This is a genomic window from Pseudomonas sp. B21-019 (genome assembly GCF_024749225.1).
In the GTDB taxonomy this organism is placed as follows: domain Bacteria; phylum Pseudomonadota; class Gammaproteobacteria; order Pseudomonadales; family Pseudomonadaceae; genus Aquipseudomonas.
The window spans coordinates 2,458,842-2,516,512 of sequence record NZ_CP087193.1 but is presented as its reverse complement, the minus strand read 5'-3'; the positions used below and the strand labels follow the sequence as shown (position 1 = coordinate 2,516,512).

Annotated in this window: 47 protein-coding genes, 1 tRNA gene, 1 pseudogene and 2 riboswitches (2 of these 51 cut by a window edge); of the genes and pseudogenes, 27 read left to right on the top strand and 22 right to left on the bottom strand. The window is 59.9% G+C overall.

Annotated features, from left to right (window positions below; genetic code table 11):
- Positions 1-930, bottom strand: partial view of a cobalamin biosynthesis protein CobW gene (gene cobW, locus LOY36_RS11395; RefSeq protein WP_309475238.1) — the 5' portion only. 138 nt of this gene lie to the left of the window's left edge; 930 of the gene's 1,068 nt are visible here — the first part of the coding sequence; the start codon lies at positions 928-930; its stop codon lies beyond the left edge, outside the window.
- Between the two features lie 100 nt (positions 931-1,030).
- Positions 1,031-1,246: riboswitch (cobalamin riboswitch) on the bottom strand.
- A gap of 109 nt (positions 1,247-1,355) precedes the next feature.
- A riboswitch (cobalamin riboswitch) is annotated at positions 1,356-1,584 on the top strand.
- Between the two features lie 121 nt (positions 1,585-1,705).
- Here cobW and LOY36_RS11390 point away from each other — a divergent pair.
- From LOY36_RS11390 to cobM, 4 genes are all read left to right on the top strand, one after another.
- On the top strand, positions 1,706-1,897 hold the full coding sequence (locus LOY36_RS11390) for a CbtB-domain containing protein (protein ID WP_019649183.1): 192 nt from the start codon (positions 1,706-1,708) through the stop codon (positions 1,895-1,897).
- Positions 1,898-1,908: 11 nt separating this feature from the next.
- Positions 1,909-2,613, top strand: a complete 705-nt coding sequence (locus tag LOY36_RS11385; RefSeq protein ID WP_019649184.1) for a CbtA family protein — start codon at positions 1,909-1,911, stop codon at positions 2,611-2,613.
- Positions 2,610-3,023, top strand: a complete 414-nt coding sequence (locus LOY36_RS11380) for a cobalamin biosynthesis protein (RefSeq protein WP_019649185.1) — start codon at positions 2,610-2,612, stop codon at positions 3,021-3,023. The genes LOY36_RS11385 and LOY36_RS11380 overlap by 4 nt, the downstream gene beginning before the upstream one ends.
- 82 nt (positions 3,024-3,105) lie before the next feature.
- Complete coding sequence (cobM, locus tag LOY36_RS11375) at positions 3,106-3,852, top strand: precorrin-4 C(11)-methyltransferase (RefSeq protein ID WP_258673553.1); 747 nt, start codon at positions 3,106-3,108, stop codon at positions 3,850-3,852.
- Positions 3,853-4,055: 203 nt separating this feature from the next.
- Here the strand turns inward: cobM and nfuA are convergent, their stop codons facing one another.
- Together nfuA and LOY36_RS11365 are read right to left on the bottom strand one after the other, a co-directional pair.
- The gene (gene nfuA, locus LOY36_RS11370; RefSeq protein WP_007941757.1) at positions 4,056-4,640 is read right to left on the bottom strand and encodes a Fe-S biogenesis protein NfuA; all 585 of its coding nucleotides are present in this window, start codon (positions 4,638-4,640) and stop codon (positions 4,056-4,058) included.
- A gap of 84 nt (positions 4,641-4,724) precedes the next feature.
- The gene (locus LOY36_RS11365; protein WP_258673550.1) at positions 4,725-7,010 is read right to left on the bottom strand and encodes a fatty acid cis/trans isomerase; all 2,286 of its coding nucleotides are present in this window, start codon (positions 7,008-7,010) and stop codon (positions 4,725-4,727) included.
- A gap of 155 nt (positions 7,011-7,165) precedes the next feature.
- On the opposite strand from LOY36_RS11365, the gene metH reads away from it, so the two are divergent.
- Positions 7,166-10,876 carry a methionine synthase gene (gene metH / locus LOY36_RS11360; RefSeq protein ID WP_019649188.1) on the top strand — a complete coding sequence of 1,237 codons (3,711 nt, stop codon included), beginning with the start codon at positions 7,166-7,168 and terminating at the stop codon, positions 10,874-10,876.
- Positions 10,877-11,061: 185 nt separating this feature from the next.
- Positions 11,062-11,292 (top strand): DUF2970 domain-containing protein, encoded by a 231-nt coding sequence (locus LOY36_RS11355; protein WP_018927642.1) that lies wholly within the window; start codon positions 11,062-11,064, stop codon positions 11,290-11,292.
- A 6-nt stretch (positions 11,293-11,298) separates the two neighbouring features.
- On the opposite strand, the gene LOY36_RS11350 is transcribed toward LOY36_RS11355, so the two are convergent.
- A complete protein-coding gene (locus LOY36_RS11350; protein WP_258673549.1) occupies positions 11,299-12,384 on the bottom strand; it encodes an ABC transporter substrate-binding protein in 1,086 nt (361 codons plus the stop codon).
- Between the two features lie 522 nt (positions 12,385-12,906).
- On the opposite strand from LOY36_RS11350, the gene LOY36_RS11345 reads away from it, so the two are divergent.
- Together LOY36_RS11345 and LOY36_RS11340 are read left to right on the top strand one after the other, a co-directional pair.
- Positions 12,907-14,565: a nitrite/sulfite reductase gene (locus LOY36_RS11345; RefSeq protein ID WP_258673547.1), complete on the top strand. Its 1,659-nt coding sequence runs from the start codon at positions 12,907-12,909 to the stop codon at positions 14,563-14,565.
- Positions 14,549-15,043 carry a DUF934 domain-containing protein gene (locus tag LOY36_RS11340; RefSeq protein ID WP_018927639.1) on the top strand — a complete coding sequence of 165 codons (495 nt, stop codon included), beginning with the start codon at positions 14,549-14,551 and terminating at the stop codon, positions 15,041-15,043. The genes LOY36_RS11345 and LOY36_RS11340 overlap by 17 nt, the downstream gene beginning before the upstream one ends.
- 42 nt (positions 15,044-15,085) lie before the next feature.
- Here the strand turns inward: LOY36_RS11340 and LOY36_RS11335 are convergent, their stop codons facing one another.
- Together LOY36_RS11335 and sohB are read right to left on the bottom strand one after the other, a co-directional pair.
- A complete protein-coding gene (locus tag LOY36_RS11335) occupies positions 15,086-18,916 on the bottom strand; it encodes a dermonecrotic toxin domain-containing protein (RefSeq protein WP_258673544.1) in 3,831 nt (1,276 codons plus the stop codon).
- A gap of 188 nt (positions 18,917-19,104) precedes the next feature.
- Positions 19,105-20,127: a protease SohB gene (gene sohB / locus LOY36_RS11330; protein WP_018927637.1), complete on the bottom strand. Its 1,023-nt coding sequence runs from the start codon at positions 20,125-20,127 to the stop codon at positions 19,105-19,107.
- Positions 20,128-20,318: 191 nt separating this feature from the next.
- Between sohB and LOY36_RS11325 the strand changes: the two genes are divergently transcribed.
- The 7 genes from LOY36_RS11325 (at position 20,319) to LOY36_RS11295 (ending at position 28,906) form a co-directional block, all read left to right on the top strand.
- The gene (locus LOY36_RS11325; RefSeq protein ID WP_258673543.1) at positions 20,319-21,029 is read left to right on the top strand and encodes a histidine phosphatase family protein; all 711 of its coding nucleotides are present in this window, start codon (positions 20,319-20,321) and stop codon (positions 21,027-21,029) included.
- A 64-nt stretch (positions 21,030-21,093) separates the two neighbouring features.
- Complete coding sequence (locus tag LOY36_RS11320) at positions 21,094-21,408, top strand: SCP2 sterol-binding domain-containing protein (protein WP_007941766.1); 315 nt, start codon at positions 21,094-21,096, stop codon at positions 21,406-21,408.
- A 305-nt stretch (positions 21,409-21,713) separates the two neighbouring features.
- Positions 21,714-23,561, top strand: a complete 1,848-nt coding sequence (locus tag LOY36_RS11315) for an amidohydrolase (RefSeq protein WP_258674167.1) — start codon at positions 21,714-21,716, stop codon at positions 23,559-23,561.
- Positions 23,562-23,759: 198 nt separating this feature from the next.
- Entirely contained in the window at positions 23,760-25,478 is a 1,719-nt protein-coding gene (locus tag LOY36_RS11310) for a hydrogenase maturation protein (RefSeq protein ID WP_258673542.1), read from the top strand.
- 219 nt (positions 25,479-25,697) lie between these two features.
- Positions 25,698-26,561, top strand: coding sequence for a LysR family transcriptional regulator (locus tag LOY36_RS11305; protein ID WP_258673541.1), 864 nt, complete (start codon positions 25,698-25,700; stop codon positions 26,559-26,561).
- A gap of 114 nt (positions 26,562-26,675) precedes the next feature.
- Positions 26,676-27,821 carry an SRPBCC family protein gene (locus tag LOY36_RS11300; protein ID WP_258673540.1) on the top strand — a complete coding sequence of 382 codons (1,146 nt, stop codon included), beginning with the start codon at positions 26,676-26,678 and terminating at the stop codon, positions 27,819-27,821.
- On the top strand, positions 27,818-28,906 hold the full coding sequence (locus tag LOY36_RS11295; protein WP_258673539.1) for an SMP-30/gluconolactonase/LRE family protein: 1,089 nt from the start codon (positions 27,818-27,820) through the stop codon (positions 28,904-28,906). The genes LOY36_RS11300 and LOY36_RS11295 overlap by 4 nt, the downstream gene beginning before the upstream one ends.
- 135 nt (positions 28,907-29,041) lie before the next feature.
- Here LOY36_RS11295 and LOY36_RS11290 read toward each other — a convergent pair whose 3' ends face one another.
- The 7 genes from LOY36_RS11290 to LOY36_RS11260 all read right to left on the bottom strand — a co-directional run bounded on the left by LOY36_RS11290 (position 29,042) and on the right by LOY36_RS11260 (position 38,671).
- Complete coding sequence (locus tag LOY36_RS11290; RefSeq protein ID WP_019649197.1) at positions 29,042-29,284, bottom strand: DUF465 domain-containing protein; 243 nt, start codon at positions 29,282-29,284, stop codon at positions 29,042-29,044.
- Positions 29,285-29,460: 176 nt separating this feature from the next.
- Complete coding sequence (locus LOY36_RS11285) at positions 29,461-31,524, bottom strand: PAS domain-containing sensor histidine kinase (protein ID WP_258673538.1); 2,064 nt, start codon at positions 31,522-31,524, stop codon at positions 29,461-29,463.
- Positions 31,525-31,843: 319 nt separating this feature from the next.
- The gene (locus LOY36_RS11280) at positions 31,844-34,942 is read right to left on the bottom strand and encodes an error-prone DNA polymerase (protein WP_408981108.1); all 3,099 of its coding nucleotides are present in this window, start codon (positions 34,940-34,942) and stop codon (positions 31,844-31,846) included.
- Entirely contained in the window at positions 34,918-36,333 is a 1,416-nt protein-coding gene (locus LOY36_RS11275; protein ID WP_258673532.1) for a DNA polymerase Y family protein, read from the bottom strand. The genes LOY36_RS11280 and LOY36_RS11275 overlap by 25 nt, the downstream gene beginning before the upstream one ends.
- A gap of 7 nt (positions 36,334-36,340) precedes the next feature.
- Complete coding sequence (imuA, locus tag LOY36_RS11270) at positions 36,341-36,958, bottom strand: translesion DNA synthesis-associated protein ImuA (protein WP_258673530.1); 618 nt, start codon at positions 36,956-36,958, stop codon at positions 36,341-36,343.
- Positions 36,958-37,575 (bottom strand): transcriptional repressor LexA, encoded by a 618-nt coding sequence (lexA, locus tag LOY36_RS11265; RefSeq protein WP_258673528.1) that lies wholly within the window; start codon positions 37,573-37,575, stop codon positions 36,958-36,960. Before lexA ends, imuA begins: the two co-directional genes overlap by 1 nt.
- A 157-nt stretch (positions 37,576-37,732) precedes the next feature.
- Positions 37,733-38,671, bottom strand: coding sequence for a LysR family transcriptional regulator (locus LOY36_RS11260; protein ID WP_258673524.1), 939 nt, complete (start codon positions 38,669-38,671; stop codon positions 37,733-37,735).
- Positions 38,672-38,774: 103 nt separating this feature from the next.
- On the opposite strand from LOY36_RS11260, the gene LOY36_RS11255 reads away from it, so the two are divergent.
- Entirely contained in the window at positions 38,775-40,517 is a 1,743-nt protein-coding gene (locus LOY36_RS11255) for an amidohydrolase (RefSeq protein ID WP_258673523.1), read from the top strand.
- Positions 40,518-40,621: 104 nt separating this feature from the next.
- On the top strand, positions 40,622-41,359 hold the full coding sequence (locus LOY36_RS11250; protein WP_019649203.1) for a TorF family putative porin: 738 nt from the start codon (positions 40,622-40,624) through the stop codon (positions 41,357-41,359).
- A 135-nt stretch (positions 41,360-41,494) separates the two neighbouring features.
- Here the strand turns inward: LOY36_RS11250 and LOY36_RS11245 are convergent, their stop codons facing one another.
- A complete protein-coding gene (locus LOY36_RS11245; RefSeq protein WP_258673522.1) occupies positions 41,495-42,382 on the bottom strand; it encodes a Dyp-type peroxidase in 888 nt (295 codons plus the stop codon).
- A 228-nt stretch (positions 42,383-42,610) separates the two neighbouring features.
- On the opposite strand from LOY36_RS11245, the gene LOY36_RS11240 reads away from it, so the two are divergent.
- Entirely contained in the window at positions 42,611-44,236 is a 1,626-nt protein-coding gene (locus tag LOY36_RS11240; RefSeq protein WP_019649205.1) for an NADP-dependent glyceraldehyde-3-phosphate dehydrogenase, read from the top strand.
- A gap of 67 nt (positions 44,237-44,303) precedes the next feature.
- Positions 44,304-45,323 (top strand): FUSC family protein, encoded by a 1,020-nt coding sequence (locus LOY36_RS11235; RefSeq protein ID WP_258674166.1) that lies wholly within the window; start codon positions 44,304-44,306, stop codon positions 45,321-45,323.
- Between the two features lie 8 nt (positions 45,324-45,331).
- Here LOY36_RS11235 and LOY36_RS11230 read toward each other — a convergent pair whose 3' ends face one another.
- Complete coding sequence (locus LOY36_RS11230) at positions 45,332-46,225, bottom strand: DMT family transporter (RefSeq protein WP_258673521.1); 894 nt, start codon at positions 46,223-46,225, stop codon at positions 45,332-45,334.
- A 135-nt stretch (positions 46,226-46,360) separates the two neighbouring features.
- Here LOY36_RS11230 and LOY36_RS11225 point away from each other — a divergent pair, with 135 nt between their 5' ends.
- A complete protein-coding gene (locus LOY36_RS11225; RefSeq protein ID WP_007941786.1) occupies positions 46,361-46,798 on the top strand; it encodes an Lrp/AsnC family transcriptional regulator in 438 nt (145 codons plus the stop codon).
- Between the two features lie 88 nt (positions 46,799-46,886).
- On the opposite strand, the gene LOY36_RS11220 is transcribed toward LOY36_RS11225, so the two are convergent.
- A complete protein-coding gene (locus LOY36_RS11220; RefSeq protein WP_018927616.1) occupies positions 46,887-47,558 on the bottom strand; it encodes a Bax inhibitor-1/YccA family protein in 672 nt (223 codons plus the stop codon).
- Between the two features lie 123 nt (positions 47,559-47,681).
- On the opposite strand from LOY36_RS11220, the gene LOY36_RS11215 reads away from it, so the two are divergent.
- Together LOY36_RS11215 and LOY36_RS11210 are read left to right on the top strand one after the other, a co-directional pair.
- Positions 47,682-47,769, top strand: a tRNA-Ser gene (locus tag LOY36_RS11215).
- 233 nt (positions 47,770-48,002) lie between these two features.
- Positions 48,003-48,186: pseudogene (locus LOY36_RS11210) on the top strand (hypothetical protein).
- An 89-nt stretch (positions 48,187-48,275) separates the two neighbouring features.
- Here the strand turns inward: LOY36_RS11210 and LOY36_RS11205 are convergent.
- The 5 genes from LOY36_RS11205 to LOY36_RS11185 all read right to left on the bottom strand — a co-directional run bounded on the left by LOY36_RS11205 (position 48,276) and on the right by LOY36_RS11185 (position 52,778).
- Positions 48,276-48,581: an NIPSNAP family protein gene (locus LOY36_RS11205; protein WP_258673519.1), complete on the bottom strand. Its 306-nt coding sequence runs from the start codon at positions 48,579-48,581 to the stop codon at positions 48,276-48,278.
- Between the two features lie 127 nt (positions 48,582-48,708).
- Positions 48,709-49,518 (bottom strand): NYN domain-containing protein, encoded by an 810-nt coding sequence (locus tag LOY36_RS11200; RefSeq protein WP_258673518.1) that lies wholly within the window; start codon positions 49,516-49,518, stop codon positions 48,709-48,711.
- 338 nt (positions 49,519-49,856) lie between these two features.
- Positions 49,857-51,287: an IS1182 family transposase gene (locus LOY36_RS11195; protein WP_258669015.1), complete on the bottom strand. Its 1,431-nt coding sequence runs from the start codon at positions 51,285-51,287 to the stop codon at positions 49,857-49,859.
- A gap of 187 nt (positions 51,288-51,474) precedes the next feature.
- The gene (locus LOY36_RS11190; RefSeq protein ID WP_018927610.1) at positions 51,475-52,011 is read right to left on the bottom strand and encodes a dihydrofolate reductase family protein; all 537 of its coding nucleotides are present in this window, start codon (positions 52,009-52,011) and stop codon (positions 51,475-51,477) included.
- A gap of 167 nt (positions 52,012-52,178) precedes the next feature.
- On the bottom strand, positions 52,179-52,778 hold the full coding sequence (locus LOY36_RS11185) for a TetR/AcrR family transcriptional regulator (RefSeq protein ID WP_258673517.1): 600 nt from the start codon (positions 52,776-52,778) through the stop codon (positions 52,179-52,181).
- Between the two features lie 149 nt (positions 52,779-52,927).
- Between LOY36_RS11185 and LOY36_RS11180 the strand changes: the two genes are divergently transcribed.
- The 5 genes from LOY36_RS11180 to LOY36_RS11160 all read left to right on the top strand — a co-directional run bounded on the left by LOY36_RS11180 (position 52,928) and on the right by LOY36_RS11160 (position 57,389).
- Positions 52,928-54,028, top strand: a complete 1,101-nt coding sequence (locus LOY36_RS11180; protein ID WP_258673516.1) for an alkene reductase — start codon at positions 52,928-52,930, stop codon at positions 54,026-54,028.
- A 52-nt stretch (positions 54,029-54,080) separates the two neighbouring features.
- Positions 54,081-54,869 (top strand): SDR family oxidoreductase, encoded by a 789-nt coding sequence (locus tag LOY36_RS11175; RefSeq protein WP_019649210.1) that lies wholly within the window; start codon positions 54,081-54,083, stop codon positions 54,867-54,869.
- 81 nt (positions 54,870-54,950) lie between these two features.
- Complete coding sequence (locus tag LOY36_RS11170; protein ID WP_258673515.1) at positions 54,951-55,820, top strand: alpha/beta fold hydrolase; 870 nt, start codon at positions 54,951-54,953, stop codon at positions 55,818-55,820.
- Positions 55,821-55,879: 59 nt separating this feature from the next.
- Positions 55,880-56,878: an NADP-dependent oxidoreductase gene (locus LOY36_RS11165; RefSeq protein ID WP_258673514.1), complete on the top strand. Its 999-nt coding sequence runs from the start codon at positions 55,880-55,882 to the stop codon at positions 56,876-56,878.
- 349 nt (positions 56,879-57,227) lie between these two features.
- Complete coding sequence (locus LOY36_RS11160) at positions 57,228-57,389, top strand: hypothetical protein (protein ID WP_018927603.1); 162 nt, start codon at positions 57,228-57,230, stop codon at positions 57,387-57,389.
- A gap of 269 nt (positions 57,390-57,658) precedes the next feature.
- Here the strand turns inward: LOY36_RS11160 and LOY36_RS11155 are convergent, their stop codons facing one another.
- Positions 57,659-57,671, bottom strand: partial view of a DJ-1/PfpI family protein gene (locus tag LOY36_RS11155; RefSeq protein ID WP_258673512.1) — the end only. Its footprint extends 557 nt past the window's final position; only the last 13 of its 570 coding nucleotides appear in the window; its start codon lies off the right edge, out of view; its stop codon occupies positions 57,659-57,661.

Sequence of the window (57,671 nt, the reverse complement as noted above, 5' to 3'; positions counted from 1 at the left end):
GCCCTGAATCAGCAGGCGCATCGGCTTGTTCGGCACCGCTGCGAAACCTTTGACCCGCAGGATGCCGTGCTGCACCACCAGTTGTGTCAGCGCGTCCATCAACAGGCTTTCGTCGGCTTGTGGCAGTTCGATGGAGATGGAGTCAAACGCGTCATGGTCGTGATCATGATCGTCTTCACCTTCATGGTGATGATCGTGATGGCTGTGGCGGCTGTCGATGTGTTCTTCGGAACCGGCGCCGAGGCCGATCAACACGTCCAGTGGCAGGCGACCGCTGCTGGCTTCAATGACTTTCACCGCCGGCGGCAGCTCTTCGGCGACTTCCAGGCGCACGCGGGCCAGGTCCGTGGCGCTGATCAGGTCGGCCTTGTTGAGAATCACCAGGTCGGCGCTGGCCAGTTGGTCGGCGAACAGTTCGTGCAGTGGCGACTCGTGGTCCAGGTTCGGATCGAGTTTGCGCTGGGCGTCCACTTGATCCGGGAACGCCGCGAAGGTGCCGGCGGCCACGGCTGGGCTGTCGACCACGGTGATCACCGCGTCAACGGTGCAGGCACTGCGGATTTCCGGCCACTGGAAGGCTTGAACCAAAGGCTTTGGCAGGGCCAGGCCCGAGGTTTCGATGAGGATGTGGTCGAGGTCGCCGCGACGCGCAACGAGTTCGCGCATCACCGGGAAGAATTCTTCCTGGACGGTGCAGCACAGGCAGCCGTTGGCCAGTTCGTAGACGCGGCCGCTGGCCTCTTCTTCGGTGCAGCCGATTGAGCACTGCTTGAGGATCTCGCCGTCGATGCCCAGCTCGCCGAACTCGTTGACGATCACCGCGATGCGACGACCCTGGGCGTTGTCGAGCATGTGCCGCAGCAAGGTGGTTTTGCCCGAGCCGAGGAAGCCGGTAACGATGGTGACGGGGAGTTTGGCCAGTGTTTTCATCGGATGCCCTTTGGCAAGGTGGCGGGCATACGGGACGACAACCGGCACGCGGGGGCGCATGCCTGAAGAGTTCGCCACCGGATCACCCCGCCCGGTTGAAAGTGAGAATCTGTGTCGAGGCAGGTCTCCTGGCTGACGGTGTGCCGGGCGAGTCAGCCTGGCATTCGCTGCGCCTTCCCGCGAGCCCGTTGCACAGGGTTTGCAGTGGCGTGGCAGCGAACATCACCGTTCACAGTTGCGGGGGCAGCCGCGGCATCGACCGCGTTCCCTTCTTAGCTTCGGCAGACGCCGAAGAACCTCGAAAGCGCAAGGCTACGCATCGTGTGGGGGCGGGTCAATGTCTTGTCGGAGAATGCGATCGCCACAGGTATTGGGTGTCAGTTGAGAACCCATGCCAATTGACTCCCCGCACCCGCCCATGCTCTCCTACACGCCTTGTTACGGGTGCCCTTCACAGGGTGAAACGGGAAACCGGTGAATCATGTGCTTTACTCTAAAGCCATGTCAGTCCGGTGCTGCCCCCGCAACGGTAAGCGAGTGAAGCGTCAGATCCACTGTGCCGGTCATACGGCATGGGAAGGTGATGCTTGCAGGTTCAGGCGTTAGCCCTGCCCCTCGCGAGCCCGGAGACCGGCCCGCAACACAAAGTGACTTTTACGTTCACTGAATAACAAACCCGCGGTGGGCGGGCGCTGTTCGAAATCTCTGCGAGCCCTTGGCGTGCGGAGGTTTTCATGCGCTCTATTCACCCGCTGACAGACCAGAGGGAAGCGCCATGTCGATCATCAGCAGCACCGGCCACGCAACGGCCAGCACCACCACAACCCTGACTCAACGCCTGACCGCTGCCGTGTGTGCGTCGATCCTTGGCGCGTGCCTTGTGTATTTCGCCGGTTTCTCGCACATCGAAGCGGTGCACAACGCCGCGCACGATACCCGTCACAGCTCCGCCTTTCCGTGCCATTGAGACCTGCTGAGATGATCAAGCGTATTGCGCAAACCGCAGGTTTCACCGGGCTGCTGGCCGCCCTGCTATTGACCCTGCTGCAAAGCTTCTGGGTCGCCCCGCTGATTTTGCAGGCCGAGACCTATGAAAAATCCGAGCCGGCCGCTGTTGAAATCCACGAGCACGCCGCGGGCGCAGTCGCTCATACCCACGATGCCGAAGCCTGGGAACCGGAAGACGGTTGGCAGCGCGTGCTGTCCACTACCGGCGGCAACCTGGTGGTGGCAGTCGGTTTCGCCTTGATGCTCGCCGGTCTTTACACCCTGCGCGCACCGACCAAAACCTCTCAGGGCCTGCTCTGGGGCCTGGCCGGTTATGCGACATTCGTGCTGGCTCCGACTCTCGGCCTGCCACCTGAGCTGCCGGGCACTGCCGCGGCTGATCTGGCGCAACGGCAAATCTGGTGGATCGGCACTGCCGCGTCCACGGCAGTCGGCATCGCGTTGATCGTGTTCAGCCGTCACTGGCTGATGAAAGTCCTTGGCGTGGCGATCCTGGCCGTGCCGCATGTAATTGGCGCACCACAACCGGAAGTCCATTCAATGCTGGCGCCGGAAGCCCTGGAAGCTCAATTCAAAATCGCTTCGCAGTTGACCAACGTGGCGTTCTGGCTGGCCCTGGGCCTGATCAGCGCCTGGTTGTTCCGCCGCAAAAGCGATGGCCATTACTCCGCATGACTGACGTCAGCGCAGCGCCGACCCTGGTGGTCGGCCTGGGCTGCCAGCGCGGCTGCCCCGTCAGCACGTTGCGGGCGCTGCTCGATCAGGCGCTACAGGCCCATCAAATCGGGCTCAGTGAGATCAAGGCCCTGGCCAGCATCGACCTGAAGCGTGAAGAGCCTGGCCTGATCGAACTGGCCGAACAGCTGGCATTGCCGCTGATGTACTTCAGCAGCGAACAATTGGCGACCTATCAAGCACAACTGAGCCACCACTCGGACATCGCGTTTGAACGCACCGGTTGCTACGGCGTGGCGGAAAGCGCCGCGCTGGCCCTGGCCGAACAATTGGCCCAGGCACCGGCAAAGTTGCTGATTCCACGACAAAAATACGCCCAGGCCACCCTGGCATTGGCCAGCGCCGCGTAAAATCCCCGATAATCCCCGCCCTCGATCATGAGCATTCTTCATCTGAAGCATGTCCAGGCCCTATTTCTGACAGGAAACGACGATGACCGTCTACTTCATTGGCGCCGGCCCCGGCGACCCGGAACTGATCACCGTCAAAGGCCAGCGGCTGATTCGTAGCTGCCCGGTCATCATCTATGCCGGCTCCCTGGTCCCCGCCGCCGTGCTGGAAGGCCACCGGGCCGAACAGGTGGTCAACAGCGCCGAACTGCACCTGGAACATATCGTCGAGCTGATCAAGACCGCCCACGCCAACGGCCAGGACGTGGCCCGGGTGCACTCCGGCGACCCGAGCCTGTACGGCGCGATCGGCGAGCAGATTCGCTACTTGCGTGAACTCGACATCCCTTTCGAAATTGTTCCCGGCGTTACCGCCACCGCCGCCTGCGCGGCCCTTTTGGGTGCCGAACTGACCCTGCCGGACGTGTCACAGAGCGTGATTCTGACCCGTTACGCCGACAAGACCGCGATGCCGGCTGGCGAAGAGCTGGGCAGCCTGGCGCAGCACGGGGCGACCATGGCGATCCACCTGGGGGTCAATCATCTGGAGAAGATCCTTGCCGAACTGCTGCCGCATTACGGCGCCGATTGCCCGATCGCGGTGATTCACCGGGCGACCTGGCCGGATCAGGATTGGGTGGTGGGAACGCTTGCGGACATTGCGCAGAAGGTCCAGGCCAAGGGTTTTCGCCGGACGGCGCTGATTCTGGTGGGTCGAGTGCTGGGCAGCGATCACTTCAGTGAATCGTCGCTGTATCGCGCGGGGCATGCGCACCTATACAGACCCTGAAGCACTTGTGGCGAGGGAGCTTGCTCCCGCTGGACCGCGCAGCGGTCCCAAAATCAGCCAACGCATTCATCACGGGAAAATGCATCGGCTGGATTGCGACTGCTTCGCAGTCGAGCGGGAGCAAGCTCCCTCGCCACAGGTTATCGATCATCCATAAAAAAACGGTGCTCACGGGCACCGTTTTTTATGTCGCAGCGAACACCTTAGTAGTAGGCGTTTTCTTTCTGCGTGTGGTCGGTCACGTCACGAACACCCTTGAGCTCGGGAATACGCTCGAGCAAGGTGCGCTCGATGCCTTCCTTCAGGGTGACGTCTGCCTGGCCGCAGCCCTGGCAACCGCCGCCGAACTTCAGCACGGCGATGCCGTCTTCGACCACATCGATCAGGCTGACCTGACCGCCGTGGCTGGCCAGCCCCGGGTTGATCTCGGTTTGCAGGTAGTAGTTGATGCGCTCGTTGACCGGGCTGTCGGCGTTGACCATCGGTACTTTGGCGTTTGGCGCCTTGATGGTCAGTTGGCCGCCCATGCGGTCGGTGGCGTAGTCGACAACGGCATCGTCCAGGAAGGCTTCGCTGAAGTGGTCGATGTACGCGGTGAAGCTTTTTAGCCCCAGCGCCGTGTCTTCAGGTTTTTCTTCGCCCGGCTTGCAATAGGCAATGCAGGTTTCGGCGTACTGGGTGCCAGGCTGGGTGATAAAGACGCGGATGCCGATACCCGGGGTGTTCTGCTTGGAGAGCAGATCGGCCAGGTAATCATGGGCGGCGTCGGTAATGGTAATAGCGGTCATGGAAACTCCTCGCAGGCTTGGACGCAGTTTACGCCAATCGACGCGCCGCACAAAGTCCTAGTATTTTTGTCGGGAAAGCAGCCATCAGAGATTCTCGTAGCGATTCATGTCCAGCACGCCCTCTTCCACCGGGTCGGTGTCGTGGATGTATCGGCTCAGATCATGGAAATACCGCCAGAACTGCGGATGACTGCGGCGAATACCCCAGCGTTCGACGATTTTTTCGAAACTGGCGGCGTCTTTGGCGTTTTCCATCTCGTCGACAAACGCCGGCACTTGCCCGGCCGGAATGTTGAACATGAAGTTCGGGTAGCTGCTCAGAACACCCGGATAGATCGTCAACGTGTCGAGCCCCGGCTGATAACGCAGCGACTCCCCGAGCAGGAACGCCACGTTGCTGTGGGCGCGGTTGCGCAGCAGGCTGTAGACCTCGCGCTTGCCGCTTGGGGTCTCGATGCGCAACATCGTCGCTTCCGGCAACTGATCGATGACTTTCAAACCGGCGGCCGGGCGCGACGTCAGGCGGCTCAAGGCCTGCTCGGCGTTCTGCAATGCCAGATCGATGTTCGGCCGCGAGCAGTAAGCGCCGTCGCAGCGGTTGATCGGATCGGGCCTGGCATTGAGTTCGCCGTAACGGGACAGCAACTGCAAGGCGAAATCGCGTTTCGGGTCGTTTTCGTCCAGCGTCAACGCCGTCGGCTTGTCGTTATCGATGTCCTCGTAATCCAGCCACATCTTGAACTTGCCGCTGTTCTGGTACCAATCGTCGAGATAGCCGTCCCGTGAGCTGGCCGGCATCAGGCGCAGGAAATTCTGCTCGGCGCCATTGCGGATCAGGTCGAAGTACAGCCGGGTCTGGGCCTGATGGGACACGTTGCCGAACACATCGAAGTTGACCGCCAACTGGTAATAGGTGCGTTCCAGCAACGGGTAATCGAACAGCCACATCGTCTGCGGCACATCGCCGATCAGGCCCTTGGTCACCGAGGCGCTGTCGAAATGCCGAAAGATACTCAGCAGTGCGTTGTCATTGCCGGCCCACAGGGTCGACCAGCTCGGCGCCGGCAAGTCGGCATAGCTGTCCCGGCGCAGGGCCTCATATTCGTTGCGCTTGTTGCGGTAGTCGTGCCACAGGCTCAGGACGCTGCCGACGTCATCGTTCTGCCCCGGCATCGCCAGCAACGGCGTAGCCTGGCCGCGATATTTCGGGTCGGTGATGTAAAGGTCATGCTCCGGGGCCTGGAACAGTGCCCAGAAGTTGTCGCGAATCACGTCGGTGGCGATCTGACCCCGGCAGACCGGACCGCGAATAAAGGTGCGCACGAAGTATTCGGCGTTATCGAGCATGAACTGATAGCGCGCCTGGGCCGGGATCGCTTCGAACGTGGCAAACGGATTGGCCCGCCGCTCCGGCCCGTAGCCCGGTAACGCGTGGACCTGCCAGTTGCCGTTGTAAAACAGGCTCTTGATCCGCGCCATCTTCGCCGCGCTCAGCGGGTAGGTGATGTGGGTCTTGTGCACGATCACGCCTTGCACCGGCCACAGACGGTAATAGACCTGAGTGCCCGGGTCGTCATTCGGACGGCGGGTGTTGATCAGGTCGATGGGCTGCCCCGTCGGCGTGCGCGAACGTACCCACTGAAAGAAATGCCCCGGCTCGCCGTCCTTGAAATAGATATGGGCCAAGAACCAGTGCTCGAACAACCAGCGCCCGACCAGACTCTCCCGGGCACCCGGCGAATTCAACAGGTTTTCCCACTGCACCACTTGCAAGGCTTCCTTGGCGCTGGGCACCAGGCCCTGCTGGTCGATCGGCGCGCCGGAGGCCAGCCAGCGTTGCAGTGTCTGATATTGCTGATCGGTCAGGCCGGTAACCGCCAGTGGCATGCCCTCTTTCGGGTGTGAACTGGCGTAGCCGTCGAACTCCGCCGGCATGGCACACATGTTTTCCCGGTTCAGGCCCAGGACGATGTCTTCCGGTAGCTTGGCATTGGGTTGCAACGGGGTTTTGTGCCCCAGCTCAAGCATCCGCGCCATCAGCGCCGCCTGGCTGCCTTGGGCGTCGAGCACTGAATAGAAGCCCTTTTGCTGCCAGGCACGCTTGCCGAAGGCGTCATAAAACAACCGAGTCGGCGCGGCGGCCTTGCTGCGTTCGCCGTCATAGACCGGCGCCTTCGTCGCACCTCGGGCCGCCCCTTCGCCACTGCCCAGGTTGAGCTGACAGGCGGAGTCGTAGCAGGCATGGCAGGCCACGCACTTTTCGGTGAAGATCGGTTGAATGTCACGAACGTAGGAAATGTCCGGACCTTGCGCAGCGGCGCCCCCGCTTAAAAACAGCATCAATAGGCTGGTGACGACGCGATACGACATATCCCTGGTCCTGATCATGAGAAAACGCCGCGATTCTACCGGTCTGGCCTGCGCACCAACATGAACGATATTCATGCAAAACCGGCACATGCTCCAAAAGCACACAGGTTTGTTATTATCCCGGCCCTTCGTCATGGCCTTACCGAGTAGTCCAAATGTCCGATCGCAGCGTTCGCCTTCAAGCTCTCAAGCACGCCCTCAAAGAGCGCATCCTGATTCTCGACGGCGGCATGGGGACAATGATCCAGAGCTACAAGCTCGAGGAACAGGATTACCGTGGCAAACGCTTCGCCGACTGGCCGAGCGATGTCAAAGGCAATAACGACTTGTTGGTACTGACCCGCCCGGACGTGATTGGCGGCATCGAGAAAGCCTACCTGGATGCCGGCGCCGACATTCTGGAAACCAACACCTTCAACGCCACCCGGATTTCCATGGCCGATTACGGCATGGAAGAACTGGCCTACGAACTGAACGTAGAAGGCGCACGCCTGGCCCGCAAGATTGCCGATGCGAAAACCCTTGAGAACCCGGACAAGCCGCGCTTCGTCGCCGGCGTGCTCGGCCCTACAAGTCGCACCTGCTCGCTGTCGCCTGACGTGAACAACCCCGGCTACCGCAACGTGACCTTCGATGAACTGGTGGAGAACTACACCGAGGCCACCAAAGGCCTGATCGAAGGCGGCGCCGACTTGATCCTGATCGAAACCATTTTCGACACCCTCAACGCCAAAGCGGCGATCTTCGCCGTGCAAGGGGTTTACGAAGAGCTGGGCGTCGAGCTGCCGATCATGATTTCCGGCACCATCACCGACGCCTCTGGCCGTACCCTCTCCGGCCAGACTACCGAAGCGTTCTGGAACTCCGTGGCCCACGCCAAGCCGATCTCCGTCGGCCTGAACTGCGCCCTCGGCGCCCGTGAATTGCGCCCATACCTGGAAGAGCTGTCGAACAAGGCCGGCACCCACGTGTCGGCGCACCCGAACGCCGGCCTGCCGAACGAATTCGGCGAGTACGACGAGCTCCCAGCGGAAACCGCCAAGGTCATCGAAGAGTTCGCCCAAAGCGGCTTCCTCAACATCGTCGGCGGCTGCTGCGGCACCACGCCGGGCCACATCGAAGCCATCGCCAAAGCGGTAGCCGGTTACGCCCCGCGTGAAATTCCGGACATTCCCAAGGCCTGCCGCCTGTCGGGCCTGGAACCGTTCACCATCGATCGCAGTTCGCTGTTCGTCAACGTCGGCGAGCGGACCAACATCACCGGTTCCGCCAAGTTCGCCCGACTGATCCGTGAAGACAACTACACCGAAGCCCTGGAAGTCGCCCTGCAGCAGGTCGAAGCCGGCGCCCAGGTGATCGACATCAACATGGACGAAGGGATGCTCGATTCGAAGAAGGCCATGGTGACCTTCCTCAATCTGATTGCCGGCGAACCGGACATCTCCCGCGTCCCGATCATGATCGACTCCTCCAAGTGGGAAGTAATCGAAGCCGGCCTCAAGTGCATCCAGGGCAAGGGCATCGTCAACTCCATCAGCATGAAGGAAGGTGTCGAGCAGTTCATTCACCACGCCAAACTGTGCAAGCGCTACGGCGCCGCGGTGGTGGTGATGGCCTTCGATGAAGCCGGCCAGGCCGACACCGAAGCGCGCAAGAAAGAAATCTGCAAACGCTCCTACGACATTCTGGTCAACGAAGTCGGCTTCCCGCCGGAAGACATCATCTTCGACCCGAACATCTTCGCCGTGGCCACCGGTATCGAAGAACACAACAACTACGCTGTGGACTTCATCAACGCCTGTGCCTACATCCGCGACGAACTGCCCTACGCCCTGAGCTCCGGCGGTGTGTCCAACGTGTCGTTCTCGTTCCGTGGCAACAACCCGGTGCGCGAGGCGATTCACTCGGTGTTCCTGCTGTATGCAATCCGCAACGGCCTGACCATGGGCATCGTCAACGCCGGCCAACTGGAGATCTACGACCAGATCCCGGTGGAGCTGCGCGACGCCGTTGAAGACGTGATCCTCAACCGTACTCCGGAAGGCACCGACGCCCTCCTCGCCATCGCCGACAAGTACAAGGGCGACGGCAGCGTCAAGGAAGCCGAGACCGAAGAGTGGCGCAACTGGGACGTCAACAAGCGTCTGGAGCATGCGCTGGTCAAGGGCATCACCACGCACATTGTTGAAGATACTGAAGAATCGCGGTTGTCGTTCGCGCGCCCGATCGAAGTCATCGAAGGCCCGTTGATGGCCGGCATGAACATCGTCGGCGACCTGTTCGGCGCCGGCAAAATGTTCCTGCCGCAAGTGGTGAAGTCCGCTCGCGTGATGAAGCAGGCCGTGGCTCACTTGATTCCGTTCATCGAACTGGAAAAAGGCGACAAGCCGGAAGCCAAGGGCAAGATCCTCATGGCCACGGTCAAGGGCGACGTGCACGACATCGGCAAGAACATCGTCGGCGTGGTGCTGGGCTGTAACGGCTATGACATCGTCGACCTCGGCGTGATGGTGCCGGCGGAGAAGATCCTGCAAGTCGCCAAAGACGAGAAGTGCGACATCATCGGCCTGTCCGGCCTGATCACGCCTTCGCTGGACGAAATGGTTCACGTGGCCCGCGAGATGCAGCGTCAGGACTTCTATCTGCCGCTGATGATCGGTGGCGCGACCACCTCCAAAGCGCACACGGCGGTGAAGATCGAACCCAAGTACAGCAACGACGCGGTGATCTACGTCACCGACGCCTCCCGCGCCGTGGGCGTGGCGACGCAGTTGCTGTCCAAGGAACTGAAAGCCGGTTTCGTCGAGAAGACCCGCCTGGAATACATCGACGTTCGCGAGCGCACCGCCAACCGCAGCGCCCGCACCGAGCGCCTGAGCTACCCGGCGGCCATCGCCAAGAAACCGCAGTTCGACTGGGCCAACTATGAGCCGGTCAAACCGACGTTCACCGGCGCCAAGGTGCTGGACAACATCGACCTGAAGGTTTTGGCCGAATACATCGACTGGACACCGTTCTTCATCTCCTGGGACCTGGCCGGCAAGTTCCCGCGCATCCTGCAGGATGAAGTGGTCGGTGAAGCCGCCACCGCGCTGTACGCCGATGCCCAGGAAATGCTTGCCAAGTTGATCGACGAGAAGCTGATCAGCGCCCGTGCGGTGTTCGGTTTCTGGCCGGCCAACCAGGTGCGCGACGATGACATCGAAGTCTATGGCGACGACGGCAAGCCATTGGCCAAGCTGCATCACTTGCGCCAGCAGATCATCAAGACCGACGGTAAGCCGAACTTCTCCCTGGCCGACTTCGTCGCGCCGAAGGACAGCGGCGTGACCGACTACGTGGGTGGTTTCATCACCACCGCCGGGATCGGCGCCGAAGAAGTGGCCAAGGCCTATCAGGAAGCGGGCGACGACTACAACTCGATCATGGTCAAGGCGTTGGCCGACCGTCTGGCCGAGGCGTGCGCCGAGTGGCTGCACCAACAAGTGCGTAAAGACTACTGGGGCTACGCCAAGGACGAGACGCTGGACAACGAGGCGCTGATCAAAGAGCAATACACCGGCATCCGCCCTGCTCCGGGCTACCCGGCGTGCCCGGATCACACCGAGAAAGCCACGCTGTTCAAGCTGCTGGACCCGGAAGCGGAAGAGCTCAAGGCCGGCCGCAGCGGCGTATTCCTCACCGAGCACTACGCGATGTTCCCGGCGGCGGCGGTCAGCGGCTGGTACTTCGCTCACCCGCAGGCGCAGTATTTCGCCGTGGGCAAGATCGACAAGGATCAGGTGCAGAGCTACACCTCGCGCAAAGGCCAGGAGTTGAGCGTGACCGAGCGCTGGCTGGCGCCTAACCTGGGTTACGACAACTAACCCCCTTCCCCTGTGGGGGAGCCTTTTGTGGCGAGGGAGCTTGCTCCCGCTGGACTGCGTAGTAGTCCCATTTTTTGGGGGCGCTTCGCGACCCAACGGGAGCAAGCTCCCTCGCCACAAAGGCTCCCACAGAATTCGTGCCTGTTGTCTATGCTTGCCTCATACACATTCGTGACGAGGGATATATGGACGATCCAGTCGACAACAATAACCACAACAAACCGCCGACCTTCTGGCAGATGCTGCACAGCGTCATGGCGGCGGCATTCGGGGTGCAGAGCGGGAAAAACCGGGCCCGGGACTTCACCCATGGCAAGCCCAGTCATTTTGTGATTCTGGGGATTCTGTTCACGGTGGTGTTCGCCCTGACGCTGTTCGGCATCGTCAAACTGGTGTTGCACCTGGCCGGGATCTGAGCCGGCTCAGTGCATCAGGGTTTGCAGGTTGAACGGGTAGCGGTACGACGTCGGCCGCCCTTTGGCCGAGAGCTTTTTAAAATCCACGTTGTAATCCTGAGTGGCACCCATGGCCAGCAGTCGCCGGGCTTGCGCGTGGTCGATCAGTTGCAATGACGGAATCTGCCGGTCGCGCCCGCCGTACTGGCTGACATCCACCCCCTGGTCGTAGTCATGCAACTGCACAAGCGCCCAACCGCCCAGAGTGAAGTGCCCGCCCAACAACACGCTTAGCCGCCCCTCCAACAGCGCCTGCAACGCGGCCGGTGAATTGTTGATGGCACTGAACAGCACACCCTTGCCCGGCTGACCTCCCGTTTCGGCGTACGCCTGCATGGCGCCGAAAGCCATTTCATCGTTAGCCGACCAGACCAGCGATGTTTGCGGGTAACGCTTGAACAATAACCTGGCCTGTTCATAGGCGCGCTCGCGGGTCCAGCCGCCATACACCAACTGGCGCAACCGCACTTCGGGGTGTTCGGCCAATGCCCGCATCATGCCCTGCTCACGCTGTTGCGCGGCCGGCGTGATTTTCAGGCCGGAAAAGGCCACCAGTTCGACGACCTCACCGGGTGCGACCGGGCCATGCAGGCGAATCAGTTCCTTGAGCATCAGGTAGCCGCCCTCCTCATTGTTGGGCACCAGGCTACCCAGCCAGTCGGGATACTTGTCCGGCTGGGCGCCGAGCAGGCGCATCTGGTCGGCGGTCAGGCCGTTGTTGACCAAAAACAGCTTCACGCCGCTGCCTTGAGCCAGGCGCAGGATTTCGGGGGCGACATACAGCTCGTTGGAGAACACCAGATAGTCCGGCCGACTCGGCCCTTGCAGCGCTTCGCGGGCCTGTTTGAGTGTGGTCTCGGCGTTTCGCTCGGCATACTGGATTTGCAAATCCATGCCCAGGTTCTTGGCCGCGGCCTGCATGAACTGCGAGTAACTGACCCAGAACGTCTCTTGGCTGGTCCCGGGATTGAGGAACAATACGGACGCCGCCTGGGCACACGGTCCCAGGACCGCGCCAAGCGCCAGCACTACACCATAGAAGAACTTCAACATTGATCGTCCGAGCCCCCGAAAATCCGCCGCGCATTATAGCCAGCGAAGTCCCTGGAAACGGCGCATATTCCGGCTTTTTGTCCGACAATCGTCGGCGCCGGGCCCGGACGGGGTCGTTTATTGATGGCTGACCCAGAATACCGCCGTACCCACGACCAGGATGATCAGGAACAGAATCGCCCAGGCATCGACCGTGCTATCGCTTTTCCTTGCTTTGGTTGGGTTGCTCATTGCATCGCCTCTTGTCGGTTTTATCGGTGATTGCATAAAGACTCGAGCACAGTTAAGACGATGATTGCCCGCACGACAAATGAGGGTTTTATCTCAACGACTTTCATTAGTCGTTTTGGTTCTTTGCATATACTCAAACATCACTTTTGCGCATAACTGCAAACTGGTATCTTGCGTCGGCTCCGTTGGGAGTGCGCGGCCGTGCGCGCAGAATTGCCGAGGCAGAATCGGATGAAAGCTTGCGAAAACGCAGCTGTATCCGACCGGCCCAAGCCTGAGAACAGGACTTATATGTACGTATACGACGAGTACGATCAGCGGATCATCGAGGACCGCGTCAAGCAGTTCCGTGATCAGACCCGACGCTATCTGGCAGGCGAGCTGAGCGAAGAAGAATTCCGCCCCCTGCGCCTGCAAAATGGCCTTTATATCCAGCGCTTTGCCCCGATGCTGCGGGTGGCGGTGCCTTATGGCCAACTCACTTCGCGCCAGACGCGAATGATGGCCAAAGTTGCCCGCGACTATGACAAGGGCTACGCCCACATCAGTACCCGGCAGAACGTGCAGTTCAACTGGCCGGCCGTGGAAGACATCCCGGACATCCTGGCTGAGCTGGCGACCGTGCAGATGCACGCAATCCAGACCAGCGGCAACTGCCTGCGCAACGTCACCACCGATCAGTTCGCCGGTGTCGCCGCCGACGAGTTGATCGATCCGCGGCCATGGTGCGAAATCGTCCGTCAGTGGACCACGTTCCACCCGGAATTCGCCTACCTGCCGCGTAAATTCAAGATTGCCATCAACGGTTCGACGTCCGACCGTGCGGCCATCGAAGTCCATGACATCGGCCTCGAGCCGGTGCACAACGCCGCAGGCGAACTGGGCTTCCGTGTGCTGGTCGGTGGCGGCCTGGGCCGTACTCCGGTGGTGGGCGCGTTCATCAACGAATTCCTGCCGTGGCAGGACCTGTTGAGCTACCTCGACGCCATTCTGCGGGTCTACAACCGCTACGGCCGTCGCGACAACAAGTACAAGGCGCGGATCAAGATTCTGGTCAAGGCCCTGACGCCTGAAGTGTTCGCGCAGAAAGTCGATGCGGAAATGGAACACCTTCGCGGTGGCCAGACCACGCTGACCGAGGCCGAAGTGCATCGCGTGGCCAAACACTTTGTCGATCCGGACTACAAGGCTCTGGAAAACCAGACAGCCGAACTGGCCGAGCTCGACAAACAGCACCCGGGCTTCGCCCGCTGGCGCATCCGCAACACCCTGGCGCACAAGAAGCCGGGTTACGTGGCCGTCACACTGTCCCTGAAGCCGACCGGCGTTGCACCGGGCGACATCACCGACAAACAGCTCGATGCCGTTGCCGACCTCGCCGACCGTTACAGCTTCGGTCAACTGCGCACCTCCCACGAGCAGAACATCATTCTGGCCGATGTCGAGCAGAGCCAGTTGTTCGCGATGTGGGGCGAGTTGCGCGAGCAAGGTTTCGCCACACCGAACATCGGTTTGCTGACCGACATCATCTGCTGCCCTGGCGGCGACTTCTGCTCCCTGGCCAACGCCAAGTCGATCCCGATCGCCGAATCGATCCAGCGCCGTTTCGACGACCTGGACTACCTGTTCGACATCGGCGAGCTGGACCTGAACATCTCCGGCTGCATGAACGCCTGTGGTCACCACCACGTCGGCCACATCGGCATTCTCGGAGTGGACAAGAAAGGCGAAGAGTTCTACCAGGTGTCCCTGGGTGGCAGCGCCAGTCGCGATGCGAGCCTGGGCAAGATCCTCGGCCCGTCCTTCGCCCAGGAAGCCATGCCTGATGTGATCGAGAAGCTGATCGACGTGTACATCGAACAACGTACCGAAGACGAGCGCTTCATCGACACTTATCAGCGTATCGGCATCGACCTCTTCAAGGAGCGCGTCTATGCAGCGAATAATTAAGAACAACGAAGTCGTCGACGAAACCTGGCACCTGTTGCCGAAAGATTTCAACATCGACGAGATCAGCAACTGCGACGACCTGATCGTCCCGTTGCACATGTGGCGCGAACACAGCCGCATGCTCATGGCCCGTGATGGCGGCCTGGGTGTGTGGCTGGATGCCGACGAAGAAGCCGAAGAAATCGGTGACGACGTGGCGAACTTCCAGGTTATCGCCCTGAACTTCCCGGCCTTCACCGATGGTCGCAATTACTCCAACGCCCGTCTGCTGCGTGACCGCTATGGTTTCAAAGGCGAACTGCGGGCAATTGGCGATGTGCTGCGCGACCAGCTGTTCTACATGCACCGCTGCGGTTTCGATGCGTTTGCCATTCGCGCCGATAAAGACCCCTACGAAGCCCTTGAAGGCCTCAAGGACTTCTCGGTGACCTATCAGGCCGCCACCGACGAGCCGCTGCCGCTGTTCCGTCGCCGTTGATCGTCACACCTTGAACCCCTTGCGGGGTTCAAGGTTTTTCCCTTACTGCGTGACTATCGGAAATGGTCGTCCCATGGCCTCCCAGTCCCGATAAAACCGGGCACGATCCTCAAGTGCCGTGAACAGCACAAACGGGTTTTCAGGATCAGCCTCAGCCCCTCCGATATCCTGAACCAACTGTGTCCACAGCGCCTCTGAAGCATCGGCATCCCCGAGCAGCCGCCACACTCTCGCCTGTAGCGCCAGGTAGTCGACCCGAAAGTCCGCCGTCAGGCTCATGCCATCCATAATTCTCAAGAACCTGCTGCCAAGGGGCCTGACTGCAAGCCTCTGCCAGACCAATTGTCGCGCCTCTCGCAGCCCTTGATCGCCTTCACGCAACCACTCGATGACATTCCCGTAGTTGGCTCCAGGCTCGCTTAACCACAGGTTGATCCCCGTTCGCCGCCGATGATCGACAAGGCGCAACAAGGTGTCCTCGTCCGTCAACGGATTGCCCTGCAGCATCACACGATCCCTGGCGATGGCCTGGTTCAGAACCCCCTGCGGAACCCGGGTGATCCGGTTATTGCGCAAGTCCAGCGTCGTCAGGTAAGGCTGCTCCATGATGCCAACAGGGCATGTGTTGATCCTTGTGTTACTCAAGTTGAGCCGGCGCAAATCGTTCATTCCCAGCACCAAAGGAGGAACATCCAGTGGATTGTTGCTCAGGTCCAGCGTTTGCAAGTGTGTCAGATCAGTCAGCTGTGAAGCGCTGTGCTGACTGAAAGTCAGGCTTGTCGACCTCAGGTTCAGCGAAGTGAGATGCCGCAGCTGGTTGATCGCAGGAGGTAATGCGCGTCCAGCTTCGTCATTGGTGTTGAAGTGACTCAGATCGACATTTTCCAGGCTCAGGACTTCAAGATTTGGAAAACTCTCAAGAAATCCGTTCAGGCTTTCCTCTTCGGTCAAGTGGAAACTGCGCATCGATAATTCGAGAACGTTGTTGAACCGGACATTCAATACGGGTAACCGGTGGTAATCCTCAAAGTCGAGATCAAGCCTGACACCGCGTACTTGCTCACCTGCCAGGAGAAGCCCCTGCTGGGGTCCGCGCTGCTGCCAAATGGCGACCAGTTCCTCGGCCAATTCATTTCGGGTAGCTCGCTCATAGTGCATTTCCGTCAGCATCAGCTGAATGTTATGAGCCTGAATTTGCGCAGCGTTCATCCCCGCCGCCTCAGGATCACCGGCAACGAGCTGGCGAACACCCATGTGATGGATGTCATCCGCCACCTGATCTATCCAGCCTGTCAGGTCAGTGTTGAGTTGCTGCAGCTGCTGCTTCAGCCACTCAATGTGCGCCTGTGCGTTTAGGCCTTCACGTTGAAGGAGCGCATCAGCCTGGGCATCGGTAAAGTCTGGGTAGACCTCTTTGAGCTGCAGCCTCATCATCTGCTGCGTCAGCGCCTCGGCCTGGGGCGTTCCCGGAAAACCGCCGCCTCTGAGCCCGTGGGCATCGAACGGCAACCCACCGTCCATTCTTTGCAGCCCGAGTATCACCTGTGATCGGGGCAACGCCTGGTTGCTGATGGCGAGTCGCAGTTCGTCGACTGAACCAGGCGACGTCAGGAGCAGCGCTGAACGGTCGTCGTCCGTCAACACGCCGAGAAGCGCCGTATAAAAATCTGTCGGCGAGGCCTGATGCAGATAGTGCTGTCCGACTCTGACCAAGCGCCGGACATCCGTGGCCTCCTGCGCGCCGATGCGGTCCAGCACTCGCCCCGCGACGGATTGATCAAGGACATCGATCCGCAGGTTCCGCGGCCAGCCCGGCAGGTTTTGCAGCGAGTGCAAGGCCAGGATGTCCGAGTCCGGGCTCGCCACCGAACGCAGATAAAGACCTTCATAAGCGCGATTGAGCCGCACATGCTGCTGGTACTGCCGCGCCTTGCTGTCCAGACGCGTGAACACTTGCCTGACCTCGGCCACATCGGGAGCTTGCTGGATATCCACGCCATAGCGGTCGAGCATTTGTTCGATGGCACCTTTGGGCAGCATCGGGTATTGCTGTTGAAACAGCCGCACCCATTCATGTTCCGACTGTTGAAGTGCGGCGTAACGCCTGTTGAACTGCTCAGGCGTGCCGGCCGCCCCCAGATCCTGATCGATCTTGAAGCGACTGATCGTATCCGCCAGTAAAGGCGTTGGTGGACGCCCCGTCTGCATCAGTCGCAGCATGTCATCGTCAATCACACTGACCTTGCCGATCTGTGCCAGGACTTCATCACTGAAAGACGCCACAGTCGGGCCGATTCCGCGGATCAGCTCCACGCGGGAGGACAGCATGGAAACCGGTGGCTCGGGCGTCGGGGCAACGGCGATTTGCGAAGACGGACGTACTGACTCGACGACCGCTTCATCCTTCAGCGCCGCCTGTACAGCGATCGGCAGCGCATTAAGCAAACCGAACACGGTGCGCGACACGCCCTCCGACCGCTCATGTGGTGTTTCACCGTTTACTGCCTGATCAAGACCGTAACCGGCGTCAATAAGCCCGGCCAACGCCAATATGCCTTCGCCTCCTGGGACGAACAACGCCAATGGCCCGAACCGGTTGATCCATTGCACCACCGGTTCGACCACCGCACTTAAATTGTCACGATTGACCTGTGCATCGGTACGAATGCTTTCGATACTGGCGTGGGCGGCCTGCTTCATCGTCAGCACCAATTGCGCAAACGGATCGGTCGCCGATGGTGGATTGTCGTAGCCAATGTAATCGGCGGGGTCCCAGTAGCCGTCGTTATTGAAAAAACCGGCGTTGTTGGTCAGCCGATGCATCGCGGGGTACTGTGCCATGCCGTCCAATGCCGTCAGCACACCCGCATGAAACGTACCGTCCTCGCGATCATCTTCGGCAAAATGGGCGGCCAATGCCTGTTTTGTCTCGCTGAGCTTGCCCTGCGCGACGACCCATTGGTGCAGTTGAGTGGCATCGGTGAATTCGTGCAGCGGGGAAGAGTTGCCAGGGATGTACAGCAGCATTCGGGTACTGGCAGTGTCACGGAACGCCCAGATATCTGTTGCGGTGTAACGGTATAGCTTCAAACGGCCGGCCCTGACGGACAAAGGGGGGCGCGTCGCCGCTTGCAGTTGTTCGATGGTCAGCGTTTCCCACGCCTGACCGGGCGGCAAGCCAGCCGCCTCCATCGCGAGCTCAAGTCCTTTTTGCGACAGGCAGCGCTCCTTGAACTGCAACCAGGCCGTCATCACAAACGCTGCTTTGACCGATGTCCTCAAGGCGTACGAACTGGACGCAGTGAGCACCTCGTCAGAGGGCCAGACCTTTTCAAGATAGGTCTCGTACACGTGCTTGAAGTCCAGCTCCCAGACCCATTTCTTGAAATCGACCGGCCTCAGCTTCAGTTGTGAGGCGGGACCGTAAGTCTGCGGCGCCGTTTGCCGATAGATGCCTTCATAGGTGTCGTGATTGCCGCTGCCGTAATCAGCGAACTCGTCGACATGCTCGACAATCCGCACCGTCGGGCCGACGTCCGGCGGTGTGTACAGACCAAAGGCGGTTTCAGCAAAACGCCCGTCCCCAACCGTCTGGTAATTTGAAAGCAGCGCTTGCAACAGCGACCGCGAGCTCGCCACCTGACCCTGCTGGAAACCGTTCTCTTCAGGGTGGCCCTTGTAGTGGTAATCGAGGGTGACCATCAAGGTCGTCTGCGGGTCGATGTCCTGCCCCCATTTTTCCTTGATCAGGTGTTCGCCCAACTGGCCGGGGGTTTGGGGGAGAGCGATGTCCAGTGCAGCTTTCAGTTCGTCGCGCATTCGCAACGATGGGGCTGGATGAGGTGCGGCAACGTGGCGAAGGAGCTCATTCATGGTGCAATCCATTGCAGTCAATTCAGGTCTATCACCCTACCCCACCTGACTCCACACGAAAGCGCGACCGATCGGCAATGGCATTAGGAAAATTCGTTATTTCTTGCAGGTGAGTGGACACCTTCCGAAGGTCAAAAAAAACCGTGGGCAATCCACGGTTTTTTTACTGACGGTGATGCCTGGTACGGTTACCAGAAGCGTTGCTGGGTCAACCGGCTCCACCAGCTCAGCAATACACGATCGATCGAACCGCTGGCCGCCATGCCGATGCGCTCCTGCAGGGTTTTACGTTCGGCGTAATGCAAATGATAGAGCTCGGACTGTTTAGCACGCTCAGCGAGGTATTCGTCGCTGGTCTTGAGCTCGTCCACCAGTTGCTTGTCGAGTGCCGAAACACCGAGCCAGATTTCCCCGGTGGCCACTTCGTCGATAGCCAGTTGCGGGCGATAGCGCGAAACGAAGTTCTTGAACAGCTGATGGGTGATGTCCAACTCTTCCTGGAATTTCTCCCGGCCCTTCTCGGTGTTTTCGCCAAACACTGTCAGGGTGCGCTTGTACTCACCGGCCGTGAGCACTTCGAAGTCGATGTCATGCTTTTTCAGCAGGCGATTGACGTTGGGCAACTGCGCCACCACGCCGATCGAGCCGAGAATCGCGAACGGAGCGCTGATAATTTTCTCGCCGATGCACGCCATCATGTAGCCGCCGCTGGCCGCGACCTTGTCGATGCACACGGTCAACGGCACGCCGGCCTCGCGAATGCGCGCCAGTTGCGAAGACGCCAGGCCATAGCTGTGAACCATGCCACCGCCGCTCTCCAGCCGTAGCACCACTTCATCCTTTGGCGTGGCGAGGGTCAGCAGCGCGGTGATTTCGTGGCGCAGGCTTTCAGTAGCCGACGCCTTGATGTCACCGTCGAAATCCAGCACGAACACCCGCGGCTTGGCCTCGGGTTTCTTCTTTTGCTTTTTCTCGGTTTTAGCCTGGGATTTGCGCAAAGCCTTGAGCTGGTCCTTGTCGAGCAAGGTTTGCTCCAGGCGTTCGCGCAGCCCTTTATAGAAATCATTGAGTTTGCTGACTTGCAGTTGGCCGGTCGACTTGCGCCGACCTTTGCTGCGCAACGCCGCAAAACTGGCCAGGACCACCAGAATGGCGATCACCAGTGTCACGGTTTTAGCCAGGAAACTGGCGTACTCGGACAAAAACTCCACAGAGACTCCTTCAACACGATGCGCGGCATGAACACGCGCGGGATACCTCCAGCATACCCATGAGCCGGCCCGACGACCACTAGCAGCAGGCCTGTAACGGGCATTTCAAACAAGCGTATGTTTTTTCATTGACAGCTCACCGCCATCCTCATAACCTCGCCAAACCTTCAACGTACCGGGATGACGCGGACGTGGGCAGCATCTACTTGATTCGACATGGCCAGGCCTCCTTTGGTGCAGACGACTATGACGTTCTGTCGCCGACCGGTATTCGCCAGGCAGAAGTCCTCGGCCGGCACCTGGCCGAACTCGGTGTCAGCTTCGATCGCTGTCTGTCGGGCGACCTGCGCCGTCAGCAACATACGGCCACCAGCGCGCTGGAACAGCTCGCCGCCGTCGGTTTGCCGGTACCGACACTGGAAATCGATTGCGCTTTCAACGAATTCGACGCCGACGCGGTGATCCGCGCCCTGCTGCCGGCCATGCTGGAAGACGAGCCCGAGGCGCTGGAGATCTTGCGCAACGCCGCGCAAAACCGTGCCGAGTTCCAACGCATCTTCGCCCTGATCATCGAGCGCTGGCTCGCCGGCACCTTTGACACACCGGGCCTGGAAAGCTGGCTGGGCTTCGTCGATCGTGTACAGGCTGGCCTGCAGCGGCTGCTCGAAAATGCCGACAACACCCAGAAAATCGCCGTGTTCACCTCCGGCGGCACCATCACTGCCCTGCTCCACCTTATTACGCAAATGCCTGCCCGGCAGGCCTTTGAGCTGAACTGGCAAATCGTCAACACCTCGCTCAACCTGCTCAAGTTTCGTGGCCGCGAGGTGGCCCTGGCTTCCTTCAACAGTCACACGCACCTGCAACTGCTGAAGGCCCCGGAACTCATCACGTTTCGTTGATTCCGGACTATTGTGACCCTGGCTGTATTCACCCAGCTCTTATTACCCAAGAAAGGATCGAACCATGACCTCCGTAGCTGATGCCGTACAAGCAATGAAAGCCAAGTTCAACCCAGCCGCTGCTGCCGGTCTGGACCTGGTATTCGGTTTCCGCATCGACGACACCAAGAACTTCTCGCTGATCGTCAAAGACGGCACCTGTGAGCTGCAAGAAGGCGAAAACCCGGACGCCCAGGTGACTCTGGTCATGGACGGCGAAACCCTGGAAGGCATCGTCGACGGTTCGACCGACGGCATGCAAGCGTTCATGGGCGGTAAACTGCGCGCTGAAGGCGACATGATGCTGGCCATGAAACTGTCCGAGCTGTTCCCAGGCTAAGGCGACGGCTCCCGCTACCGGGAGCCTCTCTGGCTGCATGCGAATCCCGCCCCTCGTGGCGGGATTCGTCGTTTTTCACCCTCGGAAAACGGCTATCTGTGGATATGCCGACTATATTCCTTCTGGCCGCATGCGTCAGACATCGGCTGTTTGCCCTCGCTTCTTTTATGAAGAACTGTGTGGAGAGCACTGCCATGAGCCCACCTGACGAGCACAATGACTTCAGTCGCCGCCGTGTACTGCAAGGTCTTTCGGCAGGCGCCATCGGTGCCTGGATCAGTCCGCTAACCGCAGGGAGTAAAACCATGCCCGACACCCCCGCCGACCTGATTCTGTACAACGGACGCCTGCACACCGTCGACCGCAAGAAACCCCAGGCCAGCGCCGTCGCGATCAAGGACGGGCGCTTTGTGGTGGTCGGCAGCGATGCCCAGGCCATGGCCCTGCAAGGCCCCGGCACACAAATCGTTGACCTGCATGGCCGCACAGTGATTCCCGGCCTCAACGACTCGCACCTGCACCTGATCCGTGGCGGCCTGAACTACAACCTCGAATTGCGCTGGGAAGGCGTGCCGTCCCTGGCCGATGCCTTGCGCATGCTCAAGGATCAGGCCGACCGCACACCCACGCCGCAATGGGTGCGGGTGGTCGGTGGCTGGAACGAGTTCCAGTTTGCCGAAAAACGCATGCCGACCCTTGAAGAACTGAACAAAGCCGCGCCGGACACTCCGGTATTCGTCCTGCACCTCTACGACCGCGCCCTGCTCAACCGTGCCGCACTGAAAGTGGTCGGCTACACCCGCGACACGCCGAACCCGCCGGGCGGCGAGATCCAGCGCGATGCCAATGGCGACCCCACCGGCATGCTGATCGCCCGCCCGAATGCGATGATCCTCTACTCGACCCTGGCCAAGGGGCCGAAGCTGCCACTGGAATATCAGGTCAACTCGACCCGCCAGTTCATGCGCGAACTCAATCGACTGGGTGTCACCAGCGCCATCGATGCCGGCGGCGGTTATCAGAATTACCCGGACGACTATCAAGTCATCCAGCAATTGGCCAAAGACCAACAGCTCACGGTGCGCATTGCCTACAACCTGTTCACCCAGAAACCCAAGGAAGAACTGACCGACTTCAAGAACTGGACCAGCACTTCCCATTACGGCCAGGGCGATGACTTCCTGCGGCACAACGGCGCCGGCGAGATGCTGGTGTTCTCGGCAGCGGATTTCGAAGACTTCCTCGAACCACGCCCGGACCTGCCGCAAACCATGGAGCAGGAGCTGGAACCGGTGGTGCGGCATCTGGTGGAGCAGCGCTGGCCCTTCCGTTTGCACGCCACCTACAACGAATCCATCGGCCGCATGCTCGACGTGTTCGAGAAGGTCAACCGCGATATTCCGTTCAACGGTTTGCCGTGGTTCTTCGATCACGCCGAAACCATCACCCCCCGGAACATCGAACGGGTCAAGGCCCTGGGTGGCGGCATCGCCATTCAGGACCGCATGGCGTTCCAGGGCGAATACTTCGTCGACCGTTACGGCGCCAAAGCGGCCGAAGCCACGCCACCTATCGCACGAATGCTCGCCGAGGGCGTACCCGTGGGCGCCGGCACCGATGCCACGCGCGTCTCCAGCTACAACCCCTGGACCTCGCTGTACTGGCTGGTCAGCGGTCGCACCGTCGGCGGGCTGGCGCTCTACCCGCAAGGCTTGAGCCGCGATACCGCACTGGAACTGTACACCCACGGCAGCGCCTGGTTTTCCTCCGAACAAGGCAAGAAAGGCCAGATCAAAGTCGGGCAACTGGCGGACCTGATTGCGCTGTCGGCGGACTACTTTCACATCGAAGACGAAGCCATAAAGTGGATCGAGTCGGTGCTGACCATTGTCGACGGCAAGATCGTCCACGGTAGCGTCGAGTTCGAAAAACTGGGGCCTCCGCCAATCCCGGTGGTGCCTGAGTGGTCGCCGGTGGTGAATGTACCGGGGCACTGGAAACCCCTGGCGCCAATGACCGCGCAAGTGCACCAGTGTGTGGGCGCTTGCGCGGTGCATGCCCACAGCCATGAACGGGCGCGGTTGTCGTCGGCGCCGGTCAGTGACTTTCAAGGGTTCTGGGGGGCGTTTGGCTGTTCGTGTTTTGCGTTTTGAAAAGAGAAAAGATCGTCCGAACGCGGCCCGAGCCTTCGGACGAACTTTTGATTTTGAGCCTCTGCAACACTCGCTGACACAAGCTTGATCTCGATCAGTTGCCCTCCCCCCCACACTCTCTACTATCGCTCTTCCATCGAAGGCCAAGGACGGCTCATCGGGAGCCTGCGGCCGATCATTCTCAAGGAAGAGTCAATCATGCGGTCATTGAAAATCATTCTGCTGGCATCGGCGTTCAACGGCCTGACCCAGCGGGCCTGGCTGGACTTGCGTCAGGCCGGTCACTCACCCAGCGTGGTGCTGTTCACCGATGAAGACTCGGTGTGCGAACAGATTGAACACTCCGGCGCCGATCTGGTGATCTGCCCGTTTCTCAAGGATCGGGTACCGCAGCAACTGTGGAGCAACCTCAAGCGCCCTGTGGTGATCATTCATCCGGGCATCGTCGGCGACCGTGGCGCCAGTGCGCTGGACTGGGCGATCACCCGTGAACTCAACCGTTGGGGCGTGACCGCGTTGCAAGCGGTGGAGGAAATGGACGCCGGGCCGGTCTGGGCCACTTGTGAATTCAACCTGCCTCAGGGTCTGCGCAAGTCCGAGTTGTACAACGGGCGCGTCAGCGACGCGGCAATCGCCTGCATCCGCGAAGTCGTGGAAAAGTTTATCGACGGTTTCGAGCCAGTGCCTTTGGACTACAGCCAACGCCATGTGATTGGCCGCTTGCAGCCGAACATGAAGCAAGCTGACCGGATCTTCAGCTGGCACGACAGCGCACACTTCATCAAACGCAGCATCGACGCCGCCGACGGTCAGCCTGGCGTATTGGCCAGCCTGGCCGGCGGTCAGTATTACCTGTATGACGCTCATCTGGATTCGCGTAGCGGCACGCCGGGAGAGATTCTCGCGGTGCACGACGATGCGGTGCTGGTCGCGACCGGTGATCACAGCCTGTGGATCGGTTCGCTGCGACGCAAACCCCGGCCCGGCGAAGAAACCTTCAAGCGTCCGGCCCGGCATGTGCTCGCCGAACAGCTTGCGCAAGTCCCGACCCTTGATTGGTCGATCGCCTCTCAGCCGTTTAACAACGAAAGCTATCAACCGATCCGCTATCGCGAGTCGGGGCATGTCGGCGAGCTGACCTTCGAGTTTTACAACGGCGCCATGAGCACCGAACAGTGCCAACGACTGGTGGAGGCCCTGCGCTGGGCCAAGTCCCGGAACACCCAAGTGCTGCTGATCAAGGGTGGACGCGGCAGTTTCTCCAACGGCGTGCACCTCAATGTGATCCAGGCCGCAGCGGTTCCGGGGCTGGAAGCCTGGGCCAATATTCAGGCGATCGACGACGTCTGCCAGGAACTGCTCGACGCCCGGCAACTGGTGGTCAGCGGCCTGACCGGCAATGCCGGGGCCGGTGGCGTGATGCTGGCGCTGGCTGCCGACATCGTCTTCGCCCGGTCCGAGATCGTGCTCAATCCCCATTACAAAACCATGGGCCTGTACGGCTCCGAATACTGGACCTACAGCCTGCCCCGCGCCGTCGGCCCGGCGATGGCGGAAAAACTCACCGAAGACTGCCTGCCGATCAGCGCCACCCAGGCCTTGCAGTTAGGCCTGGTCCAGGAAATCGGCCCGCGCTGTCCGGACGAGTTTGGCCTGTGGCTGTTGCAGCGCGCCAATGGAGCGTTGAGTGATCCGGCGTACCAGGCGGTGCGTGAGCGTAAAAACCGGTTCGATACTCAATTGATGCAGCACTGCCGCAATGCCGAGCTGGAAGAAATGCACCAGGACATGGTGAAAAACCGTAAACAGTTCGCCGAGAAGTGCCGTAACTTTGTGCTCAAGCGCAAGGCGTGTGGCACACCGCAGCGGTTGGTGGCCGATTGGGCGGTGGTGAAGGAGATTGAGTTAGCGGACTGATTGTTTGGCACGAGATGATTAGGTCGGGCAGTGAAATCTGTGGCGAGGGAGCTTGCTCCCGTCCGGCTGCGCAGCAGCCGTAAACCATCCGATGAGATGCATCTGAAACAGGCTTGGGGCCGCTTCGCGCCCCAGCGGGAGCAAGCTCCCTCGCCACAGACGGTATCGGAAGACCATGGCTGCTCTTACAATGCCCGCACCTCCCTCATCGGCCTGCCCATGGACATCGACCTCGCCCGCACCTTTCTGGAAATTGTCCGCCACGGCAGCCTGGCCGCGGCGGCTGAAAAGCTGCACGTCACCCAGACCGCGATCACTGCCCGGGTGCAGAAGCTCGAAAGTCAGCTGGGCAGCACGCTGTTCGTGCGCAATCGCGCCGGTGCGCGCCTGACGCCGAACGGCGAAGCTTTTGTGGTTTACGCCAATCAACTGGTGCAGACCTGGGAAGCCGCTCGTCGCGACTTGCCGCTGCCCGAGGGCTACCGCGACGTGCTGCACATCGGTGGCGAGGTCAGCCTGTGCAACCCGCTGATGCTCAGTTGGGCCGGGGAACTGCGCGAGAAGATTCCCAGCCACGCCCTGCGCATGGAAATCCGCGACGGCGAAAACCTGCTGCGCCAACTGGAGTTGGGGGTGTTGGATGCGGCGCTGGTCTATCAGCCCGAATACTGGCCACGCCTGCAAGTCGAGCAGGTGCTGGAAGAAAAACTGATCCTGGTACGCTTGGCCGGAAAACCCGATCCTTACGTGTATATCGACTGGGGCCCGGATTTCCGTCGTCAGCACGATGCGGCGCTGCCGGAAAAAGCCAAGGCAGCCCTGAGTTTCAACCTCGGCCCGCTGGCCTTGCAATACATCCTGGAAAACGGCGGCAGCGGCTATTTCCGCACTCGGGTGGTCCAGAGTTACCTGGAAAACGGCTTGTTGGAACAGGTGCCCAAAGCTCCGGAGTTCAGCTACCCGACCTATCTGGTTTACTCCAGGGACCGCGACTCGGCGACCCTGCAACGTGCATTCGACCTGCTGCGTGAAGTGATCAATACGGACGACGACTGGTCCCAGCGCTGGAACCCGCTGACCTGACACCATACGGGCGTCTTGCACCGGAGCATGGCGCTTGTGTCCTCAAGGTTCGGCCTGCCTGTGCGGCGGGATCGGCTAATCTGCTGGTTATAACAATAACCACAGGTGAACTCAGTGAGGCAGACCACCGAAGCGTTCCGCGCGCGCTACCGTGCCGATATTCATCCGCTCTACAACCCTTGGTTGCACGGTGCCTTTGTGTTGCTGTTCGGGTTGCTGGCCATCGGTGGGTTCTGGAGCACGGTGCATCAGGTGCAACCGCTGGAATGGCTGGCGGTGCCGCTGACCCTGTTGTTTTTCAACTTAGGCGTGTACGTCGTGCATCGGCATCTGGGGCACCACAAAAAGAGCCTGGCGCGGATGTTCTACGCCCGTCACGCCGGTGACCATCACAGCTTTTTCACCCCCGGCCACATGACCTGTGACAGTGCCCGGGACTGGCGGGTGATTCTGTTTCCAGCCTGGCTGATCGTGTTGCACACCCTCGTCATCACGGCGCCTGTCTGGTGGCTGCTGGCTCAGTTCAATAGCAACGTCGCGGGGCTGTTTGGCGGCTGCATGGTGCTCGGTTACCTGACCTACGAGGTGTTCCATGCCTGCGAACATCTACCGCCCGGCAACCCGGTGACGCGTTTGCCGTGGATCCGCCAGATGCGCCGTCTGCATGAGCTGCATCACCGTCGTGAGCTGATGCAGGAGCGCAATTTCAATATCGTGTTGCCCCTGATGGACTACCTGTTCGGCACCCTCTACTGGGAACCGGAACAAACGCCCCCGCACACGACGAGAACGTCCATGACCCGTATGCAGCATGTGATCGACATCGCTGGAAACCCAGTGGCTGTGCTCGCCTACGCCAGCACCGCGACCCATTGGCCGCAGTGGCATCCGTCCTCCCTCAAGGTCGACGGGCAGAGCGGGCCGTTGTATGCCGGAGCACGGTTCGAGGAAGACATTCGGGCCGGCGGGCGTGAGGGGCACTTGAGCTGGGAAGTCGACGAATACCTGCCCGGACGCCGCTGGAGGGCTCAGGCCCGGGGCGATCATGGTCTGTCGTTGGTGGTGACTTACGAGTGTGAGGTTGAGGGCGATGACACGCGGTTTGTCCGCACCCTGGAGTATCACTTCAGCGGCCTGGGGATGCGCATTGCCAATCGCCTGTTGCTCAAGCGGCGCATCGAGCGCGAATCGGCGGAGTCGATGCTGGCGTTACGCGAGATGGCGCATAAACATCTGGCCCTGGCAGGAGTCAGCGCATGAAAAGACCCCTCAAGTTTCGGCATTTATTGCTGCTGCTGATCATCGTGATCAGCGCCTTGCTGTTTCTATTGCCGACCAAGGTTCAACCGGTAGCCTGGACACCGCTAACGGCGCCCTCCCTCGTCGATGGCATCTACGCCGACAATCAGCGACTCAAAGGCGTGAAACGTGTCGGTGCTGCTGACATCGACGGCCCTGAGGCGTTGCTGCTGGAGAAAGACGTCCTTATCACCGGCCTGCATGACGGCCGGTTGATTCGCACCAGCCTCGACGGCAAAACCACCCAGGTGCTGGCCGATACCGGCGGCAGGCCGCTGGGCCTGGCGCGGCACCCCAATGGTTTGTTGGTGATCGCCGACGGGGTCAAAGGTTTGCTGTCGCTCGACACTCAGGGCCGGTTGATTCCATTGACCACCACGGCCAACAACCTGCCCTTCGGTTTTACCAATGACGTGGCCATCGACAAGCCCGGGCATTACGCTTATTTCAGCGACTCCTCCAGCCGTTGGGGCTACGGCAAGGACGGCGAGGCGATCATTGAGCACGGTGGCGACGGCCGTTTGCTGCGTTATAACTTCCAGACCGGCATTACGGCGGTCCTGCTGGACAAACTGGAGTTCGCCAACGGCGTGACACTGGGGCCGGACGACGCGTTTGTGCTGGTCAATGAAACCGGCGCCTATCGCATCAGCCGCTATTGGCTGACCGGGCCGAAAGCCGGCACCCACGATCTGTTCATCGACAATTTGCCCGGGCTGCCGGACAACCTGGCATTCAATGGCCGCGACCGTTTCTGGGTGGCACTGTATGCACCGCGCACTGCACTGCTCGACACCACGGCGCCCTACCCTCTGGTACGCAAAATGATCGTGCGGGCGATGACTATCCTGCCCAAACCCCTGGAGAAACGCGCCTTCGTCCTGGGCCTGGACCTCGACGGCAAAGTGATTGCCAATCTGCAGGACGCCAGCAGCGGCAACTACTCACCCATCACCACCGTGCGCGAATATGGGGACTGGTTGTATCTGGGGTCGCTGAAAGCGCGGCATATGGCGCGGTTGCCGTTGAGTGCAACATTGAAATAGAGGGTGTAGCCAAAAGATCGTCCGAAGGCTCGGGTCGCGTTCGGACGATCTTTTGATTTTGAATCAACGCAGATCTCGTATTGATCCCCGTTCCAATTGTTCAGTCACCGGTCGTCGGTGATTCTGCACAGCGTCTCAGGACGGCGTCTTAAGTCGCTCAGCGATCTTGTCCTTGACCTGCACACGCTTCTCCTTGAGCTTCTTCAGTACCTCATCGCTGGGCGCATCCGATTGTGCGGACTCGGCCTTCACCACCTCTGCGTCCGCCTGGATGTACTTGTTGAGCAGTGAATCCAGTAACGGATCCTTGGTGCGTTTTTGCTGGATCTCTTCCTTCGTGCAGCGCAAGTCCTGATAAAGGTCATGGGTCACCGGCATGGAACACCTCCGTTTGTTAATCGGTGGCAAACGTGATCGATGGCGTTCGCCAACTATCAGAATGGCCTCGCTTACCCGGTTCTGTCGACCGTCTATCAGACCAGCGGTGTCCGTTCGTCGTCCTGTCGCCAACGCGATATCCCCCTTGCCCGAGCACCTGGAAAGCCCCCCTTGAATCAACCACCGAGTACCGTACGAACCATTCGTGTCAGCGCCTCGGGACCATAAGGTTTACTCAGCAGATAAGTGTCGGAGCTGAGTTGGTGATCGCGCGAAATGATGTCGCGGGTGTGTCCGGAGGTAAACAGCACCGCCACTGGAGGGTTTTGCACCTTGGCCCAGGCGGCCAGGTCCGGGCTTTTGATCAAGCCGGGCATGACCACGTCGGTGAAGATCAGGTCCACTGTCGCGCCGTCGAGCAACATCTGCATCGCCAGGTCACCGTTGGCCGCAGTCAGAACCTGATAGCCCTCTTCGCACAACAAGTCCACGGCCGAACTGCGCACCGCTTCGTTGTCCTCGACCACCAGAATGGTTTCATGCCCGCCCCGGTGCTGCGGAGCATGGCGCATTGTTTCGTCAGGCAACGGGCGCAAGCTGCGAGGGAAATACAGCTGCACCCGAGTGCCCCGCCCGACGACACTGGAAATCTCGATATGCCCGCCGCTCTGTTTGACGAACCCGAACACCATACTCAACCCCAGGCCGGTGCCTTGACCATCAGCCTTGGTGGTGAAAAACGGCTCGAAGGCCTGTGCAAGCACTTGCGGCGGCATGCCGACGCCTGAGTCCGCCACCGTCAGGCAGACATAATCGCCAGCGACGATGCCCTTGCCGGCGCAAAACTTGCGGTCGAGGACGATGTTCTCTGCGCTCAGGGCAATGGTCCCCTCGCCGTTCATGGCATCTCGGGCGTTGATCGCAAGGTTGAGAATGGCGTTTTCCAGTTGATTGCAGTCCACGTAGAGGCGCCATGGATCGTCAGGTGCGGACACCTTGATCTGGATCGTCTCTCCCAGCGCACGTTGCAATAATTCCCCGAGGTCTTCGAAGATCTGCCGTGGGTCGCATACGGCCGGTGACAACGGCTGACGTCGGGCAAAAGCGAGTAATTGCGAAGACAATTTGGCCCCGCGCTCGACTGCGGCAATCGAGGCGCCGACCCGGCGCTGCACGTTGGCGTTGTCCGGCTCGTGACGCGCCAGCAAGTGCAGGTTGCCGGCGATCACCTGTAACAGGTTGTTGAAGTCATGGGCCACCCCGCCGGTGAGACCACCAATGGCTTCGAGCTTCTGTGATTGACGCAGCTGCTCTTCGGCCGCCAGCCGCGCCTCGACTTCTTCAGCGACTCGTTGCTCCAGGTTGCGGGTGAACTTGAGCAAGGACTCTTCGGCAATCTTGCGTTCGTGGATGTCGATCAACACCCCGGGAAAGCGCAACGCTTCACCTTGCTCATTGAACTCGCAACACCCGCTGGCGAGCACCCACAGGTAACTGCCATCGGGACGCAGAACCCGATATTCGGCGTTATAGGGCACGCCGGTTTCCACCGACTGATTCATCCGCTCCCGGGCCCAGCTGCGATCATCGGGATGGATCTGCATTTGGGCGATGGCCGGTGGCAGGTTGGCCAGGTCCTGGCCTGGCGGATAGGAAAACGTGCGGGCGAATCGCTCGTCGCCCGATAGCACATCAGCCTTGATGTCCCAGACAAACGAGCCGAGCAAAGCCCCGGCATTGAGGGCCAGGCGAACCCTTTCATTGTCGGCACGGTAGGCGTTTTCGGCTTCCTGGCGTCGGCGTTCGGAAATCACATGGTCAGTGGTTTCGACCACCATTGCCATGACCCCGGCGGGACACCCGTCATCATCGGCGACCGGGCTGTAGTAAAGGTCCATCCAGACGTCTTCGGGAACGCCGTCGCGCAGCAATACCAGGGCTTTGTTGTGATAGGACAAGGTGCCGCCCGCAAGGCAGGTGTCCACCACTTGCCGATTGAATTCGGCGACCTCCGGCCAGCCCAACTCCACCGGGGAGCCCAGCAGGTAAGGATGGCGGCCACCGGCAAATCTTGAGTAGGCGTCGTTATAGATCATGTAACCGGGGCGGCCCCACAGCATCACCATCGGCAGCGGTGAAGCAAGCAGTAACTGCACCGCGCTGCACAGACTCCCGGGCCAGGTGTCGATGCGACCGAGTTCGGTCAGGCTCCAGTCGAACGCACGGATACGTTCGGCCATTTCGCCGCTCCAGCCGGTACATCCGTGGCTATTGTCTAGAAACTGCATCGACTGGCCTATGCCTTGTGAATGACATGTTTTCAGGCAGTGCGAGGAGACTGTGCGTGCCCGTTTGTTTTCGAGCATCGCCGACGCCAATGGTTTCATAGGTATAGCTGATTCTCGACCGGACTCTATCGCAACCGTATTTCGGAGAACGTGATTGCTTCTGTAGGAGCTGCCGCAGGCTGCGATCTTTTGATTTTGCTTTTTAAAGGTCAAGATCAAAAGATCGCAGCCTTCGGCAGCTCCTACGCATGTATTCAGTCAATGTTGAGGCTCAGCGGAAATCCCGGCTGCGCACATGGATACCGTCGAGCAATGAACTCAGGTCGCTCAAGCGTCCGGCAATCAGGTGCCGCACCTCGCCCACCTTTTCCCAGCGCCCGTCGACCTTGAGCAATTGCGAGCCGACCAATACCTGCCGTTGCCGTTCGGCCAGGTCGCGCCAGACCACCACGTTGACGTTGCCGAATTCGTCTTCAAGCGTCACGAAGGTCACACCGCTGGCGGTTCCCGGACGCTGCCGACCGGTGACCAGCCCGGCGACGCTGACCGGACGCCCATGCTCGACCATCAGCAATTCCCTGGAGCTGCGACAGCGCCGGGCCTTGAGTTCCCCCCGCAGCAACGCCAGCGGATGCGGGCCGAGGGTGCTGCCGACACTGGCGTAATCGGCTTGCAGGTCCTCGCCCACGGTGGGTTTGGGCAGCTCCACTGCCGGCTCTTCCTGACTCGGCAGACCGGCAAACAAACCGAGCTGCTTCTGCACCCCCGCCACCTCCCAGCGCGCCCGATGCCGGTCACCGGCCAGCCCGCGCAGTGCACCGGCATCAGCCAGTTGTTCCTGGGCGCGAGCATCGAGTCGTGCCCGTTCGCCAAGGTCGGCGATGTCGGCAAACGCCCCTTTCGACCTTGCCATCTCGATGCGCCGGGCATCGTCTTCGCGAAAGCCCTTGATCATTCGCAGCCCCATGCGAATCGCCGGCTGCGCGCCGATGATCGGTTCCAGGCTGCAATCCCAGTCGCTGGCCCGCACGTCCACCGGGCGAATCTGCAAATGATGGCGACGGGCGTCCTGGAGAATCTGGTCCGGGCTGTAGAAACCCATGGGCCAGCTGTTGATCAGCGCACAGGCGAAAGCTGCCGGCTCGTGGCATTTCAACCAGCAACTGGCGTAGGTCAGCAAGGCGAAACTGGCGGCGTGGGATTCGGGAAAACCGTAATCGCCGAAGCCTTTGATCTGCTCGAAGATCTGCGCGGCGAACTCCGCCGTGTAGCCGTTTTTCTTCATACCGTCCGCCAAACGTTCCTTGTGCGGTTCCAATCCGCCATGGCGTTTCCAGGCCGCCATGGAGCGGCGCAATTGATCGGCCTCGCCGGGGCTGTAGTCGGCGGCGACAATCGCGATCTGCATCACCTGTTCCTGGAACAGCGGCACGCCCAGCGTACGCTTGAGCACCGCTTCAAGTTCTTTCGACGGGTATTTCACTTCTTCTTCGCCCTTACGCCGCCGCAGATAGGGATGCACCATCCCCCCCTGAATCGGCCCCGGACGAACGATCGCCACCTCGATCACCAGATCGTAGAAGTTCTTGGGTTTGAGCCTGGGCAGCATCGACATCTGTGCCCGGGACTCGATCTGGAACACCCCGATGGTGTCCGCATGGCCAATCATCTCGTAGGTTTGCGGGTCTTCGGCCGGCACCGTCGCCAGGCTCAGGTCACGGCCTCGGTGCCGACGCAGCAGATCGAAACAACGGCGAATCGCGCTGAGCATGCCCAGCGCCAGAATATCGACCTTGAGCAGCCCGACCGCATCCAGATCGTCCTTGTCCCACTGGATGATGGTGCGTTCGGCCATGGCGGCGTTTTCCACCGGCACCAGGCTGTCCAGAGGCTGCTCGGAAATCACAAAACCGCCAGGGTGCTGAGACAGGTGCCGGGGAAAACCGATCAGTTGCTGGGTCAGGCTCAGCACTCGACGCAACACCGGGCTATCGGGATCGAACCCCCCTTCACGCAGACGCTCGACGGGCGGCGCCTGATTACTCCAGTGGCCGCAACAGTCGGCCAGGGCGTTGACCTGATCCGGCGGCAAACCCAACGCCTTGGCCACGTCGCGGATTGCGCCGGCACCGTGGTAAGTGCTGACCACCGCCGTCAGCGCCGCACGAGCCCGGCCATAACGCTGAAACACATACTGCAGGACTTCTTCGCGCCGCTCATGCTCGAAATCCACGTCGATATCCGGCGGTTCGTTGCGCTCCCTGGAGAGAAAGCGCTCGAACAGCAGCGTGCTGCGATCCGGGTCGATCTCCGTGATCCCCAGCACGAAGCACACCGCCGAGTTGGCGGCAGAACCGCGGCCCTGACAAAGGATGTGTTGCTGGCGGGCGAAATTCACAATGTCGTGAACCGTCAGGAAATAACTCTCGTACCCCAGCTCGGCAATCAGCTCCAGTTCTTTGTCGATCTGCGCCAACACCTCGGCCTTGGGGCTTTTTTCCCAGCGCCAGCGAATCCCCTTTTCTGCCAGCACCCGCAGCCAGGACGTGGCCGTGTGCCCCTCGGGCACCAGTTCCCGGGGATATTGATAACGCAACTGACCGAGGTCGAAAGTACAGCGTCGGGCGATGTTCAGGGTCTCGTCGAGCAGCGCCTGCGGGTAGAGATCGCGCAAGTCGTCGAGGCCGCGCAAATGCCGTTCGCCGTTGGGGTGCAGACGCAACCCGGCCTCGGCCACCGGCAGGTGATGGCGGATCGCGGTCATGGTGTCCTGCAAGGCGCGCCGGCCCCGGGTGTGCATGTGTACATCGCCGCTGGCCACCGCCGGGATTCGCAGCTCCCGCGCCAGGGTTAGCAGCGCCGCCAGTCGCCGGGTGTCGTCCTGCCCGCGATGTAACTGAACGCTCAACCACAGGCGCTCGGCGAAGGTCTGCTTCAGCCAATGGCCCTGCGCAAAATCATCGACGGCGTCCGGCGCCCACAACGCCAACAGCCCCGGCAACGGCTCGCTGAAATCCTCCCGCAGCACCTGATACTGGCCTTTCTGCGTGCGGCGTCTGGCGCGGGTAATCAGTCGGCACAGGGCTTGATAACCTTCGAGGTTTTCCACCAGCAGCACCAGTTTCGGGCCATTTTCGATACGTATTTCGCTGCCGATGATCAGCGGCAACTCCACGGTCTTGGCCGCCTGCCAGGCACGGACGATACCCGCCAGCGTGCATTCGTCGGTGATTGCCAGCGCTTGATAGCCCTGCTTTTTCGCCCGTTGAAAAAGCTCAAGCGCACTGGAGGCACCGCGCTGGAAACTGAAGTTGGACAGGCAGTGCAGCTCGGCATAGTCGACGCTCATGCGAACCAGCCTTGCAGCCACAACGGACCGTCTTCGCCCACCGCCCGATAGGCCCAACCCTGCTGACCGGAACGGGTTTCGATCAGGTAGTAATCGCGGCGCACGTCGTCGCCGTCCCACCAGCCGGACTCGATGCGCTCCGGCCCCATGAGGATGCGCGTCGAGCTTTCGTGTACCGCCTGCGGTTCAGTCAGCAACCAGCCCGGGCGTTGCACGGCAGGCAGCCCCTCGCAGGCCTGGCTGTCGACAGTCGTCTGCCACGCGCATTCCGGCCGGTGATCGGCCTGGAAGCGCAAGCCCTGCACCGCGTCATCCCCCAGCCGTGCGCGCAAGCGTTCACGCAGTTGCTCCCAGGGCAAGGACTGCTGCGGACGGTCGTCGAACAACTCCTGACGCTGGGGCACGAAGGCCGGCAGATCTTCGGCGCGCAGACGAAAACCGCGCACCGGGGCTTCGACCTGAACCTGTTCCAGGCGCCCCCGGGCCAGTTCGAACAGCATCGCCGGATCGCGCTCGGCGCTGAGCAGGCCGACCTTGATCACGGTGTCCGGCAAGCCGGCGTGTTCCAGGTGCAGGTCGAAACGTTGCACGCCGCTGTCCCGGCCGCAGAGGAACGCCGACAGATCGCCGGTCAATCGTCTTAAAGGAAACAGCAACGCCTGATGGGATTGCACATCGAAATTGAGTTCGATGCGCACATCGAAACGGTCCGGCGGCAGGTAAAACGCCAGCGCCAGCCGCCGCTCACCGAACAGGCTGTCCAGATGCTTGAGCACCTGGGCCTCGAAACGCCGGGCCAGGCTATGCCGGGGCAGCGCCTGCACCTGACTCAAGGTGCGCAGCCCCATGCGCGATAACGCCGTAGCAACGCTGGGCTCCAGGGCAATGCGATCGACGGGCAGTTGCCCGAGGTGATGCTGCAAGGCGTCATTGTCCGGCACCACCAGACCGTCATAAACGTTGGCCAGCACCCGCGCCGCCACCGGGTTGGGCGCGGCGACAATCCGATGGCGAAACCCCAGCTCAGCGAGCTCGGCGCGCAGCCGCGCCTCGAACTGCGGCCAAGGGCCGAACAAGCCCAGGCTGGATTCGATTTCAAACACCACGGCGCGCGGATAATGCACGCTGACCTGGGAGCTGAACCGATAGGCCCAGGCGGCCAGGAACTGCTGCCAATGTTCGATTTCGGCGGCATCGTATTCGGCGGAGACGAACCCTTTGCTCAGCGCCTGGGCGGCGGTCATCGACTGACCGGGTCGCAAACCCAGCGCCCGTGCCGCACCGTTGACCGCTTGCAGCACCCGCCGCTGGGCCGGGCCGGTCAGCAGCGCCAACGGCTCATCGGGGTCGGGGCGCTGACGCAGTACCGCGTCCAGCGCCAATTGCGGGAAGACAATGCACACCCAGCGCATGGCAACCTCAATGCCCCACGGCAAAGGCAATTGGCGCCGAACGGGCCAGCCCGCCCCGGCACTTGAGCACCCGCAACTGAGCAGGCTTGGCGTCGATGGCGATGCGCAGGGCCGCTGGCGACGGGTTGATGGCTTCACTGAGCGAGCGATAGGCGAATGCCAGGGTCTGCCCGGTTTCGGCCGCCACCTGCAAACGTCGCAACGCCCGGTCGTCGGCCTTGTGCGGCCAGCACAACACCGCCCCGCAACTGCCCGAACGCAGGCATTGTTCCGCCGCCCACAGCGCATCGCGCTCGCTGGCCTGGATGATCGACAACTGGCGCAGATCGACCCCGGCGTTCTGCCAGGCCTGGGGATACGGCACGTAGGGCGGCGCCACCAGCACGATGCGCTCGCCCGCCGCCGACAGCCGTGCCAGCGTCGGCCACACCAGTTGCAACTCACCCACGCCCTGCCCGGCCAGGAGGATTTCGCTCAGCGCCGCTTCCGGCCAGCCACCGCTCGGCAACGCCGCATCCAGCGCCGCATGCCCCGTGGGTTGCGGGCTGACGGTCAGTGGCGCAGGCCGGCCCTTCCAGACCTGGCCGCCATTGAACAGCGTATCCAGCGCAACGACGGCGCCCATCACCCTTGCCTCACCAGACCACAGAACACGCCTTCGATGGCCAGCTCCTGATCGGATCGAACAATGATCGGCTGGTAAGCCGGATTGCGCGGCAACAGGCGAACGGCATCACCGACCCGCTCGAAACGCTTGATGGTGACTTCGCCGTCGAGCCGCGCCACCACGATCTGGCCGTTGAGCGCTTCAGGATTGCGCCGCACGCCCACCAGATCGCCGTCGAGAATGCCGTCCTCGATCATCGAATCACCCTGGACCCGCAGCATGTAATCCGGCACCCGCGAGAAGATCGACGGATCGAGCAGCAAGCGGCTGTGGACCTCGGCATCGGCACCGATCGGCGCACCGGCCGCCACGCGGCCCAGTACCGGAACGTCCAGCAGCTCGGGCCGCGGCGGCTGGTTCAACAAGCGGATGCCGCGCGCCTGATGCGGATTGACCTCGATGAAACCCGCCTCGGTCAGCGCCAGCACGTGCTTGCGCGCCACGCTACGGGAGGCGAAACCGAAGGCCTCGCTGATTTCAGCGAGGCTCGGGGGCTGACCGTGTTCGGCGATGCGATCGCGGATGAAGGTCAGGATGGCGGTACGGCGGGGAGTTAAAGTCGTCATGGAGTACATTTGTACTCTTTCGGCTTTTTCCTGGCAAGGACTTGTAGGAGCTGCGTAGGAGCTGTCGAGTGAAACGAGGCTGCGATCCCTTGATCTTGCTCTTTAAAAACAACATCAAAAGATCGCAGCCTCGTTTCACTCGTCAGCTCCTACAGGGAAAACTCGGTCAGTGACGCTTGCCGCAGCCATCATTCAACCCGCGAGAAGCCAGAAACCCTGCGATGTAATCGATAAAAGCCACGACTTTGGTGGTCGCTCGCCGATGGCTCGGGTACACCGCCAGAATGTGCGGGCCAAAGCTGTCGGGATCGATGTCGTAGTCCGCCATCACCCGCACCAGTCGACCGTCGGCCAGATACGGCGCAGCGCTCCATAGCGGCGTGTGCAACAACCCGCGTCCGGCCAGCGCATTGGCCAGCAGTAAGTCGTAATTGTCGCTGCGCAGCCGTGGCGCCTGGGGTTGCGGCAGGCTCAAGCGCTGCCCATCGCGCTCGGCCCACCAGAATTCGCGGCTGAGCAAGGGATGGCGATACAGCAACCATTCGTGCTCATCGAGGGTTTGCGGGGTGACCGGCAACGCCTTGCGCGCCAGATAGTCCGGGCTGCCACACAACGCCAGACGATTGCTGCCAACGACGCGGGCGATCAGCCCCGGCAGGTCGTCATGGCCTTCGCGCAGGGCCAGGTCGTAGCCGCTTTCCAGCAGATTGACGAACTCATCGCACAGGTCCACTTGCAGATTGATCTGCGGATACTGCTCCAGAAAACCGCCACACACCTGATCGAGAAAGGCTTGCCCATAGGCCAGTGGCGCGGTGATTTTCAGATTGCCGCGCAGGCCATGCTGCAACTGCTCGATTTCCTCGCCGGCCTCGTCCAGCCGCTGCAACACCTGACGCGCGGTTTCCAGGTAGAGCCGCCCCACTTCCGTCAGCAGAATCCGCCGGGTGCTGCGCTCGAACAGCCGGGCACCGAGCTCGGCCTCCAGGTGATTGACCGCTTTGGTCAGGGCCGACGGGGTCTTGCCCAGTTGCTCGGCGGCGCGGCTGAAACTGCCCAGTTGCGCCGTGGCCACGAACATTTTCAACGCACCCAGCTTGTCCATTCTTTTTCCATTCCGGCAAAAACGTTTTTCGTGAGTGAGGCGTTCTGTTGAGCATAAGCAGCCACTAATCTGGCCATCAGACGTAATAACAAGGAAACTTTCAATGAAAAGATTCATCCCGAATCTATTGATGGCCGCTGTGGCTTTTGCCTCGATGGAAGCCATGGCAGCGACCGATCTGGTGCTGCTCAACGGCAAGATATTCACCGCCGACCGCAACCAGCCCAAGGTGCAGGCCCTGGCGGTGCAGGACGGCAAAGTGCTGCAAGTTGGCAGCGATGCACAGATAAAAGCCTTGATTGAATCGCAAACGAAAGTGATCGACCTCGACGGCAAGACGTTGATGCCCGGCCTGATCGACAGCCATTCCCACGCGATTTTCGGCGGTCTGGAAATGGCCTCGGCCAATATGGAAGATGAGGTGGTCGGCCTCGATGAGCTGGAAAAACGCCTGCACGGATGGCGTGATGACGGCAAGGCGAAACACGGCGATGTGCTGAGCGTGGCCGGCATGAGTTCGGCGTATTGGGCCCAGGCCGAGGCCCTCGGCAAGAAATTCAACAGCGGCGAATGGGCCAAGGTGCCCGTGGTATTCACCGGCAGCGACCACCACACCGCCTGGGCCAACAACGTCATGCTCGAACGCGCGGGCATCGACGCCGCCCTGCTGCAAAACCTGCCGGCTGCCGAACTCGACACCATTGGCAAGCTTGCCGACGGTAGCCCCAACGGTTTTCTGGTGGACGCCGGTTGGGATCGGGTTGCGTTAAAAATGCCCGCGCCCAGTGCCGCCGACATGCTGCGCGCCGCGCAAACCGCTGTGCGCTACAACAACAGCCTGGGCATTACGGCCTGGATGGACCCCGCTGCCAACGCCGCCCCCGGCGAGCCGGTGTTTGCCCTTAAACCCACAGAGAAAACCGTCGGCGTACTGCCGGTGTACAAAGCGCTGTCGCAAAGCGGTGGCATGACCGCCCACGTCGCGGCGCTGCTGGTGGCCAATCCGAAAAGCATACCGGCCGATCTCGACACGCTGGACAAGGTCCGCCAGCAATTCCAGGGCATCCCCAACCTGACCCTGCCCGGCATCAAGATCTTTGCCGACGGCGTGATCGAATACCCGGCCCAGAGCGCGGCGATGATCGATCCTTACACCAACTCGCAAAAACAGGGCGAGTTGCTGATCGATCCGAAGCACTTCGGCGAACTGGTCAGTGCCATCGATCAACGCGGCTGGCGGGTGCATATCCACGCCATCGGCGACCGCGCGGTACGCGAATCCCTGAACGGCATCGCCCAGGCGCGCAAGGATCGCCAGAGCGGCGTGACTCACTCGATCACCCACTTGCAAATGGTCAACCCGAAAGAGTTTGCGCGGTTCAAACCGCTCAACGTCATCGCCTCCATGCAGTTGCTCTGGGCCTCCGCCGACGATTACACCCTGGACATGATCAAGCCTTACGTCAGCGCCCTCGCCTTCCGCTATCAGTACCCGGCGCACTCGCTGCTCAAACAGGGCGCGACGATCGCCGGGGCCAGCGACTGGCCGGTGTCTTCGCCCAATCCGTGGAACGCCATGGCCCAGGCGATCACCCGAAACGGCCCGTTGGGTGTGTTGAACGCCGACGAACGCATCGACCGGGAAACGATGTTCTACGCCTACACCCTCAACGCCGCCCGCACTATCGGTCTAGAGAAGCAAATCGGCTCGTTGAGCCCCGGCAAGCAAGCCGATTTCATCGTGCTGGACCGCGACGTGTTCAGCGTCGATGAGAAAGCCCTGCACGACACCCAAGTGCTGCAAACCTGGTTCGCCGGTCGCGAAGTCTACGCCCCGACACTCTGAGAAAAATCGCCTGTACACGCTGCCCAACTCCGCGTTCATCGCTGGGGTCTGGAGCAGCTTTGTCTCAAATCTGCCCATAACAATCACAACAAAGGCACTGCACCATGAAAGCGTTCACCCTGTTCGCCCTCGCATCCTTCAGCCTGTTGCCCCTGGGCAGCCAGGCCCTGCCCTTGAATGACGACTTCGCCGTGCTGGTCGACCTGACCCTGGCCAGCGACTATCGCACTCGCGGTATTTCGCAAACCCAAAACGACCCCGCCGCGCAAGCCGGTGTAACCCTGGCCCACAGCAGCGGCCTGTACCTGGGCGCCTGGAGTTCGAACGTCGATTTCGGCGGTGGCCTGAAAACCCGCCAGGAAGTCGACTACTACGGTGGTTGGCTGTGGCAGGCGACCGACGCCATCAGCCTGGATGTCGGCTATCTCAAATACGCGTATCCAAAAGAGAGCCAGTTCAATCAGAGCGAGGTCTACGGGATTCTCGATGTCTATGGCGTGAAACTCGCGGCCTATTACTCTGCCGATGCACCAGGCATCGACAGCAAACAGAGCACGTTGTACCGCTACGTTGGCTACGAAACCGAATTGCCCTATGGGCTGGGGCTGAAACTGCGCTACGGCGAAATGGACTTCAAAGACCCGCGCCTGTATTCGGCCTCGGGGCATGGCGAGGAGGCTTATCACGAGTGGGAGGCGAAGCTGACCCGCGAAGTGGCCGGGGTGCTGCTGGGGTTGAGTTACATCGACACCGATTTGTCGAAAAGCCAATGCATCAGCAACTGGGGGTTCGACGATGTGTGCAGCGCGACCCTGGTGGCGAGTGTCAGCAAATCGTTCTGACTGCCGCACACGCTCTACGCAGGCCGGGATCTTTTGGCGACGTCAAGGTGACCAGGAGCAAGATCAAAAGATCGCGGACTTCGCCTGAATCTGTAGGCGCTGGCGAAGCCTGCGATCTTTTTCTGGTTTCGCTATTTAGCCGACACGCAATGCGCGCAGGTCGAGGCGACCGTCCTTGAGCGGCGGGCACCAGTAGTAGCCGCCAGTGATCGGTCGGCTGATGCGATACAAACCGTCGGTGATGCCGTCTTCCAGACCGCTCATGCGCCGCAGCTGGGCTTCGAATGCATCGAGGGAAAAACCGAACGCCAGGAACATCAGGCCGGCGCGATCGCCTTCGATCCACGGCATCGAGCGACGGACCACGAAGGCTTCAGGTGCGAAGCTTTCCTGGGCGGTGCGTTTGACGTGGGCAGAGATTGGCGCATCGTCGAGTTCTTCGTTGTCGCTCAGGCGCCGCCCCATGATGTTGTCCTGCTCATGGGACGGCATCGCGTGGAAGCCTTTCAAGTCATGCTGCCATTGCTGGATCGCGGCGAAGCTGCCACCGACCAGCCCCTCAGCCCCCTCGCCCAGCAGCGCGGCGGCTACAGCGGCCTCATCATGAGGGTTTTCGGTACCGTCTTCGTAACCGGTCAGGTCGTTGCCGGTCATGTGGCGGAAGGTTTCGTTCATCTGCACCAGACGCAGTGCCGGTGCCAGCGCGGCTTCGATCGCGTGGCTGCGATTGAGCAATTCGCCACGGTCAACACCGTGCAGCCAGCACCAGAGCGCGTGTTGGGTCGACGGGTTGTCGACACCGACACCGACCAGCGCAGGAAAGGCGCGCAAGCCGTCGATCTGCGCGTGCAGCGCCTTGACCAGGGACTCACCGAAACCGACCACCGCCGACTTCCCGTCCACCAGGCGCATCAGGTTATCCAGCGCTGCCGGCAGTGCCTCAGCGGATTCGAGGGCGAAGAACATATGACGAGCTTGAGGCGGAACTGGGGTGGCGAGAATGCCCGGCTGGTAGTAACTCATATGAACTCCTTTAGAAAGAGCGTGAAGTTTAACCGGGGGATCATTACTTGTGTGCTTTCAAGGACAAAAGATCGCAGTTGCTACGGGCGCTTTCATGCGCAGATGGCCGACAGATTCACGATCCACAACGCCGAGCAAAAAAAACCATAAGATGAGTCATGACAAGCAAGGTAGAGGTCTGCTAAAACGATTCATCAGTGCATCACCCAATCCAGACGGGGTAGCGACATGACCACAGCATCGATCCTTGGCAACCTGTTTCCCACCGCCGACAGCATCCCGGAAAAGTACCGCCTCAATGGCCAGACCGAACAGCGCGAATACCTGGTCGACGGTGAACTGAAAACCTGGTCCGGCCCCCTCGCCCAGGTGCGCAGCCCGGTGTACCTGAGCGGCGCGAATGGCGATGAACAAGTGATCCTCGGCAGCACGCCGCTGCTCGATGCCGACACCGCACTGACCGCGCTCGACGCGGCTGTCCGCGCCTATGATCGGGGCCAGGGCCTGTGGCCGACCATGCGCGTGGCCGAGCGCATTCAGCACGTCGAAACCTTCCTCGGTCGCATGCGCCAGCAGCGCGATGCGGTGGTCAAGTTGCTGATGTGGGAAATCGGCAAGAACCTCAAGGACTCGGAGAAAGAGTTCGACCGCACCTGCGACTACATCGTCGACACCATCAACGCCCTCAAGGAACTCGACCGCCGCTCCAGCCGCTTCGAACTGGAGCAGGACACCCTCGGCCAGATCCGCCGCGTTCCGCTGGGCGTGGCGTTGTGCATGGGGCCTTACAACTATCCGCTGAACGAGACCTTCACCACGCTGATTCCGGCGCTGATCATGGGCAACACCGTGGTGTTCAAGCCGGCCAAGCTTGGGGTGCTGTTGATTCGTCCGCTGCTGGAAGCCTTTCGCGACAGCTTCCCGGCCGGGGTGATCAACGTCATTTACGGCAGTGGCCGCGAGACCGTCAGCGCACTGATGGCCAGCGGCAAGATCGATATCTTTGCGTTTATCGGCACCAACAAGGCCGCCAGCGACCTGAAAAAACTCCACCCAAGGCCTCACCGCTTGCGTGCGGCACTGGGCCTGGATGCGAAGAACCCCGGCATTGTGTTGCCTGAGGTGGATCTGGACAACGCGGTCAGCGAAGCCGTCACCGGCTCCCTGTCGTTCAACGGTCAGCGTTGCACCGCGCTGAAAATCCTCTTCGTCCATGAAGACGTAGTCGAGGCGTTCATCGAGAAATTCAACGCCAGGCTCGCCTCACTGAAACCCGGCATGCCGTGGGACAGCGGCGTGGCCCTGACACCGCTGCCGGAGGCGAGCAAAGTCGATTATCTGCATTCGCTGGTGGCGGACGCGGTCAGCAAAGGCGCCGCCGTGGTCAACCCCAATGGTGGTGAGTCCCGGGCATCGTTCTTCTACCCGGCCGTGTTGTACCCGGTGACACCGCAGATGCGCGTCTATCAGGAAGAACAGTTCGGCCCGGTCGTGCCGATCGTGCCTTACCGTCATCTGGACACCGTGATCGATTACGTCCTGGAATCCGACTTCGGCCAGCAACTGAGCATCTTCGGCACCAACCCGGTGGCGGTCGGCAGGCTGGTGGATACCTTCGCCAACCAGGTCGGCCGGATCAACCTCAACGCCCAGTGCCAACGCGGCCCGGACACCTACCCGTTCAACGGCCGCAAGAACTCCGCCGAGGGCACGTTATCGGTGCACGATGCGCTACGGGTGTTTTCGATCCGGACCCTGGTGGCGACCAAGTTCCAGGAAAGCAGCAAAGAGCTTCTCAGCGAGATCATCAGCGGCCGGAACTCGAGCTTCCTGACCACCGACTATATTTTCTGAGGACACCAGACTGAGCATCATCAAAGGCCTTCGACTGCCGCCGCTGTTGCGCCGAATACTGCGTCCATTGCTGGACCCGTACCGGCGCTACCGCCACGCCAAACTGATCCATGCGGTGCGGGTTTCGTTGGGGTTGCTGGCGACGATTCTGCTGACCACCGGCATCCATCTGCCCCACGGCGAATGGGCGTCGGTGACCATGCTGGTGGTGATCGGCGGCTTGCAGCACCACGGCAATATCGGCAAAAAAGCCGCCGAGCGAGCCATCGGCACCTTGATCGGGGCCGGTGTCGGCTTGTTGCTGGTGGCGCAACAGGCCTGGCTCGGGATGCCGTGGCTGACGTATTTCGCAATGTCGGTGGTGTGCGGATTTTTCTCGTACCACGCCATCGGCAAGGGTGGTTATACGGCGCTGCTGTCGGCAATCACCGTGTTTATCGTTGCGGGGCATGGTGACAACCCGGTCACCGATGGCCTGTGGCGCGGGGTGGATATTCTGATCGGCATCGCCCTGGCACTGGCTTTCTCCTTCGCCCTGCCGCTGTACGCGGTGTACTCCTGGCGCTACAACCTGGCCGATGCGTTGCGCGACTGCGCGGCAATCTACGGCCGTATCATCAACGGCGAGTCAGTTGCCGCTGACGAGCACCTGAAGCTCATGAATCGCTTGAACACAGTCATGGTGCAACTGCGCTCACTGATGCCCTCGGTGTCCAAGGAAGTGCGGGTCTCCATGACCGAACTCGATGCGATTCAACGCAATCTGCGGATGTGTGTCAGCATCCTGGAGATCCTCGGCAATAGCCGGCCGAATGCCGATGACTCTGAGGCAATGGCCCATCTGCAATCGGCACTGAAAACCGAGCACCGACTGATCCGGGTGCAACTGATCGGTATGGCTCGGGCATTGAAATCGGGCGCTTCACAACGGCTCAGCCGGCCAGCCGAACCGCCATTGGACTCTACGCTTGATATGCCAGTCTGCAGTCCGCTGGATGGCTACCGATTGCTGACCCGACAATTGACCGCGAACATCGGCGAGATGCGCCAGCGTCTGGCGAAAACCGCACCGCGCTGGAACATCTGAGAGGCCGTTTATTGTGTAGCCACCCGCCGAAGCTTCAGGCCCCAACCCTGTTGCATCCCGGCGGCAGCCAGCAGAATCGCGGCGACACCGATCCATTGCAGCGGCTCCAGGCGATGGCCAAAGGCGAACCAGTCCACGAAAATCGCCGCAATCGGATAAATGAACGACAACGCGCCGGTCAGGGCGGTCGGCAGCTTTTGAATTGCCCCGTAGAGCAGCACATACATCAAACCGGTATGCACGATACCCAGGGTCACCAGGCTGGCCCAGGCACTGGGCGCTTGCGGTATCGCCGAGAAGTGCGCAAAAGGCGCGAGCAACAGCACGCCAGTGCAGACCTGGATCAACGCGATCAGATGCGGTGGCGTGCCGGTCAGGCGTTTGATGATCAACGCGGCAATCGCGTACAGGAAGGCAGCACCCAAGGCCAGAGCGATCCCCATCAGGTAATCGTTGCCACCCTCGCCTTGCTCGCCATGTGCGCTGACAATCGCCAGCATCCCGAGAAACGAAATGCCCAGCCAGAACAGTTTTTGCAGGGTGATTTTCTCCCCGAGAAACAGCGCGGCCAGCCCCACCAGCATGAACGGCTGGACGTTATAAACCGCCGTGCCGATGGCAATCGAGGCGCGAGAATAGGACGCGAACAACAGCACCCAGTTACCGACAATCGCCACACCACTCAGTACGGCCAACAAGAACGTGGTGGACGTCAAAATGCCAGGGCGCAGAAAGCCGAACGCTGCGCAGATCAGCAACAAGGTGGCGGCACCGAAAACGCAGCGCCAGAACACCACGTCCAGCACCGGTTGCCCGGACACCAGCACGAACCAGCCAATGGTTCCGGAAATCAGCATGGCGGCGGTCATCTCGAATGAGCCGCGACGTAGTGTTCTGTCCATCATCAACCTCCTGTGCTTGAGGCCAAAGTATGCCAATCCGCCGGGGGGCTTCTCCAGCGCAAAAAGCAGGCTAAACTCGGTATCTGCCTTTTTTATCAAGGCTTATCCAGCCGATTGCCTAACAGGGGATTCGCCATGACCGACGACATCGACCAAGTGCTGATCAGCGCATTGATGGAAGACTCCCGCCGCTCGCTCAAGGCCCTGGCACAGATCAGCGGCCTGTCCTCGCCCAGCGTTGCCGAGCGCCTGCGTCGCCTCGAAGAACGCGGCGTACTCAAGGGCTATACCGTCGAAATCGACCCTAAATGCTTCGGCTATCAACTCCAGGCCATCGTCCGCATCCGCCCGTTACCGGGCCAGTTGCAGGAAGTGGAACGGCAGATTCAGGCGATCCCCGAATTCACCGAGTGCGACAAAGTCACCGGTGACGACTGCTTCATCGCCCGCCTGCATGTGCGCTCGATGGAACAACTGGACACCCTCCTCGACCGCCTCAACACCCACGCCGAAACCAACACCGCCATCGTCAAGAAAACCCCGATCAAGCGCCGGCTGCCACCGATGGCGTGAGTGCTGTTTGGTTCGCAAAGACGTGGATACCCCGATTCCCAGACGATAAAAAACCCGCCGAAGCGGGTTTTTTACTCAAGGCTGGCGATCAATCATCGCGGCCCATGATGCCGAACAGTTGCAGCAAGCTGATGAACAGGTTGTAGATCGATACATACAGGCTGATGGTCGCCATGATGTAGTTACGCTCGCCGCCGTGAATGATGGCGCTGGTCTGGAACAGAATGCAGACCGAGGAGAACAGCACGAAACCTGCGCTAATCGCCAGTTGCAGACCGCTGATCTTGAAGAAGAAGCTCGCCAGCGTCGCACCCAGCAGCACGAAGAAACCGGCCGTGATGAAACCACCCAGGAAGCTCATGTCCTTACGGGTGATCAGCACATAAGCCGACAGGCCGCCGAACACCAGCGCGGTCATCGCGAAGGCCGAGCTGACCACTTCCGCGCCGCCCTGCATGCCCAGGTAACGGTTGAGGATCGGGCCGAGCAGGAAACCCATGAAACCGGTCAGCGCGAACGCAGAAACCAGGCCCCACGCCGAGTCACGGAGTTTGTTGGTGAGGAAGAAAAGGCCGTAGAAGCCGATCAGCACCACGAAGACGTTCGGGTAACCGACACGCATCTGCTGTGCGACAAACGCCATCACGCCGCTGAATGCGAGGGTGAGGGCGAGTAGGCCGTAAGTGTTGCGCAGGACGCGGCTAACCTCTAGCTGCTCAGCCTGCACGCTGTTATTAACTGCGTAATCCTGTTCGCGCATGGCGACACTCCTGTTGGTTTGAAACGTTCAGTCGCAAAGATCATAACAGACGCTCTGTAACAAGCCATGCAGAGAGTTTGACAGTGTGTTTCATTCAGGTATTATGGCGCCCGCAACGCAAACGGAGGTGTGGCCGAGTGGTTTAAGGCAACGGTCTTGAAAACCGTCGACTGTAACAGGTCCATGAGTTCGAATCCCATCGCCTCCGCCATCTTATGTACGACAAAGCCCTGATTATTCAGGGCTTTGTCGTATCTGGGGGTTGGCGGCAATCTCGCCGTTGGGCATGTGTTCCATAACTATTATTGACGTGTTCCAGAACTCAGCAGCTGCCCCCCTCCTCCGGCGTCCTGCCGATCGTTAAAAATCCTTCATGTAACGCGATGCCACGCTGTCCTTAAAACCGAGGATTAGCGATGCCACAATTCAAACCTTCTCCCCTCCCTGCCATACAAGATCAACGAAAATCAACTCGCTCTCGAAGCCGCCATCCTGGAGCGTTCCAACTGGGTCGAGGCTCATGACTCGGCTGACGCCCACCGACAATTTGCGTGGTGCCTTGGACACCATCGACAAGAACGAGGAGTTCATCAAGCTTACGCTCGCAGTCCCGATGGCACCGGAGTGACGACGGCTACTTTTCCTTGGCTGAAAATGACTGCTATCAGCCAAAAGCCGCCTTTTTGGTGGCCCGCGCGCGGCCGAAAACACGTCAGCTCAATCCAGAATGGGACGAAGGAAACTGCGCTCATAGCTCAGGATGAATTTTTGCTCGGTGGCCTGCGTCACCAATTGAACACACTCCGGATCAACTCCGACCTCCCTACGATACTGCTCATAATCTGCCAGGCTGGAAAAGCTGAATAGACAGTAAGCGATGTTGTTGGCGCCTTCGGCTGGTAGAAAGTAGCCATGGTGGTTTCCTCCCATACGGGTCACCACACGAATCCAATGGCGAGAATAGCTTTCGAAAGCCGGGAGCTGGTAGGGATCGATTACATACCTGACGTGGCAAGTGATCACTGGATCATTCCTTTGAAAATGGGGAAGCCGCTATTCTACGCACGCCATAAGCTGAGTCGTCGATGGCAGTCTGGGGGCGATTTCAGCCCATCTCAACAGGGCCAGGAGCGGTCGTTGGTGATGAGTGCTATGAACTCGGCTGTCGGTGCCGGGCATAGAGTATTGAACCGCCCACTCCCGACGTTCCTCTAGTTTGCAGTTCAAACGTATCCGGATAACCCTTGATCAACTCACTGAGCTTTTTATAACCATGGGTGCGAGGGTCGAACTCAGGTCTCAATTTGGTGATGTTGGTGCCCAGCGCACCCAAGTGAGCCCAGCCGTCCTCATCGGCGATGTCATCCAAGATCTTTGCGATGAAACTTACTGGCGCCTTAGGTAGCTTTTTTACCTCTGGCGTACTGACGACTTTGACGGCCTCAATTTCGGCGGGTGGCTCGGGTTCGGGTCGATCATTTCCATTGCTCGCAGCAACAAGCACTTCGCCGCGCAGCAATTCGGTATAGATGAACTTGTCGCAGGCCGACACGAACGGTCTCGGGGTTTTTTCTTCACCAAACCCATAGACCGTCAAACCTTCCTCTCGTAACCGAGAAGCGAGGCGAGTGAAGTCACTGTCGCTCGAAACCAGGCAGAAACCGTCGAAGCGTCGGGTATACAGCAGGTCCATTGCGTCGATGATCAAGGCACTGTCTGTTGCGTTTTTACCTTTGGTGTACGCGAACTGTTGGATAGGCTGAATCGAATGGTCGAGTAGCACCTTTTTCCATCCACCCAACTGAGGGCCAGTCCAGTCGCCATAGATCCGCTTGACGTTGGCGACACCGTACTTGGCGATTTCCTCGAATAAACCTTCGACAATTGCTGCGGGGGCATTGTCGGCGTCGATTAACACTGCCAAGTGTTTTTGCGCGGGGGTGGGTGCGTGGATGGCCATGGATTGTCCTACGTTGAGAACTTCAAAATACCGTTAAATCATGGACGAACAAAGGAATTACCGCTGCGCGCTAGAGAGCGTATTTTGCCAACGGCTTCGGGTTTGCAGTTACGTGCTAAGCGAAACCGATTAGCCAACTCAATCGACCGATAGCAGCCGATGGGCAGAGGCTGCTTAGGGTCCAGAGTGTGTAAAAACGCTAGATCCCGTTTCGATCTTCAAGGCTGAGAGGCAGTCCCGCTTCGCAGCCTGATCAAGGGCACGATGCCTTACTGATGAGCTAAACCGGTCCCGGCAATGCTCCAGATCATTGGGAGAAGTAAAAAACAGGCCGGCTTTTATGCCGTTAACGCCTTCATCAAGTGATGGGTACCGATGATTTTCATGACCCGTTTCATGTTGTAGGCGAGCACATTCAAACTCATCTCCGCACTCACCCCGGCCAGCTTTCGGGTCAGGAAGTGCGTCGCACCCATCCATTGTTTGAGCGTCCCGAAGGGATGCTCAACCGTCCGTTTTCGGACTCGCATCATCTCCGAGGCTTTGCTCAGCCGAAGCTGCATTTCCTCCAATACGGTTTCATGCTCCCAGCGTCGAACTCGTCGTTCCGTGCTCGGTGTGCACTGCGATTTCAACGCGCAGCCCTGGCATTTCGAACTCCAGTAACGATGCAACTTCAGGCCTTTTTCAACGTAGGAATAGTGCCAGATCAGCGCTTCTCCAGCCGGGCAAATGTATTCGTTTTTTGCCGCGTCATAGATGAAGGCATCGTTATTGAAGCGCCCGTCAGCCTTGGCTCCGGAGGTCATCGGCTTGGGCACATAGGCGGTGATGCCTGCATCGTGACAAGCCAGGATTTGTTCGCTTTTGAAGTAACCTCGGTCAGCCACTACCGACAACGTATCTGACGCCATCGCCTCGCGGGCCTGCTTGGCCATCGAGCTGAGTTGGTCGCGGTCGGAACCGACGTTAGTCACCTCGTGAGCAACGATCAAATGGTGCTGAGTATCGACCGCAGTCTGCACGTTGTAGCCGACGATTCCCGCGCCGCGCGTCATCATGGAGCGGGCATCTGGATCGGTCAGTGAGACCTGTTTATCCGGCGATTCATTGAGCTGGATTTCGATCGCCTGAAGCTCTTTCATTTGCGTTTTTAGCTTGGCGATTTTCTCTTCCAGTCGCACCGCGCTGGGCTCGGAAGCTGTTGGTTCTTGCCGATCGGCAGCATCGAGTGCCGCTAGATAACGGTTGATACTCGATTCAATTTCTTCCATTCGCCGTTTCAGTTTGGCGCTGGTGAAATTGCGGTCGCGGTTGTTGACTGCTTTGAATTTACTGCCATCGACGGCGACCAGATTTTCTCCGAATAGTCCCAACTGCTGACACAGCACGACGAACTGGCGACAGACGCCTCGGATGGCTTTGCTGTTGTCTTTTCGGAAGTTGGCGATGGTCTTGAAGTCCGGCATCAAACGACCGGTCAACCACATCAGCTCGACGTTGCGTTGAGCTTCTCGCTCCAAACGTCGGCTCGACTGGATGCGGTTGAGATAGCCGTAGATGTAGATCTTTAGCAATATCGCGGGGTGGTAAGCAGGCCGGCCAGTATCGGCTGGAATGGCACCGTCAAAACCCAGATTGACCAGGTCGAGTTCGTCGACAAAGACGTCGACTACGCGCACCGGATTGGTATCGCTGACGTAGTCGTCGAGGCTCTCGGGAAGTAAGGTGCCTTGGCCTCGATGTTCACCTTGGATGAAGCGCTTCATGGGCGATCCCTGCGATGAAATCCTCAGAAATCATAGCAAGTGTTCGCGAAGGCGTTTTTACACACTCTGGGCCGGTTGCAGCCTTGGCGACAGGCAGAAACCGACCAGTAGTGGTCATTTAGACGACAGTACCGTGGACGAGATGCCATCTCACCCTCGTTTTTGGATCGGGCCTCCCTCCGGAAAATCAAGGAACCAACTGATAGGTTGACTGCACTAGACCGGAAGGAAAACACCGGCTATTTACTAGCTTCAATTCAATGTCCTGCGTAAGGGCCCCGAACAATGGTCTTCCCGACCCAATCAGCACGGGAACAGTGGTGATCACCATATCGGCGACTAACCCGTCACGCAGGAATGACTGCACCAATTGCCCGCCATCGACATAGACTCGATGCACACCTTGCCTCGCCAGTTCCGCCAGCAGGTCTGAAGGAGTGAGGTTGGAAAAACGCACTTTTCCCTCTAGCGCATTAGGCACCTGTGAATCGGCCAACTGTTGAGACAACACGATTACTGGCAGGTCGTAGAACCAAGTGTCGAAGGTCAGCACTTTCTCATAGCTCCCCCTCCCCATCACGATAGCATCCTTATCGGCGATGAAGCCCAGGTAGCCGTGATCCTCACTCTGATCATCGCGCTGCAATAGCCAGTCAATGTCACCGTCGGACCTGGCGATATAGCCATCTAGACTGATGGCGATGAAAACATGTGCAGTAGTCATAGAAGTTTCCTTATTCAGACGACGCATGACTGACCGCAAAGAGGATAGCAAAACTAATATATAGCTAGATTTCTTAGCTGGTTTTCTACAAATCCCGCTCAAATCAAATTGGTCAAAAAAGTGTGTAGCGTATTTTGATCGCGCGGATAGGCGGTTCACGCTTTGAATTAATCTCCCTTCAACACCGGTTCAACTTCATCGACCGGCAACGAAGCAAACATTTCAGCGCGACAAACCTCAAGGATCTCATCCGCGAGTGCAGAATCATCCGGGCAGGCACGCGACAAAATAATCGCGCCGACAGCACGAGACAGCAGGTCAATCATTTTCTTTCTCCCCTCTCCCGCCTCGGCATCCGGTCCCGTTGGATATTTCTCTCCCAGCGTTTGCAGGGTGTGTTCAATGCCTTCGGCAAATGTCGTTTTCACATCATCCGATTGACGCGCCGCGTCGCCGCACAACGCGGCCATGGTGCAACCGCTGCCACGTCCGTCCCGATGTTCTCGGGTCACATAGACGTTGATGAAGCCCGGAACATCGAGCGCTTGGGCGCCTGTCAGCGATTTGGCAAGACTGCAGGCCGAGGCTTCGGCCATCAGGTCGGCCTTCGACCCGAAGTGCTTGTAGAAGCCTCCATGGGTGAAACCGGCAGCCGCCATGAGATCCGCCACACCGACGCCATCAAAGCCGCGCTCACGGAACAGCTCTGAGGCCGTTTCAACGATGTGCTCTCGATTGGCCTGCGCCTGGGCCTTGGTCACTCTCACGTGCAATACCTCGTGTTTACCGGGAAATCATGCGTCCAATCATACATAGATGCTGGTCATAATCAAAACCGTTGACAGTTTAGATTTCGATCATCATCCTAATTGCACGCAACACCGATCTCCATCAACGGGCACGGAAGAAATACCAGATGACCAATCAGAATCTGTTCACCCCTTACACCCTTGGCAGCCTAACGCTGTCGAACCGGGTAGTCCTCGCGCCGCTGACACGTAACCGCGCAGGCCAGGGCTTTGTCCCCAGCGAGTTCGCGGCCACCTATTACAGCCAACGCGCCAGCGCCGGCCTGCTGATCAGCGAAGCCACGCAGATTTCCCGACAGGGCCAGGGCTATCAGGACACCCCCGGGATCTACACGCAGAAGCAGATAGACGGCTGGCGCACCGTGACCGATGCCGTCCACGCCAAGGGCGGAAAAATCTTTCTGCAACTGTGGCATGTCGGCCGTGTGTCGCATGTTGATCTGCAAGAAAACGGCGCCGCTCCTGTGGCCCCTTCTGCACTGCGCGCCGCCACCAAAGTGTTCGTCAACAACCGTTTTGAAGACGTCTCCGAGCCGCGCGCACTGGACATCAGCGAACTGTCGGGGATCGTCGCCGATTTCCGCCAGGCCGCGGCAAACGCGGTCGCCGCCGGGTTCGATGGTGTGGAGATTCACGGTGCAAACGGCTATTTGCTGGATCAATTCCTCAAGGACAGCGCCAATCTGCGTACCGACGCTTACGGCGGTTCGATTGAAAATCGTGCGCGCCTGTTGCTCGAAGTGACGGCGGCGGTCGTTAATGAAATCGGCGCGGATCGCACCGGTGTGCGCCTGTCTCCGGTTTCGCCGGCCAATGGCGTATCCAGCAGCGATCCGCAGGCGCAATTCGATTACGTCGTTGAACAACTCGACGCCCTCGACGTGGTTTATCTGCACGTGGTCGAAGGCGCGACCGGTGGCCCGCGCAACGTGGAGCCCTTCGATTTCGGTGCCCTGCGCCAGCGCTTCAAAAACACCTACATCGCTAACAACGGCTATGACCTGGACCTGGCGACTTCGAAGCTCGCTGAAGACCAGGCCGACCTGATCGCCTTCGGTCGCCCGTTCATTGGCAATCCGGATCTGGTGGAGCGCCTCAAACGTGGCGCGCCGTTGTCCGCGTTCAATCCCGCCACCCTCTATGGCGGCGGTGCGGCTGGCTACATCGACTACCCGACGCTGGCTGAATCGAGCGCCACCGCAAGCTGAGCCATCAGTGATCGCGCTTTCTGTTTCACACATCCTGAAAGAGAGATACCCCATGAGCACCCGCCCTACTGTTCTCATCACTGGCGCCTCCACTGGCATTGGCGCCGTTTACGCCGAACGCTTCGCGCAACGCGGTCACGATCTGGTACTGGTCGCCCGCGACCAGGCACGCCTGGACGCACTTGCAGCCCGGTTGCGCAGCGAACACGACGTCGCCGTCGATGTCATTGCGGCGGACTTGACCCAACTCAGCGATCTGACAACCGTTGAAAGCCGCCTGCGCGACGACGCCCGCATCGGCATCCTCGTCAATAACGCCGGCGCCGCGCTGTCCGGTAACTTCATCGACCAGAGCACCGACAGCGTTGCGCAACTGGTCGCCCTCAACACCACGGCGCTGGTGCGGCTCGCCAGCGCCATCGCCCCACGCCTGGCCAAGGCAGGCGACGGCGCGATCATCAACATCGGTTCGGTGGTAGGCCTCGCGCCGGAGTTCGGCATGACGGTCTACGGTGCGACCAAGGCATTTGTGCTGTTCCTTTCCCAGGGCCTGAGCCTGGAACTCTCGCCTCAAGGCGTCTACGTGCAGGCCGTGCTGCCCGCCGCCACCCGCACGGAGATCTGGGATCGCTCCGGCGTCGACATCAACACCTTGAGCGAAATCATGGAAGTGGGCGATCTGGTGGATGCCGCCCTAGTCGGTTTTGATCGTCGCGAACCCGTGACCATCCCGCCGCTGCACGAAGCGGAACGCTGGGATGAGCTGCAGAGCGCACGTCAGGGCCTGCTGGGGCAAATCCGCCAGTCTGCAGTTGCCCAGCGCTACCAGACCCAACCGTGATCTTTTGGTAGCGAGCATTCGCGCCGGATTCGATGCAGGCGCAAGGCACTGCATCGAACCCGGCCACTGTCCGGAGTAGCAATGAATCAAACGCAGACAAATTCCCCCTCGGGTTCGCCGACGTCGTTCATAAACGCGGCGAATCAGTCGATCACGGTCAACGGCATTCCCTTCGCCTATCGCGACATCGGCCCCCATTCCGGCGTGCCCCTCGTACTGTTCAACCATTGGGGCGCGGTGCTGGACAACTTCGACCCCGCGATCATCGATGGCCTTGCACAAACCAGACGCGTCATTACCACCGACTATCGCGGCATCGGCGGCTCTGGTGGAAGCGCACCACTGACCGTCGACGAAATGGCTGACGATGCCATCCAGCTGATCCATGCGCTGGGGTTGGAAACCGTTGATGTGCTCGGTTTCTCCCTCGGCGGTTTCGTCGCTCAGGGCATCGCCCTGAAGGCGCCTGATTTGGTGCGGCGTTTGATTCTGACCGGCACCGGACCAGCCGGCGGCAGCGGTATCGACAAGGTCGGCTCGGTGACATGGCCATTGATGCTCAAAGGCTTGCTGACCTGGCGCGATCCGAAGTTCTACCTGTTCTTTACTTCGACGCCCAATGGCCGTCGATCCGCCTCGCAGTATTTACAGCGCCTGAAAGCACGCAAAAAAAATCGCGACAAAGGCCCGACGCCCAGCGCTTTCCTGCGGCAGTTGAAAGCCATCACCGCGTGGGGCAAACAGCCGCCGCAAGACCTCGGGCGCTTGCGGACGCCGACGCTGATTGTCAACGGCGACAACGACATCATGGTGCCCAGCGTTCACTCGAGTGCACTGGCAAAGCGTATCCCCAACGCACAACTGGTGATTTATGAGGATGCCGGGCACGGCGGCATTTTCCAACACCACGTTGACTTTGTGGCCAAGGCGCAGGCGTTCCTCGATGCCTGACAATACGGCGCAGCAACGCACCGGCTACCCTCCTTACAATCGAAAAGAGCCGCACCACGATGAAAGCATTTCTAATTAATCGCTATGGCAAGAACCCCGGGCGGATTGGCGAAGCTCCCGCCCCCGCAGTGAGTGCCCACGACGTTTTGATCGAGGTACACGCCAGCAGCGTCAACGTGCTGGATTCGAAGATCAGCAAAGGCGAATTCAAGCTGATCCTGCCCTACTCATTTCCGTTGATCCTGGGTAACGATCTGGCAGGCGTCGTGATTGAGGTGGGCTCGAAGGTGACACGCTTCAAACCGGGAGACGAAGTGTACGCTCGCCCACCGGAAGCTCGTATCGGCACGTTCGCCGAATTGATCGCCGTGAACGAGAACGCGATCGCCCTGAAACCTGCCAATACCAGCATGGCACAAGCCGCGTCCCTCCCCTTGGTTGCATTGACCGCCTGGCAAGTGCTGGTCGAAACCGCCCAACTGAAAAAGGGTCAGAAAGTGCTGATTCACGCCGGCTCCGGCGGCGTCGGCACCCTCGCCATCCAGCTCGCCAAACACCTCGGTGCCTTTGTCGCTACAACCACCAGCACTGCGAATGTCGAATGGGTGAAGGCATTGGGGGCCGATTTGGTGATCGACTACAAACAGCAGAACTTCGAAAGTGTCTTGCACGACTACGACGTAGTGTTGAACAGTCTCGGTGCCGATGTCCTGGAGAAGTCACTCAAGGTGCTCAAGCCAGGTGGCCAGCTCATTTCCATCTCTGGGCCACCCACTGCGCAGTTCGCGCAGGAGCAAGGGTTGTCCTGGCCATTGAAGCAAATCATGCGCCTGCTGAGCCTCAGTATTCGGCGCAAGGCCCGCAAGCAGGACGTCAGCTACAAGTTTGTATTCATGCGGGCCAACGGCACCCAACTGCAACAAATAACCGCGCTCATTGAGGCCGGCATCATCAAACCGGTGATTGACCGCGCCTTCCCCTTTGAATCAACGGCAGAGGCGTTGAAGTATGTCGAGCAGGGACGAGCCAAAGGCAAGGTCGTTGTTTCGATCAAATGACTACGCCGCCTATCGATGAGTCGACCGAAGAGCCCGAGCAACTTTTAGCACAGCAGCATTCTTCATCCGGGCTGAGCGAGTTGACGACACTAGAGTTGCCGAAACAGGAAGCGCAGCAAACGGACGTCGTGCCTGTTGCACCAACTGTGATCCTATGGCGCAGTTTGATGCTTAAGCAGTAGATCTCGGCCTCGCCACAGCCACCGTACAAAGCACATTCATAATCAGTTTGGCGACTCTCTCTGTAGCACAATTGACGAACCCGAGGATGAATATACGTTCATCAAAAACATTGTTCTATGCGTCTAGCCTGTGGGTTCCGACATAGTGAATACAGGAGTAACCCACCATGTTCTCGCACGAAAGCATCCCGCTGATCATCATTTTCATCATCCTGCTGCTTGGCGTGCTTACCGCCGTCCTCCATCCGGTACATGCGTTCTATAGCTGGCTTCAGAGGCGCAGGGAAAAATCATCCGTCGAGATCGCGAAAGAGGTGGATTCGCGCTGAATTTTTTTAACGAGCCCGGCTAAGTCCGGGCATTTTTTTGAAGCTTTCGGGCCGATTCTGTTGAAAAAGTCGGCCTTGGTTTGCGCATCAGAAAAGTACGCGTCCGAGATTGAAATCCGAGTCCTGAACCTTCTGCCCAAAACACAGATTTAAATCTCAGGCACGTACTTTTCTGCCGTGGAAACCGAAGCCGACTTTTTCAACAGAATCGGCCAAGAGCGGACACTCGAGCACATCACCTGGTTGGCTGTTTTTTCATGACGAAGCGGTCACCCGTGTTCT

Excerpts from the sequence above, each read along its gene's own strand:
- LOY36_RS11385 (WP_019649184.1), top strand. The coding sequence starts at position 1,909 with ATGATCAAGCGTATTGCGCAAACCGCAGGTTTCACCGGGCTGCTGGCC.
- LOY36_RS11335 (WP_258673544.1), bottom strand. The coding sequence starts at position 18,916 with ATGAATGAGCTCCTTCGCCACGTTGCCGCACCTCATCCAGCCCCATCG.
- LOY36_RS11225 (WP_007941786.1), top strand. The coding sequence starts at position 46,361 with ATGACCGACGACATCGACCAAGTGCTGATCAGCGCATTGATGGAAGAC.
- LOY36_RS11200 (WP_258673518.1), bottom strand. The coding sequence starts at position 49,518 with ATGGCCATCCACGCACCCACCCCCGCGCAAAAACACTTGGCAGTGTTA.
- LOY36_RS11170 (WP_258673515.1), top strand. The coding sequence starts at position 54,951 with ATGAATCAAACGCAGACAAATTCCCCCTCGGGTTCGCCGACGTCGTTC.
- cobM (WP_258673553.1), top strand. The coding sequence starts at position 3,106 with ATGACCGTCTACTTCATTGGCGCCGGCCCCGGCGACCCGGAACTGATC.
- LOY36_RS11355 (WP_018927642.1), top strand. The coding sequence starts at position 11,062 with ATGGACGATCCAGTCGACAACAATAACCACAACAAACCGCCGACCTTC.
- LOY36_RS11350 (WP_258673549.1), bottom strand. The coding sequence starts at position 12,384 with ATGTTGAAGTTCTTCTATGGTGTAGTGCTGGCGCTTGGCGCGGTCCTG.
- LOY36_RS11245 (WP_258673522.1), bottom strand. The coding sequence starts at position 42,382 with ATGAGTTACTACCAGCCGGGCATTCTCGCCACCCCAGTTCCGCCTCAA.
- LOY36_RS11260 (WP_258673524.1), bottom strand. The coding sequence starts at position 38,671 with ATGGACAAGCTGGGTGCGTTGAAAATGTTCGTGGCCACGGCGCAACTG.
- LOY36_RS11365 (WP_258673550.1), bottom strand. The coding sequence starts at position 7,010 with ATGTCGTATCGCGTCGTCACCAGCCTATTGATGCTGTTTTTAAGCGGG.
- LOY36_RS11295 (WP_258673539.1), top strand. The coding sequence starts at position 27,818 with ATGAAAAGACCCCTCAAGTTTCGGCATTTATTGCTGCTGCTGATCATC.
- metH (WP_019649188.1), top strand. The coding sequence starts at position 7,166 with ATGTCCGATCGCAGCGTTCGCCTTCAAGCTCTCAAGCACGCCCTCAAA.
- LOY36_RS11230 (WP_258673521.1), bottom strand. The coding sequence starts at position 46,225 with ATGGACAGAACACTACGTCGCGGCTCATTCGAGATGACCGCCGCCATG.
- nfuA (WP_007941757.1), bottom strand. The coding sequence starts at position 4,640 with ATGACCGCTATTACCATTACCGACGCCGCCCATGATTACCTGGCCGAT.
- LOY36_RS11315 (WP_258674167.1), top strand. The coding sequence starts at position 21,714 with ATGCCCGACACCCCCGCCGACCTGATTCTGTACAACGGACGCCTGCAC.
- lexA (WP_258673528.1), bottom strand. The coding sequence starts at position 37,575 with ATGTACTCCATGACGACTTTAACTCCCCGCCGTACCGCCATCCTGACC.
- LOY36_RS11240 (WP_019649205.1), top strand. The coding sequence starts at position 42,611 with ATGACCACAGCATCGATCCTTGGCAACCTGTTTCCCACCGCCGACAGC.
- LOY36_RS11290 (WP_019649197.1), bottom strand. The coding sequence starts at position 29,284 with ATGCCGGTGACCCATGACCTTTATCAGGACTTGCGCTGCACGAAGGAA.
- LOY36_RS11190 (WP_018927610.1), bottom strand. The coding sequence starts at position 52,011 with ATGACTACTGCACATGTTTTCATCGCCATCAGTCTAGATGGCTATATC.
- LOY36_RS11310 (WP_258673542.1), top strand. The coding sequence starts at position 23,760 with ATGCGGTCATTGAAAATCATTCTGCTGGCATCGGCGTTCAACGGCCTG.
- LOY36_RS11320 (WP_007941766.1), top strand. The coding sequence starts at position 21,094 with ATGACCTCCGTAGCTGATGCCGTACAAGCAATGAAAGCCAAGTTCAAC.
- LOY36_RS11340 (WP_018927639.1), top strand. The coding sequence starts at position 14,549 with ATGCAGCGAATAATTAAGAACAACGAAGTCGTCGACGAAACCTGGCAC.
- LOY36_RS11160 (WP_018927603.1), top strand. The coding sequence starts at position 57,228 with ATGTTCTCGCACGAAAGCATCCCGCTGATCATCATTTTCATCATCCTG.
- LOY36_RS11285 (WP_258673538.1), bottom strand. The coding sequence starts at position 31,524 with ATGGCCGAACGTATCCGTGCGTTCGACTGGAGCCTGACCGAACTCGGT.
- LOY36_RS11195 (WP_258669015.1), bottom strand. The coding sequence starts at position 51,287 with ATGAAGCGCTTCATCCAAGGTGAACATCGAGGCCAAGGCACCTTACTT.
- LOY36_RS11250 (WP_019649203.1), top strand. The coding sequence starts at position 40,622 with ATGAAAGCGTTCACCCTGTTCGCCCTCGCATCCTTCAGCCTGTTGCCC.
- LOY36_RS11305 (WP_258673541.1), top strand. The coding sequence starts at position 25,698 with ATGGACATCGACCTCGCCCGCACCTTTCTGGAAATTGTCCGCCACGGC.
- LOY36_RS11180 (WP_258673516.1), top strand. The coding sequence starts at position 52,928 with ATGACCAATCAGAATCTGTTCACCCCTTACACCCTTGGCAGCCTAACG.
- LOY36_RS11175 (WP_019649210.1), top strand. The coding sequence starts at position 54,081 with ATGAGCACCCGCCCTACTGTTCTCATCACTGGCGCCTCCACTGGCATT.
- LOY36_RS11255 (WP_258673523.1), top strand. The coding sequence starts at position 38,775 with ATGAAAAGATTCATCCCGAATCTATTGATGGCCGCTGTGGCTTTTGCC.
- LOY36_RS11165 (WP_258673514.1), top strand. The coding sequence starts at position 55,880 with ATGAAAGCATTTCTAATTAATCGCTATGGCAAGAACCCCGGGCGGATT.
- LOY36_RS11220 (WP_018927616.1), bottom strand. The coding sequence starts at position 47,558 with ATGCGCGAACAGGATTACGCAGTTAATAACAGCGTGCAGGCTGAGCAG.
- LOY36_RS11380 (WP_019649185.1), top strand. The coding sequence starts at position 2,610 with ATGACTGACGTCAGCGCAGCGCCGACCCTGGTGGTCGGCCTGGGCTGC.
- imuA (WP_258673530.1), bottom strand. The coding sequence starts at position 36,958 with ATGGGCGCCGTCGTTGCGCTGGATACGCTGTTCAATGGCGGCCAGGTC.
- LOY36_RS11275 (WP_258673532.1), bottom strand. The coding sequence starts at position 36,333 with ATGCGCTGGGTGTGCATTGTCTTCCCGCAATTGGCGCTGGACGCGGTA.
- LOY36_RS11345 (WP_258673547.1), top strand. The coding sequence starts at position 12,907 with ATGTACGTATACGACGAGTACGATCAGCGGATCATCGAGGACCGCGTC.
- LOY36_RS11390 (WP_019649183.1), top strand. The coding sequence starts at position 1,706 with ATGTCGATCATCAGCAGCACCGGCCACGCAACGGCCAGCACCACCACA.